We start from the raw sequence: 57671 nt of genomic DNA, 5'->3' as shown, positions 1-57671 counted from the left end.
GGTCGCGATCGGGGAGAACCCGGCGGCGTGCCCGCCCAGCCACGTGAGCGACGCCGAGAGCTGCCCCTGCCAGAGCGTGACGATGTGGCCGCCGTGCACGGTGCGGCGCACCGTGAGCGAGGTCGGGTCGGACACCGCCCTCTCCATCTGTCCGAGCGACGGCTGGGACAGCGGATCCTCCCCGCCCGAGACGAAGTACATGGCCACGGCCGGCTTCTCGCGGCCCACGATGGCCGGGAGGTCGTAGGCAGGGTCGTCCGGGCGGGTCCACTCCTGGCCCTTGTCGTAGTCGACCACGAAGTAGCCGCCGAGCGAGATCGACGCCCGGGCGACATCGGGGTGGCGCACCGAGATCATCGAGGCGCACCAGCCCCCGGCGCTGTAGCCCGCGGTCGCCCAGGCGAAAGGGTCCTCGATCGGCCGGAGATGGTCGCGGACCCACGCGGTGATGTCCTGGGTGATCCAGGTCTCGTAGCGATCGTGCCCGGAGGAGGGGTCGACGCATTCGGTGTCGTGGGCGCCGGGGAACACCGAGGGCATCACGACGATCGTCGGCTCGATCTGGCCGCGCGCGGCGAGCTGATCCAGACGGGTCCCGAGGGCGAACGCGTTGTTCCAGACCGCCGGGGAGCCGGGGATCCCGTGGAAGGCGAGCAGCACGGGATAACGCCGATCGGGATGGTCGAGATAGCCCGCGGGCAGGTGCACCAGCGCCGTGGAGCTGACGTCCGAGGCGCGACCGGGGATCCGGACCTGGATGTACTGCCCCTGGGAGGTCTTCGTCAGGCCCGGCAGGGCCGGGTCCTGCAGGGGTGCGCGCTGGACGGGGCCGACGGGTGCGCGCAGTGCCGCCTCGAACGCGGCGATCTCCTCCGGCGAGCGCGGAGCGGCGGTGCCCGGAGGGTTGTCCTTCTCGTGGATCGCGCCGCCCACGGTGCCCTGGTCGGACCCGCTGCCGTACAGGGAGGTGGTGACGTGCTGGCCCCCCATGTCCATCAGGTCCGCCCAGGAGCCGTAGAACACGAACGAGCGGTTCAGCCAGATCCCGGTCGACACCATGGCCAGGACCGTGCACAGCACGAGGGTGAGCCCCTGGACCAGCCGGGCCCTGAGGACGGACAGGTGATGGTCGTGGATCCACCGGGGCACCAGCCAGATGCCGATCGCGAAGAGCACGAGCGTCAGGACGATCGACGCCCATCCGACCACGGACCCCGTGAGCGCGAACACGCTCGTGCCTCCGGTCGTGCTGCCCTCGGCCAGCACGGGGACCAGCCCGTGGCGCGCACCGCTCATCGCCGTCTCCTCCCCCGGGACCCCACGGGCCCGGAACGATCCCGGGACGTCGCGTCTCGACGTTCCCGATACCGCCCACGGCGGTTCGCATCACTACGATCGTGGAGCATCCCGCGTCGCGACGTCGCGTTCGCGGGCAGGGATCCGGGGAAGTACCGGGCAGACGATCAGACCGTGGGGTGGCACATGATGACCAGGCAGACGGACGCGGCCGAGAGCCGCCGGCACCGCTGGGCGCTGTGGATCATCTGGGGCTACGCGATCGCCGCGGTCAGCGCCGTGCTCCTGGTGCTGTTCCGACGGGTGGGCCGCAGCACCGGCTTCACCATCCCGGAGTTCCTGTTCTCGGTGCTCAACGTGCCGCTGTCGACCTCCCTGGTGTCGCTCGCGCTGCTGATCGTGATCACCGGCGCCCTGCTGCGGCGCAAGCGCGTCGCCCTCGTGATCGTCGCGATCTTCCAGGTGGTCGGGGCTCTCCTCTCGATCCTCATCGTCTGGGCGATCCTCCTCAAGCCCTCCATCGCGAGCACCGGGGCACCCGTCTGGCGCGAGGACCTCGCCGTCGCCGCGAACATCCTGTCGCCCGTCGTCGCCGTCGTCGCCCTCGTGATCATCGTCAAGGTGCGCGGTCGCTTCCCGGGGCACCTGGCGCGCGGCGCCCTGCTGACGGCGCTCGCCGTGCTGGTCTCGGGGGCCGTCGTCTCCCTGGCGCTGACGCACCTGCTGCTGGTGCTGGTGATCGGCCACGGCCTGGGGGATTTCTCGATCCTCGGCTACTCGGTGGCTCGGGCCCTGGGACTCGTGGCCGACCACCGCTTCACGGGCGTCCCGCCCTGGATCCCCTGGATCACGGCGCTCCTCATGGGCATCACGATCCTGCTCGCCGCCTTCGTGCTGCTGCGCTCCGAGCGCGGTCGCCGCACCTGGACCGGCGTCCACGAGGTGCAGCTGCGCTCGCTCCTGGCCGACTACGGCTCCCAGGACTCCCTGGGGTACTTCGCGACCCGTCGCGACAAGGACATCCTGTTCACCGAGGACGGCACCGCGGCGATCTCCTACGGCCTGCGCGGCTCCGTGTGCCTGGCCTCGGGCGACCCCATCGGCCCGCGCTCGGCCTGGCCCGCCGCGATCGACGCCTTCCAGGCGATGTGCCGCGATCAGGGCTGGGTCCCGGCCGTCCTGTCCTCCGGAGAACGGGCCGCCCGCGCCTGGACCGACGCGGGCATGCTCGCGGTGACCATGGGCGACGAGGCTGTGCTGGACGCCGATCACTTCGACCTGGCGAGCACCTCCATGACCGCGGTGCGCCGGGCCGTCAACCACGCCCGCTCCGCGGGCCTGACCGCGAGCGTCCGCCGCCACGCGAGCCTGACCGACGCCGAGCGTGAGAAGGTCGCGCGCCTGGCCGACGAGTGGCGCCTGGGCGGGCCCGAGCGCGGCTTCTCCATGGCGCTGTCCCGCCTCGCGGACCCGGCCGACGGCACCTGCGTGCTCGTCGTGGCCGAGGACGCCGCGGGGGAGTGGAAGGGCCTGCTGAGCTTCGTGCCGTGGGGCCGTCACGGGGCGTCCCTGGACGTCATGCGCCGTGCCCCCGATGCCCCCGGCGGGGTCACCGAGCTCATGGTCGCCACGCTGCTGCAGGAGGGCGGCGAGGTGGGGGTCCGCGAGGTCAGCCTCAACTTCGCCATGTTCCGCCGCGTGTTCGTGGACGCCGAGCAGGTGGGCGCGGGCCCTCTGACCCGCGTCACCGGCAGCGTGCTGTCGCGCTTCGACAAGCACCTGCAGCTCGAGCGGCTGTACCGCTCCAACGACAAGTACCGCCCCGAGTGGGTCCCGCGCTACATGCTCGTGGACTCGGCCCTGAGCCTGCCCCGGGCCGCACTCGCCGCGGGGATCCTCGAGGGCTTCGTGCCGGTGCTGCGGCCCCATGCCGTCGCCGACGGTCACCTGAGCCCCGAGGAGCTCACCCAGGTCGCCGCGATCGACGCCCGCCGTGTCGACGCGACCGAGCTGGCCCCGACCCGCTCGGACCAGTCCCGCCAGCGGGTGCGGCACATGGAGATGCTGCGCGCCGCCGGGATGGAGCCCTATCCCATCGGCCTGCAGGCCCCCCAGCCCTTCGCCGATGTCCTGGCCGCCGTGCGCGCCGCCGCCCAGGCACCCGAGGACCCGAGCGATGCCGCCAAGCCCACCCAGATGCTGCGGGTCGCCGGGCGCGTCCGGCGCCTGCGGGACTTCGGCGGCGTGTGCTTCGCGGACATCGTCGACGGGGCCGAGGGGTTCCAGGCGGTCCTCAGCCGCTCGGCGATGCGCCGGGAGGCCGTGAACCTCTGGCGCGCGGCCGTCGACACCGGGGACCTGGTCGAGCTCGAGGGCCGTGCGGGCCAGTCCCGCAACGGCACGCCCTCGCTGATCGTCACCGCGTGGACCATGGCCTCCAAGGCCCTGCAGCCCATCCCCTTCGACGGCTTCGAGGACCCGGAGTCGCGCCTGCGCCGCCGTTCCACCGACCTCATCGTCCACCCGCGCGCCGCGGGCCTGCTCAAGGCCCGCTCCGTCGTGATCCGCGCCGTGCGCGACCACTTCCAGGGGGCCGGGTTCACCGAGGTCGAGACCCCGATCCTCGCCACGGTCCACGGCGGGGCCAACGCCCGGCCGTTCCGCACCCACATCAACGCCTACTCGATGGACCTCTACCTGCGCATCGCCCCCGAGCTCGCGCTCAAGCGCCTGCTGGTGGGCGGGATGGGCCCGATCTTCGAGATCGGCAAGAACTTCCGCAACGAGGGGGCCGATGCGACGCACAACCCGGAGTTCACGGTGATCGAGGCGTACGAGCCGTTCTCGGACTACCACGGGATGCGGCGGCTCACCGAGGGCATGATCAAGGCGGCCGCGCGGGCGCTGTACGGCTCCGAGGTGCTGCCCCTGCACAACCTGCACACCGGTGTGGACCTCGCGGGGCGTCCCGCCTCCCAGCAGCCCCAGGACCCGGCCGCGCGCCTGCAGGCGCTGCTGACCGACGTCTCGGGGCCCTGGGCGGCGGTGCCCGTGTGCGAGGCGCTCTCGGCGACGGTGGGTCGGGACATCTCCCTGGACACCGACATCGAGGTGCTGCTCGCGCTCGCCGCGCAGCACGAGGTGCATCTGCGGGACGACATGGGCCCGGGCGCGATCATCGAGGAGCTGTACGGCGAGCTCGTCGAGGCCACCACCATCCTCCCCACCTTCTACACCGACTTCCCGGCGGAGACCTCGCCGCTGACCGGGCCGCACCGCTCCAAGCCCGGCCTGGTCGAGCGCTGGGACCTCGTGATCTGCGGGATGGAGGTGGGCACCGCCTACTCCGAGCTCGCCGATCCGATCGAGCAGCGCCGCCGTTTCACCGAGCAGTCGCTCAAGGCCGTCGCGGGGGATCCCGAGGCGATGGAGGTGGACGAGGACTTCCTGTCCGCCCTCGAGAACGCGATGCCGCCCGCGGGCGGCCTCGGGATCGGCCTGGACCGCCTGGTGATGCTGCTGACGGACACCACGATCCGGGAGATCCTCGCCTTCCCGTTCGTGCGTCCGGGCCGGCGGCACTGAGGCGCAGGCCACCACCTCCCGGGACCGGACTGTTCCTTGACCCACGCTTGCGCTGCTCCCGGGCCTTCCGTGACGTGGGGTCGCTTAGACTCCGGGGGACGACACGCGTGCCGATCAGGGGCGACCTGAACCCGGACCGCCCCGAGCCGCCCGTCTGGAGGCAGAGATGGCACTGTCCCCGGAGGCCATGGAGGCGCTCGACCCCGCCACCGATCCGCAGCGGCTCCGCGACATCGCCCGGGAGCATCCGGCCCTGCAGCCGCTCGTCGTCACCAATCCCTCGTGCCCCACAGGGATCCGCGACCACATCCTGCGCACCAACGCCGCGGCCGCCCAGGTGTACGGCGCCGCCTACACGCCGCCCGCCCCGGGCGTCTCGTCGCGTCCTGCCGATGCCGCCGAACAGGTGGAGCACGCCCCGTCGCGTCCCGCCGATGCCTCCACACAGGCGGCGGGCACCCCGTCGCGTCCCCGCGATGCCTCCGAGGAGGCCGCGGATCCCTCGGAGCAGCAGGCCTCCGCGCCCCGGTCCGGTGCCGCGGGTGAGGGCCCCACGACACCGGAGGTCGACCCCGACCAGGGCTTCGACGTGGGCGTCACCCGGCTCATCTCCGTGCGCGACCGGCCCCGTGCCGACGCCCCCGCGATCACGGCCGACGACGCCTGGACCGCCCTGCCGGGCGACACCCCGATCACCGCCGCGCCCTACGAGGCGACAGCCGCAGGGAGTGCGAACGGGGCCGACGGCAACAGGACGGGGTCCGACAGCAGCAGGACCGGGTCCGACTTCAGCAGGGCTGGGTCCGACAGCAGCACGGCCGACGCCGCAGGCAGCACGACCGACGCCGACGCGCCCGACGAGACGCCGGTCGACGGGCCTTCGCACCGGGCGGGCACAACCTCCGAGCCCACGCGTCGCGCGGACCACGCCTCCGAGGAGGTCCCCGGCACGGAGCATGACCGGTCCGTCGCGCAGGCGCGCACGCCGGGGGAGCGGTCTCCGCTGAGCCCCGCGACGCCCGCCCCGTCCGAGGACGATCTCGCGGCGACGCGCGCCCTGCTCCCCGTCTTCCCGGAGGAGGACGAGGAGCCGATCGTCCGCACCGCTCCCGTCCCCCCGGCGATCGAGCACGACTCCCCGCCGCCCACCCGGCTGCCCCGGGTCACGGGGTATCTCGCCTCGCTGCCCGATGCGCCCGCCGACGCCTGGACCGAGGTGCTCCCGGCGTCGGGCGCAGGTTCTGCGTATCCCGGACAGGGCGCGAGGTCCGGGCAGCCGTACCCCGCGCAGGGTCCTGCCACGCAGGCCCAGCCCCAGGGCACCCAGGCGCCGGGATGGGCCCCGGCCGCCGCCCAGGGTGCGTCGTCGTACGGATCCCCAGCCGGATACGCCTCTCCCGGGTACCCGTCGCCGTCTCACGCCTCCCCGTCGTACGGCTCCCCGTCCTACGCCGCCGCAGGCCCCGGCGGCCCGTCGGGCCCGAGCCCTCGGCGCAAGTACGCTCTGATCGGCGGGCTCGCGTGCCTGGGACTCGCCGTGCTGCTCGTGATCGCCGTCGTGGCGGGCGTGGCCCTGAGCAATCGGGGCGGCGGCGACGCGGCGCCGAGCACCTCGGCCCCGGCATCCGAGAGCGCGCCCGCGTCCTCCGAGGCGCCCACCCAGAGCTCGGCGGCGCCCACGGACGCCCCCACCAGCGACGCCCCGGCGGTGGCCCTCGCCTCCCCGGCACCGGAGGGATCGCTGGACCTGACGCAGGTGCGCTCGCCCACCGGGAACATCACCTGCGACCTCGCCGACGTCAGCGTGGGGTGCTCGGTCGTGCAGCGCTCCTACGGCGCTCAGGACTGCCCCGACCCCGCGGCGCCGTTCTCGGTCACCGTCGGTGACGTCGACGGCCCGACCCTCGCCTGCGGCCAGGCCTTCGGTGCCCCGGGCACCGAGACCGCGACCGCCCTGGACTACGGCGCCGTCGCGGCGCACGGCGAGGTCGCGTGCCGCTCGGAGTCCGCCGGGATGACCTGCTGGAACCAGCGCACCGGACACGGATTCACCCTGTCCCGCTCCTCGTACGCCCCGTTCTGAGCCGTGACCGCCGACGCCCCGCGCCGTGTGACGCCGCCGCTGCCCGAGGCCGGATCGTCGGCCGTCGCGCTCCCGCGCGCGCCCGAGCACGGGCCCGGGAACGGTCCGACGGCGCCGGGGCTCGCGCAGCTGGACCGCGAGGTCGGCGGCCGCGGGGTGCGCCCCCTGGACCGCCCGGCGCCCACCTCGCCGCCGGAGTACGACCATCCGGACCATCCGCACCACGGCGGTCGCCGCATCCATCTCTACCCGCTGCTCGACGCGCTGTTCGTCATCGTCGGCACCGGGCTGTCGCTGTGGCTGGGCGCGCTGTACCTGCGTGAGGGCTTCTCGCTGTCGCCCACCAAGATGCTGTACCTGCTGGCGTTCTGGCTGCTGTTCACCTACGTCGCCCTCCCGCGGCTGCATCAGCTGCTCACCGTGCTCTACCTGCCGGACTACTTCATCGGCCGCACCCGCACCTCCGAGGGCGTGCTCTCGGACCCCCTGAACCTCGCCCTGGACGGCGACGAGACGGACCTGCACACGGCCATGCGTCGCGCCGGGTGGGCGCTCGCGGAGGAGCGCACCGTCGAATCGGCGTGGCGGATGGTCGTGGCCACGGTGCTGCGCCGTTCGTACGCGCAGGCGCCGATGTCGGACCTGTACCTGATGGGCCGTCGCCACGACTTCGCCTACCAGCAGGAGGTGGGCGGGACCACCGCCAAACGCCACCACGTGCGGTTCTGGCGGCTCCCGGAGGACTTCGTGCTGCCCGGCGGCTACCGCGCGCAGTGGCTCGCGGCCGGCACCTACGACCGCGCCGTCGGCTTCTCGATGTTCACCCTGCAGATCACGCACAAGATCGACGAGGACATCGACGTCGAGCGCGACTACATCATCGACACCCTGCGCTACGCCGATCCCGAGATCCCCGTGGTCGTCATCGAGGAGTTCTCCACCGCGTACCACCACCGCAACGGCCAGGGCGACCGCGTGCGCACCGACGGCGACCTCCCCGTCGTGGACCTCACGGGCGCCCGCGAGCGCTCCGACGGCGCGACGGCGATCATGCTGCCGCGCCACCGGCCCACCGGCATCTCGGTGATGCGGTCCCGCGCCGAGGGGCACCGGGGAGCCGTGCGCCAGCTGCGCAGCGTCGCCCGCCCGTCCTCCCGCGGCTCGGGTGCCCACCGCGCGGAGCTGGCCGATCAGTTCCAGCACGTCGTGGGCGACATCCAGGACGCCTTCGACAATGCCTCCGAGCACCACCTGCCGCCGCCGACCATCGTCTTCACCGGGGTGCTGGTGGTGCTGCAGGCCGTGCTCGTGGCGGTCCAGTGGATCGACCGGGGGTTGGGCCGCAACCCCGGCACGGTGGTCGCCGACGCGATCGTCATCGTCCCCGCCGAGACCGAGCTGTGGCGGCCGACGGCGGTCGCGGCGATCGGCCTGGTGCTCATGGTGCTCGTGCTGCGCCGCATGCGGTGGGCGCGCCTGGTGCTGATGGGGCTGCTCACGGCCGATGCGGTCGTCCGGCTCGTGGGGGCGACCGCCCTGCTCCACGGCTCGGGGGAGCATGCGGCGCTGACGCTGGCGGGTGCCTCGATGCTCGGTCTCATGGCGATCACGTCGGACGCCGCGCGCATGTGGGTGCTCACACCCCGGGAGCCGAGCGAGCGGCACGGCGTCGCCGAGCCCGCGGACCTCGCGACGGGCGCGACCGCCTGACCGCGGCGTCGACGAGCCCTCGGGCCCTGCGACGGTCTCGACCCCCTGGCCGCGGCGTCCCGGTCGTACGATCTCGGCATGACGGACACCCCCGCGCAGGACCAGCCGGTCGAGCGCCATCCGAGCGCCGACCGCATCATCGCCTTCACGGACGCCGCCGTGGCCATCGCGCTGACCCTGCTGGTGCTGCCGCTGATGGAGTCGGTCTCCTCGATCGCCGAGGTGCACGAGAGCCCGCGGTTCGCGGACTGGTTCGCCGAGAACTCCGGGGCGGTGTGGGCGTTCGCGCTGTCGTTCCTGCTGGTGGCGGTCTACTGGGTGCGCCACCATGCGGCCATGCTCACCGTGCGCCGGTTCGCCGGGCGGATGCTCACCGCGAACTTCGTGTGGATCCTGGCGATCGTGCTGCTGCCCGTGACGAGCGCCGTGACCATGTCGTTCGAGCGCGACGTGTGGTCGGTGGGGGTCTACCTCGGCGATCTCGCGGCGATCGGCCTGAGCCTCGCGTGGATCGAGGTCGAGGCGATGCGCAACCCCGAGGCCGAGGCGCCGTCGGATGCGCAGTGGTCGCGGCTGGGAGCCTCGATCGCCTCCGTGCTGGCGCTGGTGGTGTGCTTCGTCCTGGTGACCTGGACCCCGGTGGGATGGCTGGGGATGTTCGCGATGGCCCTGTCGGGGGTGCTGCCCGCCCCGGTCACCGCGGTGCTGCGGCGCGTCGCGCGCCGAGGGACCGCGGTGGGATGACCCCCTGCGGCGTGTCGCACGCCGGGGGGTTGCGGCAGTATGAGCTCCCTGCGGGCAGCGCGCGGGCAAGCGCTCACCCACCCGCACTCCCACCCTCTTGTGTGCGCGCTCACAGGTTGCGGTCAGGTCACGGGGTCGGCGAACCGCCCGTGAGCCAGGACACACCCTGATAGGGTCCCCTCACCTGTGGCGTCACGTGTCGGCGCATTCCCGCACGTGAGCGCACCAAGCTTCCCGCCCCCCATCCCCAGGAGTCCTCATGTCAGACCCCTCCGGCAACCACGGCGCATCGACGGACGGTGTGCCGGACGGCGCACTGCACACGGACGGGCCGATCGGCTCCGACGGCAAGCCCACGAGCGAGACCGAGCTCAAGAAGGCCATCACACCCAAGCTGCTGCTGCTGTTCATCGTCGGGGACATCCTCGGCACCGGCGTGTACGCGCTGACCGGCACCGTCGCGGGGGAGGTGGGCGGCGCCGGCTGGCTGCCGATCATCCTGGCGTTCGCGGTCGCCATGGTCACGGCGCTGTCCTACGTCGAGATGGTCACCAAGTACCCGCAGGCCGCCGGTGCGGCGCTGTACGTCCACAAGGCCTTCGGCATCCACTTCCTGACCTTCATGGTGACCTTCGCGGTGCTCTCCTCGGGCATCACCTCGGCCGCCAACAGCGCGATCTTCCTCGCCAAGAACGTCCTGGTCGGCTTCAAGCTCGACGAGGCCTTCGACGCGGGGTCGCTGAACACCGTCGCGACGGTGATCGCGATCATCTTCATCGCCCTCGTCGCCTGCATCAACATGTACGGCGTCAGCGAGTCCGTGAAGCTCAACGTGGGCCTGACCTTCATCGAGCTCAGCGGCCTCGCCCTCGTGATCCTCGTGGGCTTCTTCGCGATCGCCAAGGGCGACGCCGACTTCTCCCGCGTGATCCTGTTCGAGACGCCGGGTGACAAGAGCCTGTTCATGGCCGTCATCGGCGCCACGGCGCTGGCGTTCTTCTCGATGGTCGGCTTCGAGGACTCGGTCAACATGGCCGAGGAGACCGTCGACCCGGTCAAGAACTTCCCCAAGATGCTGCTGGGCGGCCTGTCGATCACCGGTGTGGTCTACGTGCTGGTCTCCATCACAGCCGTCGCCGTCGTGCCCATCGGCGAGCTCACCGAGGCCGACACCCCTCTCCTGAGCGTCGTCCAGCACGGCGCCCCCGACATCCCCATCGACGTGATCTTCCCGTTCATCTCGATCTTCGCGGTCGCCAACACGGTGCTCATCAACATGATGATGGCCTCGCGCCTGCTCTACGGCATGGCCAAGCAGGGCGTGCTGCCCGGCTTCCTGGGCGGGGTCCTCAAGGGACGTCGCACCCCGATCGGCGGCATCCTGTTCTCCACGGCCCTGGCCTTCGTGCTGGTCATCGTGCTGAACTACGCGCTGCCCGAGACCATCGTCAAGAGCCTCGGCGGCACCACCGCGCTGCTGCTGCTGTCGGTGTTCTGCCTCGTGAACATCTCGGTGCTGGTGCTGCGCAAGGACCCCGGTGCGGGAAAGCACTTCAAGACGCCCACGGTGCTGCCGGTGATCGGTGCGATCACGGCCTTCGCGCTCGTGACGCCGCTCGCGCAGCCGGCCGTGAACTACGCGATCGCCGGCGGCCTGCTCGCCGTCGGCCTCGTGCTGTACGTGATCACGTTCGTCTACAACTCCTTCGGACGCGCCCGTCGCACCCGCTTCCACAACCCGGACGACATCGGCCGCGAGTGACCGCCGCTTCGACCCCCTCCGTCCCGCCAGAACCCAGGGAGTTCCCCATGAAGATCCTTCTCGCCTACGTCCCGAGCGCCACGAGCGAGGCCGCCCTCGCATACACCCTGCAGGAGGCCAAGGACCGCGACGCGAGCGTGCTCGTCCTCGCCTCGCAGCGCGGCGCCCCCGCCAAGGCCGCCGGCGTCACCGATCAGCGGCCCCTCTCCGAGCGTCTCGAGGAGTCCGGCGTCGACCACGAGCTGCGGCTCGTCCCCAAGCGCGACGACCCGGCCGACGACATCCTGCGCGCGATCGAGCGCGAGGACGTCGACCTCGTGGTCCTGGGGATCCGCAAGCGCACGCCGATCGGCAAGATCATCCTCGGCTCGACCTCGCTGCGCGTGATCATGGAGTCCCCGGTGCCCGTCGTCTGCGTCAAGCCCGCGGACTTCGTCCCGCCCGCGCTCTGAGCGCCCTGCCGTGCGCGGTGCCCCCGGGGCGGTCGCGCACGGAGAGCGGAAGCGTCGCGCCGCCCGTCCCGTCGAGGGGCGGGCGGTGCGGTGCGTCCGGGGGTCCGGGATCCCGCGGCTCAGACCGAGACGGCCCGCAGGAGCGCGCGGAAGAAGTCCTCGCAGGCGTCGATCTGCGCGAGGTCGATGAACTCGTCGGGCCCGTGGGCCTGGGCGATGTCCCCGGGGCCCACCACCACGGCGGGGATCCCCGCGTGCTCGTAGATGCCGGCCTCGGTGCCGTAGGTGACCTTGTCCTCGGTGCGCTCGGCGCCGAGGGCCACCGCGGCGCGCGCGGCCGGGCCGTCGGGGGAGCCGTCCAGGCCGTACAGCAGGTTCAGCGGCACCAGGGTGGCGCCCGCCTCGCGGGCGGCCACCGGATCCGCGGGATCGGCGGGGATCGCGGCCTTGATCTCGGCGTCGATCTCGTCGACCTTGGCCTGGATGCGGGCCACGACATCGGCCGGGTCGATCTCCGGCAGCGCGCGGAACTCCAGGAACACCTCCGCGAGGGCGGGCACGGTGTTGACGGCGTTGCCGCCGCGGGTGAGGTTCACGCCGCCCGTGGACCAGGCCACGGGGTACGCCTCGTCGCGGGGCCCGTTCTCCCGGAAGTCGTCGATGATCTCGCGGTGGAAGAAGTCCACGAACTCCGCGGAGTAGCGGATCGCGTTGAGTCCGCGCGGCAGCAGGCTCGAGTGCGCCGCGATGCCCTTGAACTCGACGCGCAGGGAGTTCATCGACTTGTGGGCCGGGACGGCGCGCATCGACGTCGGCTCCCCGACGAAGGCGACCGCCGGGCGGATGTCGAGGGACTCCAGCTGCTCGACGAGGCGTCGGGCGCCGTTGCACGTCGTCTCCTCCTCCCACGTCACGCCCAGATGCACCGGGACGGCACGCTGGGCCTGCTGGAACTCCGGGGCCAGGGCCGCGGCGATCGCGAGGTAGGACTTCATGTCGGCGGTGCCGCGCCCGTAGAGGCGTCCGTCGCGCTCGGTGGGGGCGAAGGGGTCCGTGGTCCACGTCTGGCCGTCCACGGGCACGCAGTCGATGTGCCCGGCGACCAGCACCCCGCGGCGCGTCGGGTCCTCGGGGTCCACGAACAGCGGGGCATGCTCGCCCACCTCGGTCCCGGCCTCGACGGTCGCCGGGAAGCTCGCCACCAGGTTCGCGTTCAGGCCGTCGGGCTCGTCGAAGCGGTGGGTCGTCACGCCGGCGGCGCCGAGGACCGCCTCGAGCAGGTCGATCGCGGCCAGGTTGCCGATCGCCGAGGTCGTGTCGATCGCGATGAGCGCCTCGATGAGGGCGCGCGGGGTGGTGGGCAGGTCCGCGGCGTCGACGGCGGTGGGGGCAGGGGCGGTGTCGCACATGGTTCCAGGGTAGGCGGGTGCCGCGGAGCGGGGCGGGCGATGTGACGACGCATGGCGCGTCCCGGAGGCGGCCTGGCCGCTGTGATGCGGTCCCGGAGCCGGGGGCACGAGGGTGGCCCTCTGCTACTGTGCACCCAGCAAAGGGAGTACTTCACCTCGGCGATCCCGTCAGTACGGCTGCGATGACGCAGACCCGGGACGTCGGCCCCACGTGGGGCGAAGGAGACTTTGACGTCCATCATCGTCCCTGCCCTCGGAGGCCCCATGGATATCCCGCTCTACGTCTGGGGAATCACCCTCGTCGTCACCATCGCGTTCTTCGTGTACGAGTTCTTCGCGCACGTCCGCACCCCCCATGAGCCCACGATCGGCGAGGCCGCGCGCTGGTCGGTCTTCTACATCAGCCTCGCGCTGCTGTTCGGCGTCGGCCTCGGGTTCGTCTCCGGCTGGAAGTTCGGCGGGGAGTACTTCGCCGGCTACCTCACGGAGAAGGCGCTGTCGATCGACAACCTCTTCGTGTTCCTGATCCTCATGACCGGCTTCGCGGTGCCCCGCATCTACCAGCAGAAGGTGCTGATGATCGGCATCGTCATCGCGCTGGTCATGCGCGGTGCGTTCATCGCCGTGGGCGCGACGCTCATCGAGAACTTCTCCTGGATCTTCTACATCTTCGGCGCGCTGCTGCTGTTCCTGGCCTACAAGCAGGCCTTCGGCGACAGCGACGAGGATCCCACCGACGGCCGCTTCATGCGCCTCGTGCGCCGCATCATCCCCGTCACCGAGGAGTACCACGAGGACCGCCTGACCGTCGCCAAGGCCGGCAAGCGCTACGCGACCCCGATGCTCCTGGCGATCGTCGCGATCGGCTTCATCGACCTCGTCTTCGCGGTCGACTCGATCCCCGCGATCTACGGCCTGACGCAGGAGGCGTACATCGTCTTCACCGCCAACGCCTTCGCCCTGATGGGTCTGCGCCAGCTGTACTTCCTCATCGGCGGGCTGCTGCAGCGCCTGGTGTACCTGGCCCAGGGTCTCGCGGTCATCCTCGCGTTCATCGGCGTCAAGCTCGTCTTCCACGCCCTGCACGTCAACGAGCTGCCCTTCGTCAACGGCGGCGAGCCGCTGCTGTGGGTCCCCGAGATCCCGATCTGGTTCTCGCTGCTGTTCATCGGCCTCACCATCGCGGTGGCCACCGTCCTCAGCCTCCGCAAGACCCGCAACGACTCCGGCGACGGCTCCGGCTCCGCCTCGACCGGGACTGCCGCCGAGACGACCCACTGATCCCCGGATGCCCCGGGGCGGCACGCCCCGCGCGTCCACCTCGCGCCCGTCGGACCCGGTCCGGCGGGCGCGAGCCCGTCGTGCCCGGCCGGGCACCGATCGATCGGAGACCACCATGACCTCTGCCCCTCGCTCCCGCTCCTTCGCCCAGGTCGACGTGTTCTCCGCGACGCCCCTGCGCGGCAACCCGCTGGCCGTCGTCGCCGACGCGGACGGGCTCGACGCGGCGACCATGCAGGCCGTCGCGGCCTGGACCGGTCTGTCCGAGACGACGTTCCTGCTGCCGCCGACGGTCGACGGCGCCGACTACCGCGTCCGGATCTTCACGCCGACCCGGGAGCTGCCCTTCGCGGGGCACCCCACCCTCGGCACCGCGAGCGTGTGGCTCGCCGCGGGCGGGACGCCGCGCGGGCAGCTGATCGTCCAGGAGTGCGCCGCCGGTCTCGTGGAGGTGCGGCGCGACGGTGATGCCCTGGCGTTCGCGGCCCCGCCGCTGACGCGGGAGGGCCCGGTCTCGGCCGAGGAGCTGGCGGCGCTGGCAGGCGCCCTGCGGATCGACGTGGCCGATGTCCTCAGCGCCGTGTGGGCCGACAACGGCCCCGGCTGGTGCGTGGTGGAGCTGGGCTCGGCGGCAGAGGTGCTCGCGGTCGAGCCCGACTTCGCGGCCTTCCCCCGCCGGGTGATCGGCCTGGTGGGCCGCCACCCGGCGGGGCACGATGCGCTGCTCGAGGTGCGCGGCCTGGTAGGTGAGGGCTACGAGGATCCCGTGACCGGGAGCCTCAACGCCGGGATCGCCCGCTGGCTGCTGGGCCGCGGGGACGTCCAGGCGCCGTACATCGCGACCCAGGGTGCGCGGCGCGGTCGCGACGGCCGCGTGCACGTGGACGTGGACGATGCCGGGACGATCTGGGTGGGCGGTCACGTCAGCCCCGTGATCTCGGGCACCGTCGCGCTCTGACGGGCGGTCGCGAGAGGGTGCGCGGGAGGGTCGAGAGGCACGTCGCAGGGGTGCGCTGAGGGTAGGCGAACCTGCATCGTCGCAGGTCAGGTTATGCTTTCCTGTCTGGCGGGATCGCGCGAACGGGTGTTGTCTTTCCCCATGGCACGCCTCGTCCCCTCCGCGTCCACCGCCCCGACCTCGCGTCCGGAGGCACCGGCGCGCGATGCCGAGCTCTCCGCGAAGCTCAACCGGCTGCGCGCCGGCGTCCTGGGCGCCAACGACGGCATCGTCTCGGTCGCCGCCGTGGTCGTCGGCGTCGCCGGGGCCAGCAGCGCGAGCGCCCCCGTGCTCACCGCGGGGGCAGCCGCCCTCATCGGCGGGGCCGTGTCGATGGCGCTCGGCGAGTACGTGTCGGTCGGCAGCCAGAAGGACGCGCTGCTGGCCCGGCGCGCCGCCGGCGGTCACGTCGAGGACGACGAGATCGTCAGCCCCTGGGCCGCCGCCGCGGCCTCGTTCGTCTCGTTCTTCCTCGGCGCCGTGCTGCCGATGCTCGCGATCATGCTGCCGCCCGCGGACGTGCGGATCCCGGTGACCGTCGTCGCCACCCTCGTCGCGCTCGCGCTGACCGGCGCGATCGGCGCGGGGCTCGGCGGCAGCTCACGGCGTCGCGCGGCCGTCCGCGTGGTGATCGGCGGGGCCGTGGCCCTGGCGGTGACGTACGGGGTGGGGTCGTTGCTGGGGGCCGGGATCGCCTGATCGCCGGGGAGGGCCGCGGTGCTGGTGCGCAGCCGCGAGGTCGGGGGGCTGCTGCAGACCTCCTGTCGGGGAGTGTCCGTGCCCGCACGCCGTCCGCCTGTTCCAGGTCCCGACTACCCTGGCCGCATGGTGAGCACCCTCGCGTACGGTTCCTGGCCCTCCCCGATCAGCGCCGCGTCGATCGCCCACGGCGGCACCCGCCTCGGCGGTCCGCAATTCGTCGGCGACCAGCTGTGGTGGACCGAGGGCATCGCCGCCGAGGGCGGCCGCCAGGCCGTCGTCCGCACGCCGGGTCCGGCTGAGGACGGGGGTGCCCCTGTCACGGTGCTGCCCTCACCGTGGAACGCGCGCTCCCGGGTGCACGAGTACGGCGGCGGCTCCTGGGCCGCGCTCGAGGGGGACGGCTGGGCGGTCGGCGGGCCGACGCGGAGCCGCGATGCCGCGGACGACGAGGACGCGGGCGCCCGCCCCGGACCTGCAGCCGATGCAGGAGCAGCGGACGGAGCCCTCCCCGACATCGTCTTCGTCCATTTCGACGACCAGCGCGCCTACCTCCTGGTCTCGGGTCAGGAGCCCCGCCCCCTGACCCCAGCGGGCCTTGAGATCGACTCCGCGCACGGCCCCTCCCTGCGCTGGGCCTGCCCCACGCCCGTGACCCTTGCCGACGGCACCCGCGAGGTCTGGTGGATCTGCGAGGACCACACCCGCCCCGGCACCCCCGAGGAGACCGCCCCGCACATCGAGCGCTACATCGCCGCCGTCCCGCTGGACGGCTCCGCCGCGGACGACGTCGCGGCGATCCGCCAGGTCACCCCCAGCAGCCGCTTCGTCGCCCACCCCCGGATCAGCCCCGACGGCACCCGCCTCGCGTGGATCAGCTGGGAGCACCCGCAGATGCCCTGGGACGGCACGGTGCTGCACCTCGCGCCCCTCGTCGACGGGGTCGCGGGCGCCTCCGAGCAGGTCGCCGGCGGCACCGACGTGTCCGTCGTCCAGCCCGCCTGGCTCGACGCCGAGCGCCTCGTCTTCCTCTCCGACGAGGACGGCTGGTGGACGCCCCGCGTCCGGGAGGGCGACGGGACGGTGCGGACGGTCCTGCCCGAGGATGCTGCGGCCTCCCACGAGGAATGGGCGTCGCCGATGTGGCTGCTCGGCGGCACCAGCACCGCTGTTCTCGACCCGGACCACCTGCTGGGCGTGCACGGCACGGCGTCCGAGACCCTCGGGGTCCTCGACCTCACGACGGGGGCGCTCGCAGACCTCGACCTGGGGCTCACCGCGATCAGCGCGTTCGACGTCCGCGCCGACGGGCAGATCGCCGTCGCCGGTGCCTCGCCCACGGCGTTCCCGGGGATCCTCACCGGGCGCCTCGCCCCCGGGCTGGGTGGGATCGATGACCCGTCGGGTCGCGCCGATGCTGTGTCCGCCCCGGTGCCCGGTCGGACTGCGAAGAGGGCTTCGGCACGGCCGATCGGGGCCGAAGAGGGATCCTCGGCACGGCTCGCCGTCGGGGCCGAGGAGGGGGCACCGACCCGGCCCGACGGCTGGCATCTCGTCCGGTCCTCACGGTCGGACGCCCCGGACCCCTCGGTCCTGCCACGCCCGGAGCCGATCACCGTGCCCCTACCGGACGGCGGCGTGGTCCACGCGATCTGGTTCGCGCCCCGGCACGAGGGCATCGAGGGGCTGCCGGGGGAGAAGCCGCCGGTCATCGCCCGCGTCCACGGCGGCCCCACCTCCCAGGTGCCGCCGGTGCTGACCCTGCCGGTCGCGTACTACACCTCGCGCGGCCTGGGCGTGGTGGAGGTCAACTACGGGGGCTCCTCCGGGTTCGGCCGCACCTACCGCGATCGCCTCCAGGGCCAGTGGGGCGTGGTGGACGTCGAGGACACCGTCGCCGTCATGGAGCACCTCGTCGCGCAGGGTCTCGCCGATCCGCGGCGCCTCGCGATCGAGGGCGGCAGCGCGGGCGGTTGGACCACCCTGGCATGCCTGACCCGCACCGACACCTTCGGTGCCGGCGTCTCCTCGTACGGCGTCGCCGAGCTCGAGGCCTTCATCGCCGACACCCACGACTTCGAGTCCCGCTACATCGACGGGCTGGTGGGGCCCTACCCCGCGCGCCGTGACCTGTACGTCGAGCGGGCGCCGCTGTCCCACGTCGACGAGCTCTCCTGCCCCGTCCTGCTGCTGCAGGGCGACGAGGACCGCATCGTCCCGCCGAGCCAGTCCGAGATGTTCCGCGACGCCCTCGCAGCGCAGGGCATCCCGCACGCGTACCTCCTGTTCGCGGGGGAGCAGCATGGCTTCCGCAAGGCGTCCTCGATCATCGAGGCCACCGAGGCCGCCCTGTCGTACTACGGCCAGGTCTTCGGCTTCGAGCCGGGAGGCGTGCCGGTGCTGGAGCTGCAGCGGGGCTGAGCCCGGAGGTGTGGGCGCGGGGGCGCCGGCCGTCGGGCCGTGGTACCGCGCCCGCCACTGCTGGTGGCCGGTGCCGAGGTCGCCGCTTCCGGTCACCGGCACCGAGCCCGTTCCTACCGGTCAACGACGCCGCGCGCCGCGTCCGCCCCTGCCGGTGGATCCGGTCGCCTGCCCTCGGGCCCGCGCCGCCGTGCGGGGACGCGGAGGCACCGCCATCATCCGGCGATCCAGCCGCAGGAGCACCACATCGGCCGCGGCCGGATCGATCCCCGGCTCCCGCCGCGCCGCCAGAACCTCGGCGCGCGCCGCATCCAGGGCCACCGTCTGCGCGGTGAGCATCATGTCGCGGGCGGCGCGCATCTTCTCGCGGCGCAGGCGCGCGGCCTCGGGGTCGTCGTCCACCGAGTCCGGCACGACTCCGGGGACCGGTTTGCCATCCGCATCGACTGCGGTGAACTGACCCGTCGCGAAGGGCGAGGGCGCGAGATCGGCCCGCAGGCGCTTCATCCGCTGGATCAGCACCGTCTTCTGGTCCTCGGGCATGTGGAGCTCGGGCAGGCGATCGCGCAAGGCGCTGAGCGCCGCGACCTGGGCCCGCTCGCCCAGCTCGCGCATCGCCTCGTGGTTGGCCGTGCCATCGTCCTGCAGGCACAGCACCCGCAGCAGCGAGGGCAGCAGCACCCCGGTGGGCACCAGCGTCACCACCAGCGCGGTGCAGGCGATGACGATCAGCAGGTTGCGGTCCGTGATGGGATTCCCGGCGGCGTCCTGGGCCGGGATCGCGAGTGCCAGCGCCAGGGTCGCCAGCCCCCGCATCCCGCACCAGGTGAGCACGAGCCCCTCGCGCCAGGTGCGGGGCAGGGCGTTGCCGTCGCGGCGGCTCACGACGTGCAGCACGAGCATCGCGAGCATCCGGATCACGATGACGAGCACTGCGACGAGGATCGCGATGAGGGCGTAGCTGAGCAGGTGGTCGCGCTCCTCGGCCAGGACGTCCCGCAGCTCCACGCCGATCAGGCCGAAGGCCAGTCCCGTGACCAGGAGGTTGGCGACGTTCCAGAACGAGGTTCGCATCATCCGGGCCTCGCCGTCCTCGGGGCGGGCGTTGCGGCGCGTCTCGAGGGCGGCGACCACCACGGCGATGACGCCGGAGGCATGGACCTCCTCGGCGAGCATGTAGGCGGCGAACGGGGTGACCACGCCGATCGCGGTGCGGGCCGCGACCGAGTGCACGGCGCGATCCACCACCCGGTACAGGAACCCCACCACGAAGCCGACCACCACCGCGAGGATCCCGCCGACCAGGAACTCGACCGCGATGAACGGGCTCAGGTCCTCCCCGGCGGTGACCGCGACGAGCGCCGCCTGGAACAGCACGATCGCGACCGCGTCGTTGAACAGCCCCTCGGTCTGCAGCACCGTCAGCAGGCGCCGCGGCATCTTCGCGGGCTCGGACACCGCCTCGACCGCCACCGGGTCCGGGGGCGCGACCATCGCACCCAGCATGAGGGCCAGCGGGAAGGCGATCCCGGGGATCAGCAGCCAGCTCAGGCCGGCGACGGCGAAGGCGGTGACGGCCGTCAGGCCCAGCGCCAGGATCAGCAGCGAGCGCCACCGGGTGCGGAACACGCCCCAGCTGGTGTGCTGCGCGGTTGCGAACAGCAGCGGCGGCAGGAACAGCGGCAGGATCACCTCGGGATCGACCGTGAGGTGGGGCAAGCCCGGGACGAAGGCCACCAGACCCGAGAACACCAGCATCAACACGGGATAGGGCAGTCTGAGCCGCTCACCCAGGGCCACGCACGCCACGGTCCCGGCCAGCATCGCGACGACGAGGGCGATGGTGATCATGGGTGCGGTTCTCCTGCGGGGGTGGGATGTCGGTGCCCATTCTCCCACTGAGGTGCCGGAGGGGAAGGTGCGGATCCGGTGGAGGCCGGATCGTGATGGGGCAGGTGCCGAGCTGCGGCCCGGCCCGGATTCGGCGACCAGCCGCCGGACGGCCCGCCACGTGCTCGGGGGAGTCGGCCCGGCGCGGGCGGGCCCCGATCCGGTTGCTCTGCGAAGAGGGCAACTGTCCCGTCGGTGCGCGGGCATGGTGTCCGGCTCGGTTGCGGGCGCCGTGTACACAACACGGCGTCAGGTGCCCAGACCCCTGCACCCGTGCAGAGGTGTCTGCACAGGGCGCCGGTCCGTGCACGGCTCGACGGGCAAGCGGCGGCGACACGGGGTGTGGCCCGGCGCTGGGGGTGCGGAGAGCGGCGTGATGAGCCGATCGATGACGCGGACGGTCAGGGGGCCGGGGGGATCCCCGGGCACGGACCTGCCGGGTGCCGGGGGGCCGCCTGGCACCGATCGTGCACCGGGCCGACCGCCGGGCACGGACCGCCATGGTGCTGTTCTGACCGCCGGGCCCGGACCGCCAGCCCCCCTCACCTCACAGCGAGTCCTGCCACGCCTGGTACAGCGCGGCGAACCTCCCGCCGGCGGAGACGAGCTCGGCGGGGGAGCCGTCCTCGACGACCTCGCCGCCGTGGACCACCAGCACGCGGTCGGCGATCATCACGGTCGAGAGGCGGTGGGCGATGATCACGGCGGTGCGGGTGCCCAGCAGGCGGGTCAGACCCTCCTGGACCTGCCGCTCGGAGGGGATGTCCAGGGAACTGGTGGCCTCGTCGAGGATCAGCACCGCCGGGTCCGCCAGGAAGGCTCGTGCGAATGAGATCAGCTGGCGCTGACCTGCGCTGACGCGGCCGCCGCGCTTGTTGACGTCGGTGTCGAAGCCCTCGGGGAGCTCGCGGATGAACTCCCCGGCCCCGATCGCGTCGGCGGCGGCCTCGATGTCGGCGCGGGGTGCACCGGGGCGGCCCAGCTCGATGTTGTCGGCGACGGTGCCGGAGAACAGGTACGCCTCCTGGGTCACCATCACCACATTGCGGGTGAGGTCCGCGCTGGTGAGGTCGCGCAGGTCCACGCCGTCCAGCTGCACCGCCCCGCCGGTGGGGTCGTAGAACCGGGCGATGAGCTTGGCGATCGTGGACTTGCCGGCGCCCGTCTGCCCCACCAGCGCCACGGTCTGCCCGGCAGGCAGCTCGAGGTCCAGAGGTTTGAGGACCAGCGGCCCCTCGGCGGTGTACCGGAAGGAGGCGTCGACGAAGTCGACCTGGCCGCGCGCGCGGGTGAGCTCGGTGGGCTTGGCGGGGTCGCGGATCGCCGGGACCTCCTCGAGCAGCGAGGCGATCTTCTCCAGCGCCGCGACGGCGCTCTGGAAGGCGTTGTAGAAGTTGGCGATCTCGTCGATCGGCTGGAAGAACCGCCGCGAGTACAGCACGAGGGCCACGAGCACGCCCACCTGCAGATCGCCCTCGAGCACCCGGAAACCGCCGACGACCAGCACGACCGCGATGGTGGTGTTGGCCAGCACCCGCAGGGCCGGCTGGTAGATGCCGAAGATCATGATCGACCGCAGCGAGGCGTCGCGATAGTCCTGGGCGAGCGTGTCGTACTCGGCCTGGTTGCGGCCCTGCTTGCGGAACGCCTGCACCGCGCGGATTCCGCTCATCGCCTCGACGAAGTGCACGATCAGCCGCGCCGAGTGGGTGCGGATCCCGCGGTACGCCTCGCGGGACCGTCGCTGGAACCACACCGTGAGCAGCAGGCCCGGGACGAGCATGAGCAGCATGACCAGGCCGGTCACCCAATCCATCGACACGATGAGGACGATGGTGAAGACCATCGAGAGCGTGGAGCCGGCGATCACGTTGACGCCGCCCTCGAGCAGCTCCCGCAGGGCCTCCATGTCCGAGGTCTGGCGCGAGACGATCCGCCCGGAGGTGTAGCGCTCGTGGAACTCGAGGTCCAGGCGCTGGGTCTCGCGGAACACGCGACGGCGCAGCCCCAGCAGCATTCGCTGGCCCAGCACGGTGGCCTGGCGGACGTACCCGAAGGTCAGCACACCGCCGACGATCGCGCAGGTCACGTGCAGGGCGGTGGCCAGCAGCGCGGGGGTGCCGTTGCCGGCCAGCAGGGCGGGCAGGGCGTGGTCGATGCCCCAGGCGATGATCGCGGGGCCCGCGACGACGGCCAGCTGGGCCACGACCACCATGATCGCCATGAGCACGAACTGGCCGCGGACGGGTCGCAGCAGCTCGCCGAGCAGGCGCAGGGAGCGTTGCCGGGCGCGGCGGTTCTCCTCCGCGGACAGGGTGCGCTTCTCCTCCTGCTCCTCGGACAGGGGGGCGGCGGTCATCGCAGTGCTCCTTCGTCCCCGGCGCCCGGGGTCCCGGCGGTGCTCGCCTCGGCGACCTCACCGCGATCGTCGGCGTCCTCGGCGGCGGCCTGCACGGCCCGCAGCTCGATCTCCCCCGTGAGGGTCTCGATGTCGCGATTGCGTGCGGCCACCTGCTCCTGGTTGGCGATCACGTAGCGGTAGCGGGCGGAGTCCCGCATGAGGTCGGTGTGGGTGCCCACCGCGATGATCCGGCCGTGGTCCATGAGGGCCACGCGGTCGGCGAGGGACACGGTCGAGGTGCGGTGGGCGACGATCAGGGTGGTGGTGCCGGCGAGGGTCTGGCGCAGGCGCTCGGTGACGCGCTCCTCGGTGCGGGTGTCCAGCGCCGACAGCGGGTCGTCCAGCAGCAGCACCGGGGGGCGGGCGGCGATCGCCCGGGCCAGGGCCAGACGCTGGCGCTGGCCGCCGGACAGGCTGAGGCCCTCCTCGCCGATCCGGGTGTCGACGCCCTCGGGAAGGGCGTCCACGAATCCGGCATCGGCCGTGCTCAGAGCCGTGCGCAGCAGGAGCTCGCGTTCGTCCTCGGGCAGCTCCGGGTCCACGCCCAGCAGCACGTTGGCGCGCACCGAGTCGGAGAAGAGGGTGGCGTCCTCGAAGGCGACCGCGGTGATGGTGCGCAGGTCCGTGAGCGACATGTCGCGCACGTCGACGCCGTCGATCGTGACGGATCCGCCGGTCACGTCGTAGAGCCGAGGCACGAGCTGCAGCAGCGTGGACTTGCCGCAGCCGGTCACGCCCACCAGGGCCATCGTCTCGCCGGCGCGTACGTGCAGGTCCACGCCGTCGACCACATCGGCCAGGGCGCGTCCGTCGACGGCGAGGTCGGGGGCGTCGGAGTACCGGAAGTGCACGCCCTGCAGGCGCACGTCGCCGCGCACGGCGGCGACGTCCACGGGGGTGGGATCCGCGGGAGAGGTGATGGTGTTGACGGTGTCGAGCACCTCGTACTGCCGCTCGAGGGCGGTGGCGGTGTTGACGGCCTGGCCCAGCAGCATGCCGAGCATGCGGGTGGGGCCCGAGACGAGGGTCGCGGTCGCGAAGTACGCGGCGAGCTGGCCCACGTTCATCGAGCCGTCGGCTGTCAGGTGCAGGCCCAGGAACAGGGCGATGCCGAGGGCGAGCTCGGGCAGGGTGAACATGGCCATGTCGAAGCGGGCCATCGCGGTGGCCTTGGCGACCTCGGTGCGGCGCAGCTCGTCGGCCTGGCCGGTGAACTGGTCCAGGGCCGTGGGGCCGCGGCCGAAGGCCTTGAGCACGCGGATGCCCTGGACGGACTGCTCGATGGTGGTGGCGAGGTCGCCGTTCTGGTCCTGCGACAGCCGCGAGAGCCGGTGGTAGCGGCGGTTGAAGAAGAACGAGATGACGGCGACGGGGATCGCGGCGGCGAGGAACACGAGGGCCAGCACGGGGCTGGACCGGAACAGCAGCACGATGCCGACGACGATGGTGACGCCCGAGGTCACGACCATGATCATGCCGAAGGCGACCCAGCGCCGGATCGTGTTGATGTCCGACATGATGCGTGAGAGCAGCTGCCCGGAGCCCCACTGGTCGTGGAAGGCCACGGGCATGTTCTGCACCTTGGCGTAGAAGGCGGTGCGCATCTCCTTCTCGGCCGCCGTGGCGGGTGCGACGGCGAGGGTGCGCCGCGCCCAGATGAAGCCGGCCTCGATGAGGCCCAGGCCCAGGACGACGGCCCCGGCGGTGAGCACCACCGAGGCGGTCGCCGAGGTCGAGAGGTGGTTGACCATCGACTCGAGGACCTGCGGGATCAGCAGGGCCACGATCGACGCGGTCATTGCGGCGACCAGGCCGAGGAGGAGGCGGAGGCGGATGGGACGGATCGTCTTCAGCAGACGGGCCATGGACGAGAGCATGAGGGGCAAGGACCTCGGGGGCTGGGAGCGAGCGGGGATCTGGGAGGGCGATCCGGGGGGCGTCGTCGCACAGCCGGGCCGTCAGGACGGGGTCCTTAGCCTAGTCAACGGACTGCGGGGGTGCCACCGCTTTTCGGCCGATGGTGACCGATGTCGGGTTGGGGCAACGGCGCCGGGTCGACGGCGCGGCCGCGTGGCATCGCTACGACCCCTTGGTGGCGACCCCTCGCGGCCGACTCGGCGGACGTGGGGGCCGATGCATGGGAAGGGCGCGGGTCGTTCGCCGGCGTGCCTCAGAGCGCCTCGAGCCGGTCGAGGCGATCTGCGGGCTCGAGTACGTCGTGGTCCCACGTGATCGTGTAACCCAGAGCGCGGAGGCTGTCGGCCGCATCGCGAGGGGCGTCGCGGACCGCCGCGCGCGTCTGGATCCGACGCCACTGTGCACGCACGTCCCGAAGCTCAGCGAGGGAGCCTTCGAGCTGGTCCACCCCGAACTCATCGACGAGCATCTCCAGGACATCTTCGAGTGCGGGGCGGAATCGGTGCCCGCCGAGCGGGAAGTGCACGTCCTGGACAGCCGGTACGGAGTGCCCTTCCGCCCGGCGAGAACCTCGCCGCGTCGAGGATCCGGCGCGTGAGAGCGCGAAGGTCAGCGCATCACGATGCGCGTGGACATGGAGGTGGGCCGCGGGCACCGATGTCGCCGACCGCTCGTACTCGTACCGGAACAATGGCTGCGAGGCCGATCCGGCGAACACGGCGATCCTGGACCTCTCGACGCTCAGGAACCGAGCATGATCGTCCCAACAGCATCCGAAGTTCGCCTTGAGGGTGAGCAGGGGAACGCCGTCGACATCGAGGGAGACGCCTTCTCCGGGCTTCTGGACCACTCGCACGCGCTCGTCGAGAATCGTGGCGATGAACGGGTCGCTCCCCGGGGCGACGGCCCGAACGGTGCGGGTCAGGATCGCCGCGAACTCCTCGGCTTCTGCGTGGAGAGCCTCGACGTCACCGTCGGTCAAGGAGGAACTCGAGGTCGACGAGCTCGTCGTACACCGTGGCGTCGTGCGCATCGAGTTCGAATGCGGCCCCCCGCCTCCGGAAGGCTTCGAGATCGACGATGGCATCGCGCAGGGTCTGGTACCGATGCTCTGCCTCGTCGCGGGTCATCACGCGTACGGCCATGGTGGTCATGGTGCATCCTCCCGTGTTTCGACCGAGGGTAGATCCTCGATGCGTCGAATGCTAGGACACTGCACCGACGGACGAAGGACCGAGCGCAGCTCCATGGGAGCCTCGACGAGCCAGGTCGCCATCGGAGCCGTCGGCGCGGATCAGCCCTCGATCGCCGCGCGCTCGGGGCGATCGTCCGAGAGCAGGTGCGAGGCGACCGCCGAGGCCGCGGTGACGGTCAGCACCGCGGGCCACGACCCGATCTTCTTGGCCAGCGGGTGGGACAGCCCGAAGCCCAGCACGTAGACGGCGCCGAGGGCTGCGGCGGTCGCGGGGCCGCGGCGGGCCGCCCACGAGCGGATGGCGTAGGCGCCGGCGACCCCGAGCACCACGCCGCCCAGCGGTCGGATGCCGGTCTCGCGGGCGGTGACGTACCCGCCGAGCAGGCCGATGGCGACGACGGGGGCGGTCTTGACGGCGGCGGCGGGCTTGAGGGTCCAGGAGGTGCTCATGACCTCATAACCTACTCCGGGGCTCTGGACGATCACGGGGAGCACGAGGGGTCGAGACCGCGGCACGCTCCGCCTCAGCGCACCACCGCGGCGCCGTGGGCGGGCACCCGTCCGGGCGTCGGCGGGACGTCGTCCAGCATCGCGGCGCCGCACACCGCTTCGAGGATCTCCCCGTCGACCTCGCGGTCGTCGTCCTCGAGGTTCAGCACCAGGCGCACCGTGTCCTCGCCGGAGGCGGCGGTCAGCCGGATCTCCGCGGTGCGGTCGGTCAGGGTCTCCTGCGGCACCTCGACGTGCGCGTCGACCAGCCACGGCAGGCGTCGTCGCAGGCCCAGCAGGCGGCGGTGCACCTCGAGGACGTGTGGGGCGGCCTCCCGGCTGAGCACCGCGAGGGCGTCCGGGGCATCGGCCGGGTCGTCCGGGAAGACGGGGCGCACGGCGTCGTCGCCGCCGGCGCGGTCCTCCTTGATGCCGACGGCCCCGAACTCGTCGCCCGCGTAGACGGCGGGGATGCCGGGCAGGAGGGCCAGCAGCGCGTAGGCGACGACGAGGTCACGGCCGTCGCGCAGCTGGGAGGCGATGCGGGTGGTGTCGTGATTGCCCAGGAACGTCAGCGGCAGCAGGGCGTGGCCGTCGACGGGTGCCCGGAACTCCTCGTCACGGCCCAGCGCGTGGGCCAGCTCGAAGAGGTTGCCGTCGCGCAGGGACGACCAGACGGCCTTCCACAGCTCGTACTGCGTGATCGAGTCCGCGCCGGAGGTCGCGGCGAAGTGCGCGTAGTCGCCGTGGATCACCTCGCCCAGCAGCCAGGCCTCGGGATGGGCGGCGCGCACGCGCTCGAGGATCGGCGCCCACGCCTCGGGCCCGGCGGAGTACATCGCGTCCAGGCGCCAGCCGTCGACCCCGCGGTCCAGCCACGACGTCATGACGCGCACGACCTCGTCCTGCACGCACGGATCGGCCAGGTTCAACTCCACGAGGGCCGCGTTGCCCTCGAAGCCGTAGGGATGCTCGCCCGCCCAGCGGATCCGCGAGGCCTCGGGGCCGTCCGGCCCGTCGGCGATCGCGCGACGCACAGCGGGGTGGCGGTCCGAGACGTGGTTGAACACGCCGTCCAGCACGATCCGGACCCCGCGCTCGTGGCACGCGGCGACGAGCGCGTCGAAGTCCGCCCCATCGCCCAGGCGGGGATCGATGGTGTCGTGGTCCAGGGTGTCGTAGCCGTGGGAGACGGAGTCGAAGATCGGGTTCAGCAGCAGCACGTCGGCCCCCAGCGACACCAGGTGCGGCAGCCAGGCGGTGACGCGTCCCAGGCGGTGCACGACGTTGTCGCCGGCGGTGCCGCCGTAGACCGTGCCGCCGAGGTCCTCGCGGTCCTGCGGGGCGCCGCAGAAGCCCAGGGGGTAGACCTGCCAGAGGATCGCGTGGCGCACCCAGTCCGGAGTGCCGCCCTCGCGGGGGCTGGTCGGCGGGGTCGCGGCGGGAACGGCAACGGGCACAGGCAGGTCACTCATGCCATCATCGTCCCACGCCGTACCGGACGCGCCAGGGCCGATGCATCCGCCATCGCGGTGGATCCCGTCGCCGTCAGGGCCGTCGTGTCCGCCATCGCGGCGCACCCCGCCGCCGTCGGGTCCGAGGCGGCCGCCGTCGCACCCCGTCCCGTCGCCGTCTGGAGCCCCGATGATCCGCCTGCGCACCGACCATTTCTCCGAGTCCCTGGGCATGTCGACCTCGATGGTCGTGCTCATGCCCCAGTCCGCCCAGGGCCAGGTCGGCCTCGCGGCCGCCGACGATGGGGCGCCGTCGCCGGTGCTCTACCTGCTGCATGGGCATTCGGACGACGCGACCGCCTGGGAGCGGCGGACGTCCATCGAGCGCTACGCGTCCGAGAAGGGCATCGCGGTGGTGATGCCCGAGGTCCGTCGGTCCTTCTACACGGATGAGGCTCTGGGGGAGAAGTACTGGACGTACGTGACCGAGGAGCTCCCGGAGATCGTGCGCCGGACGTTCCGGGTCTCGACCCAGCGGGAGGACACCTTCGTGGCGGGTCTGTCGATGGGCGGCTTCGGGGCGTTCAAGCTGGCCCTGAACAGGCCCGATCGGTTCGCGGCCGCGGCGAGCCTGTCCGGGGCCCTGGTGCTCGACGGCTTCGATCTGTGGGACCGGCGGCCGACGATGCGACGGCGCATCTTCGGCGACGCCCCGATCGCCGGGAGCATCGACGACCTCCCCGGCCTCCTGGAGCGGGCCGCTCCCGGCACCCTGCCCGCGCTCTACGTGCTGTGCGGCACCGAGGACCGGCTGCTCGGCCAGACCGAGAAGGTCATCGCGATCGCGGAGGACCGGGGGCACCCGCTGACCGTGGACCTGCGCCCGGGCGACCACGAGTGGGGCCTGTGGGACGCGGGGATCCGGGACGTGCTCGACTGGCTGCCCATCCGGGGCCGATAGCGCCGGTGCGGGAGCCGAGGAAGGCCCCGCACGCCGGGCGAGCGAGGCCCCGGCGTGCGGGCCGCCGGGACTCCGCTCACCCGGCCACCAGAGCCAGCACGGCCACCGCGACGAACACTGCGCCATTGGCGATGACGCCGGCGAGGCCCGGTGCGCCGAGCTGCCGGAGCGTGCGGCGCCGGCGCTTCTCCTGGCCCCGCGTCGCCGCGGGATCGGCCGCCGGGACCGAGAGCGGCCGCGATGCCCGGACGGAGGCCACGACGATCCCGGCGAGCGTCGCCACGACGAGCACCCACCACGCGATCGCGATCACCGAGGTCAGCGGGATGAGGAGCGCCCAGATCAGCAGGTAGGCGGCATTGGTCAGGGCCAGGGACAGGATCCGCAGGGGATGCTGCCGCCGGCTCAGGAGGGACACCGCTCCGAGGGCCGTGAGGACGGCGAAGGCGAGCAGCACGGCCAGGGGCAGATAGGCCAGGATCGTGCTCATGACGCCACCTGCCCGGTGAGCACGCCGACCGCGAGCTCGTCGAGGCTGAGCGCGGTGTCGGTGAGCAGGACGACGCCGCGGCCCGTGCCGCGGTTCCAGCCGCAGAAGGAGGCGAAGCCGCCCGTCATGCCGTTGTGCCAGACGATGTCCTCGGCCACGAGGACGTGCCAGTTGACGCCCACCGCGACGTTGTCGGAGGCCTGGGCCACCGGCTCGAGGCCGCCCGCACCGGGGTTGGTGCCCTCGATCATCGAGCGGAGGTAGAGGGTGAGGTCCGCCCCGGTGGACCGGATCCCGCCGGTGGGCGCCCAGCCGTCCATCGTCCAGGGCGCCGCGCGATGTCCGGTCGCCGCGTGACCTCGGGGCGCGCCGTCGGGGAGGTCCGCGTCCGAGGCCGGGGCGCTGGTCTCCTGCATGCCGAGGGGCTCGAGGAGCCGCGACCGCAGCAGATCCACCCAGGGGGTGTCGGCCGCGTAGGCGGCGAGCTGGCCCTCGAGGGCGGCTCCCAGGTTGGAGTACTCGGCCGGGCCCGGTTCCGTGGGCGTGCTGTCGAGAGCGTCGCCGATGACGTCCTCGGCGCTGAACCCGGCGTAGGGGTTCTTGCGCAGGGCGTTCGTCCACAGGGTCCGGCTGACGACGTCGCCCGGGAGTCCGGGGATCCCGGCGGAGTGCGAGGCCAGCTGGGCGATGGTCCTGTCGGCGATCGCGGAGGAGTCGGCGCTGGATCCCAGGATCTCGGCGACCGTGCTGTCGAGCGCCAGCTCGCCGCGAGCCATGCCGTCCAGCACCAGGGCGCCCGTGAAGGTCTTGGACAGGGAACCGATCTCGAACTGGCCGTGCTCGTCGGTGCCGAAGCCCGCGTGACGGACGTCCGTGCCGTCGAGGAGCGCCGCGGCCACCCGCCGGTGCCCCTTCAGGTGCGGCGCCAGGGCCTCGGCGAGATCCGCATCCCCGGTGGCGTCCCCGAGGCCGGCGGGTCGCGGAGCGCCGAGCGCCACGGTGGCGCCGAGGGCGAGGACCGCGGGGATGCCTGCCCCGAGCACCAGGCGTCGGGAGGGCGTGGAGAGGCCGGGCTCGCCGGCGGGGGGCGGGGTATCGGGAGTCGGAGGTGCCTGGATGGTCATGGTGAGCTCTTTGACGGTCGAATCGAGGGGATCGCAGGGGCAGGTCCGTGAGCGGTCTCGACGCGGACCGCGCGCGCTCGGCGAGGTGCCTGGCGGCGCGGGCTCGGGTCGAGCTGTGGGGGTGGCGCGGGGTCAGGTCGAGCGAATGGGGGCGGCCGGGCTCAGGCCTCCTCGACCGCGAGGACGATCGCCAGCAGCGGGACGATCCGCGGGGGCGGCACCGTCCAGACGCCGCGGCGCGGCGAGGTGACCCAGCCGGCTCCCTGGAGCTGGTGGAGGTGGTGGTACGCCACGCCCGTGGAGGCCAGGTCCAGGGCGTCGACGATCTCGGAGACCGTGCGCTCGGCGTCCAGCAGCAGGCGCAGGATCGCCAGGCGCAGCGGGTGGCCGAGCGCCGCGAGGGCGTCCGCGCGCTCGGCCCAGTCGGCCTCGAGCAAGGCGTCGGCGGGGCGGCCCCACTGGTACTCGACGTGTCCGAGCCCCACGTCGACGGAGCCGACGTACGCGACGGCGCCCGGGGCAGGGGCATCGGCCTGGAGGGTGTGCAGGAGGGCGTAGGGGTCCTCGACGGTGGCGCTCGACGCGGTGTGCGCGGGGTCGGCCGAGGAGCGCCGCGGGCCTGCCGCCGCGGAGGATGTCGCCCGTGCGGGTCCGGACGCTGACGCCTCCCCGGACTCCCCGCGGCCGTCACGTCCGCCGCCGCGCGCGGTGCCCGACTCCTCGAGCAACGCGGCCACCTGGTCCTCGAGCAGCGCGAGGCGCTCCTGAACGCTCGACCCGTCCGGTGCCGTCTCCTCGGCCATGCCCGCACCTCCCAGCGATTACGAAATTCCGGAACTCCGGAATGCATGGGCGTGACGATAGCGGGGACCCGGACGGCTGTCCAGGTCCCCGCGAGGTCGATCGATGGGCGCGCCGGCCCTGTGGGGCTACCCCTGGAGCTGCAGGCGCTTGGCCTCGACGCCCACCTGGGCCTCCCGGACGACGGTCTCGGCATCGGCCCCGGTCGAGGCGGTGACGACCGCGCCGATCAGGCCCTCGACGAACGGCGCCCAGGTCAGGCGGGTGCGGGCCGCGACGTCCGGATCCAGGAACTCCAGCGCCATCTCCGAGGAGAGGATCGCCGAGCCGAGGTCCATGAGCACCACGACGCCCTGCTCGTCGTCGGCCGCGGTGATCGCCTCGGAGATCGCGGTGGCATCGGTGCCCAGCTCCCCGTCCGCCAGGCCCGCGGCGATCTCGATGCGGGGTCCGCCGCTGCGGACCATCTGGGTGGCGAGCTCGACGGCGGCGTCTGCGAGTGCGCGGGAGTGGGAGACGACGACGATGCCGGTCATGACACGGCCGTCCCGTCCGCCGCGAGGCCGAAGCCCGCGTCCTGCGAGGAGTCCGCGCCGTCGGGCGCTCGCCGGCCGAGGGTCTCGGCGGCCGCCTCCCACAGCAGCGCCGTCGAGGCGGCGCCGGGGTCGATGTGGCCGATGGCGCGCTCGCCGAGGTAGGAGGCGCGCCCCTTCATCGCCACGAGGTCCGCGGTCTGGTCCCGGCCCTGCGCGGCGGCCTTGGCGCCCGCCTGGAGCGCGAGGCCCAGGTCATCGGCGGTGCGGCCGTATGCGTCCAGGGCCGGCACCCACGCGTCGATCATCGTCTTCTGGCCGATGATCGCCTTGCCGCGCTGTCCGATCCCGTCGACGCCGGCCTGCAGGGCCGACTGCAGCGCGTACGCGTCCAGGGTCTCGGCCCCGGCCTGCGAGGTGCCCATGCGCAGGAAGAACGTCCCGTACAGCGGGCCGGAGGCACCGCCGACCGTCGAGACGAGGGTCGCCCCGACCTTCTTGAGCAGCGTGTCGACCGAGCCGCCCTCGAGGTCGCCGAGGATCCTGGCGACGGCGGTGAAGCCGCGCTTCATGTTGGTGCCGTGGTCGCCGTCGCCGATCGCGGCGTCGAGGTCGTTGAGCTCGGCGGCGTGCTCGGTCAGCAGCTCGTCGCTGCGGCGCAGCCAGGCCGCGAGGTCCGCGGCGTCCACCGTGCCGGTGGGCCGGACAGAGCCGGTGTCCGCGTCCGCGGACACGGGTGCGGTGTCGTCCTGGGTCATGGGGTCCTCACTCCTTGGTGTCGTTCTCGTCCCAGCGCAGGGCCGGGGTGTGCACGGGCGCGTCCCACAGCCGCGTCAGCTCCTCGTCCAGCCGCAGCAGGGTGAGGGAGGCGCCGGCCATGTCGAGGCTCGTGACGTAGTTGCCCACGAGGTGCCGGGAGACCTCCACGCCGTGCTCGGCGAGGATCCTCGAGGCATCGCGCGCCAGGACGTACAGCTCGAGCAGCGGGGTCGCTCCCATGCCGTTGACCAGCAGCAGCACGGGGCCCTCGCCGGGCAGCTCCTCGAGGATCGGGTCCAGGAGGGTGCGGGCCAGGTCCGATGCCGGCGCGATGGTCTCGCGCCGACGGCCGGGCTCGCCGTGGATGCCGATGCCGATCTCGACCTCGTCCTCGCCCAGCTCGAAGGAGGGCTTGCCATTGGCCGGGACGGTGACGGGCGTCAGGGCCAGGCCCATCGACCGGGTGCGGGCGTTGACGCGCTCGGCGATCTCGGTGACCTCGTCGAGGGACCTCCCCTCCTCGGCGGCGGCGCCCGCGATCTTCTCCACGAGCGCGGTGCCGGCGACGCCACGGCGACCGGCGGTGTAGGTCGAGTCCTGCACGGCCACGTCGTCGTTCGTGATGACGGTGCGCACGGCCGTCCCGGACTCGGCGTCCGCGAGCTCCGCGGCCATCTCGAAGTTCATGATGTCGCCGGTGTAGTTCTTCACGATGTAGAGCACGCCCGCGCCGCGGTCCACGGCGGCGGTCGCGGCCTGGATCTGATCGGGCACGGGGGAGGTGAACACCTCGCCGGCCGCAGCGGCATCGAGCATGCCGTGGCCCACGAAGCCGCCGTGCAGGGGCTCGTGCCCGCTGCCGCCGCCGGAGACGAGGGCGACCTTGCCCTGCTCCTTGGGCTCGGCGCGCAGGACGAGGCGGTTGTCGAGGTCGACCCGGAGCGTACGGGGGTGGGCCAGGGCCATCCTCTCGAGCGCATCCGCGACGACGGTGTCGGGGGAGTCGATGAGCTTCTTCATGTCTCCGACGCTACTCCGTGCGGTGGCCCCCGTCATGGGGTCGGAGGTCCCGGTGCGGGGGGATTCCCGGGGCGGCGGGACCGCGGACTCAGTGCGACGGATGCGGCGGGGTCTGCGGCGGCAACTGCGGCGGTCGAGCCGGCCGTCGGCCCGCGCGCCGAGCCGCCGCGCGGGCGAGGACCGTCGTCGCCCGGGTCCGCGAGACGGGCACGAGCAGCGCGAGGAGTGCCAGGGCCACCCCGAACAGGGAGCCGCCGGAGAACACCCAGATCACCAGCAGCGGCAGCCCGCCGGCCTCGACGGCCTCACCGGCGGCGGCGGTGGTGGCCGGCGGGAGCAGGCCCCGCAGCAGCAGGGCTGCGAGGACCGCCAGGTTCACGCTGCCCAGGAGCGCGGCCCTGCGGCCCGTGCCGCGGGCGACCGGGTTGCGCCGTTGCAGCAGGCCCACCGCGACGAGCCCGAGCGACATGGTGACGTAGCCCAGCGCGGGCACTCCCACGAGCACGAGCAGATCCAGAAGCCCCAGGAAGCCGAGGAACCAGGCGATGCGGCCGTCCTGGGAGGCGCGTGCGGGGAAGTCCTCCGGCCGGACCGGGGCGCGCGGTGCGCTCATCGGGCGGCCTGCTCCCGGAGCGGCACCCGGATCGCGAACGGCCCGGGACGGCCAGGGGCAGTCCTCATCGGCGTGCGAGGGCGCGCGCGGCCCGCGCGCGGGAGATGGGGGCGATCAGCGCCATCACCCCCAGGGTGATCCCCACCAGTGGCGCGAGCATGACGATGTAGACGGTTCCGGGGAAGACCAGCATCACATCGAAGGGTTCGGCCGTCTCGACGGTGGCTCCTGTGAGCGCGGTCCGTACTCCCAGGACCGCCGCGAGCAGCAGCAGGTGGGCCCCGCCGACGATCGCCGCGCGACGTCCGGTACGACGGGCCACCGGATTCGTCCGCTGCAGGAGGCCGAGGATCACCCACGCCACGGACATCGAGATGTACCCGAGGAACGGTGGACCGCCGACGAGGACGAGCACCCCGAGGACCCCCAGGAACCCCGGGAGCCACGCGATCCGCCCGTCGGTCAGCATCGAGCCCGGGAAGTCCTCGGGGGTGGTGGCGTGAGGGCCGGCCGCAGGCGTCGACGTCGTCATGGCGGGGGTCCTTCCGAGGTCAGTGTCCTGGAGGGGACGGCACAGGCGTGGTCGCGAGGATCTTCGCGGCCCTGTCCCGGGACACCGGACGCACGAGGGCGATGATGCCCATGACGACGCCCGTGATCGGCCCGCCCAGGATCATCCAGATCCCGAAGGGGATGGCGATGAGGGCAGCGATCGGCGGCTCAGGAGTGGGCTCCCGGGGGAGCCCGAAGAAGAGCAGCCCGAAGAAGATCGGGACCGACGCGAGGACCGTCGCGCCGAAGATCGCCGCATTGCGCCCGGTCCGTGCGGCCACCGGGTTCTTCTTCCGCTGCAGCAGGCCCAGCACGATCATCGTGATCGACATCGCGAGGGCGGCGATGACGGGGAATCCGAGGACCCCGAGCAGCCCGAGCGCCCAGGCGATCCGCCCGTCGTTGCCGACGGTCGTGGGGAAGTCCTCGGGAGAGGGGGCGGAGGGGAACGGAGCGGGCGCCGTCCCGGTGGGTGGTGGCGTCGGACCGGCAGGTCCGGGCGTCGACGGAGCAGGCACGGGCCCGGTGGGCAACGGGCCGGGCGTCCGGGCGCCGGGAGCGGGATGGGTCATGGCGGCAGACTACCGGTCCCCGTGTCGCCGATCACATCGGCGGCGACGACCGCGGTGCCGACATTCGCACCGACGAGGGCCCTGACGGCCACGCCACCGGGTGCACGCGGTCCTGAGCCCCGGCGCCCCGCGGTCACGGGGCCCCGGCGGTCAGGCCCCCGCGTCCGAACGCAGCGCGAACGTGCCCTGGGCCCGGCGACGCCCCTGCACGGGATGATCGGGCACCAGGTCGTCGAGGAAGCGGTACCGGTCGCGGGTGTAGGCCGCGCGGAGGTCGCCCTCGTCGGCCGTGCGGGTCATGCAGCGCCACCAGTCGGAGATGTCGCCCCAGCCGGGAGCGGCGAGCGAGCCGCCGAACTGCTGGACCGCGAGCGCCGAGCACAGCGAGGCGAACTTCAGGCGATCGTGCAGGGGCTGCTCGGCGAGCGTGCCCAGGGTGATCGCCGCGGTGAACACGTCGCCTGCGCCGGTGGTGTCGAGCGCGGTGACGGGCACCGCCGGGCAGTACGCCTCCTCGCCCGTCGTCGCGTCGATCGCGTAGCTGCCCGAGGCCCCGTCGGTCACGACCGCGAGGGGCACCCGCTCGGCGAGGGCGCGCACCGCACGGTCCGGGGTCTCGGTGCGGGTGTACCGCATGGCCTCGACGGCGTTGGGCGTGAAGGCGTGGCAGTGCGCCAGCGGCGCGAGGTCCGCGGGGTCCCAGCGCTCCGTCTCGTCGTAGCCGATGTCGGCGATGATCCGGGTGCCCTGCGCGGCCAGCTGCGCCCACCACGACGTCTCGCCCGCGAGGTCGACGATCGCGACCCGGGCCCGCGGCGCACCGCCCACGAGGTCGCTCAGCGGCTCCGGCAGCGGGTGGCCGTGGGTGACCATCGCCCGATCCCCGTCGGTCGCGATCGACACCGTGAGGGAGGAGTGGAAGCCCGCGAAGCGTCGCGAGGCGGACAGGTCGATGCCCTCGTCGTGGGACAGCGTGTCCCACATCCAGTCCGCATACGCATCGTCGCCGAAGCCCGCCACCAGCCCCGTGCGCAGCCCCAGGCGCGCCGTCGCGGTGGCGAGGTTGGCGATCCCGCCGGGGCACGAGCCCATGCCCTCGGACCACAGCTCCTCGCCGGGCCGGGGCATCCGGGCCAGTCCCGTGAACACCAGGTCGAAGAACACGGTGCCCGAGAGCAGCACGTCCAGCGGCGGATCCGCGGGGGTGCGGGTCGACGCCAGCGGGTCCCAGTCGCGCTCGGGTGCGGCGTCCGGGGTGATGCCGGCGCGCGGTGGGACAGCGGACGCAGCGCGGTCCGCAGGAATCGTGGTCTCGCCGTCGTCCATCGTCTGCGTTCCCTCCGTGCCCGGCGCGGCCGGTCGCCCGGCTCCCGCCCGGCGTCGCGTGCCGCGAAAGACCGTCGGCCCTGAGCCTTCCACATCGTCCCGCCCGCCGCACGACCGGTGCGGATCGTGTGAAGCCTTGCCGGATCCTCCGCGTCCGGCGCGGGGCCGGGCCGGTGAGTCGTAGCCTCAAGAGGTTCCACCCGCCTCAGCCCCCGCGCACTCAGGAGACCCCGCACGTGAACTGGCTCCACGCCGTCATCCTCGGCATCGTCGAGGGCATCACCGAGTTCCTGCCGGTCTCCAGCACCGGCCACCTCACCATCATCGAGAAGCTGCTGGGGCACGACATCGAGGGCCGCGGGATCACCGCGTTCACGGCCGTCATCCAGATCGGCGCGATCCTCGCCGCCGTGCTCTTCTTCCGCAAGGACATCGTGCGGATCGTCATCGCGTGGTTCCGCGGACTCGCCGGGGCCGAGGCGCGCCGGGATCCCGACTACACCCTGGGCTGGGGCATCATCCTCGGATCGATCCCCGTGGCCGTCGTGGGGCTGGCGTTCCGGGACCTCATCGAGGGTGGCCTGCGCAACCTGTGGGTCGTCGCGATCGCGCTGCTCGTGTGGTCCGCGGCGATGTGGGCCGCCGACCGCATGGCCGCTCTGCGCGCGGACCCGAAGGAGATGCAGGACATCTCGATCCGCGACGCGCTGATCATCGGCGGATTCCAGGCGCTGTCCCCGCTGTTCCCAGGCGTCTCGCGCTCCGGCGCGACCATCTCCGCGGGCCTCGCGCTCGGCTACGATCGCGTGACCTCGACCCGCCTCAGTTTCTTCATGGGCATCCCGGCGCTCGTCGCCGCGGGGGCCATGCAGGCCGTGACCTCGTTCGACGACATCTCCGAGACCGTGGGCTGGGTGCCGACGATCATCGCGACCGTGGTGTCGTTCGTCGTCGCGTACGCCGCGATCGCCTGGCTGCTGCGGTTCGTCTCGAAGAATTCGTTCACCTCGTTCATCGTCTACCGCATCATCGTCGCGCTGGTCCTCATGGGCCTGCTCGCAGGAGGAGTGATCTCAGCATGAGCCTGTTCGCCGTGACCTACACGTATGCCGACGACACCGCGCGCCTGGACGAGCACCGTCCCGAGCACCGCGCCTTCCTGCGCGGCCTGCACGAGCGCGGGGTGCTCAAGGCCTCGGGCCCCTGGGCCGACGACGGCGCGCCCGGCGCGCTGATCATCGTCCAGGGCGAGTCCGTCGAGGACGTCCTGGCGGTGTTCGACGAGGACCCGTTCCGCCGTGAGGGCCTGGTGGCCGGTCGCGTGGTGCGGCCGTGGAACCTCGTGATCGGGGCGTTCGCGCAGGAGTGAGGGGCGGGGCGCCGGGTCGGCGTTCCCGGCGGGCTCCGGACCGTCGGACCGGAGACGCGCGCGGCGTCCGGGTCAGGCCGTGGGGGAGGACGAGTCCGAGGCGTCCTGGACCGGCTCGTGGGCGCGGGCGTCGAGGTACTGGCCCACGGTGGCCCGGCGCACGATCTCGTCGCCCACGATCACCAGCGGGATCGCGCCGCGTCCCCCGCTGCAGTCGAGGAACGACGCCGCCTCCGGGTCCCGGTACACGTTGACCCAGGACACGTCGTCCCGATCGCCCCGGACGGCCGTCTGCAGGCGCGCCGACAGCGGATCCCCGGGGGCCCACAGGATGATCGCGTGGCCCGGATCGCGGCGGGCGATCGCGTCGGCGAAGGGGACGTGCTGACCGCTGCGCAGCGGCGACGTCCAGTACGCCATGAACAGCGTCAGGAGTGCGAGGACGATGGCCGCGATCGTCTGGCCCACGAGGTACAGCAGGACCGCGGCGGCGAGACCGCCGAGCAGGAACAGGACCGGCCGCAGCCAGGCGCGGGCAGGGATGCCCTCGGTCTGCGGTGCGGACCCTCGCTCGGTCATGGGACCAGCCTAGCCCGCGCCGCCTGGGACCGACGGGCCCGTGAACCCGTGTGCCGGGGCCGGATCCTCAGATCAGCGCGGCCTCGACCGCGCGCTCGGAGGTCTCGGCGACCAGGGCGTCCCGCAGCGCGGCCACGGCCGGGATCGACAGGGCGCCTCGCCGGTTGATGAGGCCGATCGTGCGCGGGACCAGCTCGGGCAGCGCGCGCACCACCACCTGGTCCGAGGGCGAGGCCTCGAGCGTGATGTCGGGCAGCAGGGCCACGCCCGCACCGTGGGTGATGAGGCGCTGGACGACGGTCGCGTCGTCGGTGGAGTGGCGGATCCTCGGCGTGAAACCGGCCTCCCGGGCACGCGCCACGAGGTTCGCGCGGCAGCGCTCACAGCCGGCGATCCAGTTCTCCTTGGCCAGGTCCGCGAGGGTCAGCTCGGGATCCTCCGCGCGCGGATGCTCCCGCGGCAGGATCGCCAGGACACGATCCTCGAGCAGAGGTGTCCACTCGAGGGTGCCCTCGGCGTCGATGTCGGTGCAGCCGTAGCGGAACACCATCGCCAGGTCGAGCTCGTTGTCCAGCAGGGCGGGGATCGCGTCCGGCGGCTCGAGCTCGGCGAAGGACACCTCCACCTTGGGGGCCACCTCCGACATGCGCGCCAGCGCCGGCGGCAGGAACACCGCGGCGGCCGACGGGAAGGTCGCGAAGCGCACCCGGCCGCGGCGCAGGGCCGTGATGTCGGCCAGTTCCTCCTCGGCGGCATGCAGCTGCGCGGCGATCGACTCCGCGTGGATGGACAGGCGGTGCCCGGCCTCGGTGGGGGTCACGCCGGAGGAGCTGCGCAGCAGCAGCTGGGTGCCGACCTCCTTCTCGAGGGCGGCGAGGTGCTGGGACACGGCGGGCTGCGTCCACCCGAGCTCCCGGGCACCCGCACCGATCGAACCGTTGCGCACCACGGTGCGGAAGATCAGCAGTCGTCGAGGATCCATCCGAGCAGTGTACGAGCAGGACCCTAGGAATGCTTATGGGGTGAGCGGGTCCACATCCTCGGAGTGGTCAGTGGCCCATCTGGGTGGGCGGGCCCGCGATGAGCAGGGCCACGAAGACGACCACCACCACGGCCAGGCCGATGAGCCCTGCCGCGACGGGGCGGCGCACGGCCGCGGCGACGACCGTCTGGAGCGGGCCGCGGGCGGGCTCGTCCCGCAGCCGCCAGCTGCGGCCCAGCAGCCCGCGACGCTCGGCCCAGCGCTCGAAGGGCCATGTCAGGAACGGGATGATCGCCGAGCCGATGCCCAGCAGGACGGTGCCCGCCTTCCACCGCTGATCGATCGCCACCAGCACCGTGACCAGCACGTACGCGAGGAACGCGAAGCCGTGGATGGGCCCGGCGACGCTGACCACGCCACCTCCGGCCTGCAGCACGTACTTCACGAACATCCCGATGAGCAGGAGCGCCCACGTGATCATCTCGGCCACGGCGAGGACGCGGAACAGTCGGGCAGGAGTGGAGAACAGGCGCATGGGTGCTTCCGGATCGGGCGGTCGGCGGGACCGGGTGGGGATCGTCCCGCGGAGGTCGCGGGCGGCGCCCGTGGACCGGGCGTGAGCGGGTAGGGGCCATCGTCGCATCGTCGGCTGATCGTGGACTGCGGGGGTGGTGGGTGGGTGCGGGTGCGGCGGGGTGAGGGTGAGGGGGGAGGACGGTGCCGTGGGTGATGGGGCGGGCCAAGCGGGGGGGGATGCGCGTCGAGTGGTGGAGCGGGCCGAGCGGGGGTGAGCACACGTCGGCGTCCAGTGCAGTCACGCCTGCACCGGTGCAGGTGTTGACTGCACTGGACGCCGGTGAGTGCACGCCGGGGTGGTCGGACGCGATGTCGGGGGAGCGCCGGGCGGGTGCGAGATCAGCTTGCTCAAGGGGTGCCTTCAACCCGGGGCGGGCCAGGGCGTGCCAGGCCAGGGCAGATCAGGCCGGGCCGGGCTGGGGCAGGGCAGGGCGGGGTCGGCCGGGGCAAGGCAGACGGGGCCAGGGCAGACCAGGCCAGAGGGGCCGGGCGGGGGCGGGCCGGGCGATCACGGACCGGGCCGGGCGGGGGCGGGCCGGGCCATCGTGGGCCAGGCCGGACCGCGGCAGGACAGGCAAGCCTGACCCGAACGGGCCGGATCGGATAGGACTGGGCGAGGCCCGGGCAGCTCGGGCCGGGCGCGTGCCGGCGCCCGTGCTTGGGTACGTGGAGCGTGGCCGGTGGGGCCGGTTGCCCGTGCTCAGGCTCGGTGGGATCGAGGCCGGATCGGTGGGTTGGGCTGTGGGCGTGCACTCACCGGCGTCCAGTGCCATCGCGTGCGCACCGGTGCAGAGGTGGTGGCACAGGACGCCGGTGAGTGCACACCGCGGTGCGGAGCGCCCGCCGCTGACCGCCCATCGGAAGGACACCCGCTCCGAAGGGCCCGCTGCTGGACTCACGTCTCGGAATGCGGGCCAGGCATGTCCGTTGCGGGAGCCGGAACGCACGGAAGGAGCCGCTGGCGCCCCGCTCTCGCCGGTCCTGGGCTCGGTCGTCCTTCGGCGCCGGTCGATCTGGCCATCTCCGTCATGTCGGCCACGTTCGTCGCTCCGACGAACCCCATCACTCCGGCAGTGCTTGGCAGTCCGGTGAATCCCGACGCCCCGGTGGTGCCGGATGTCGCCGGCCGTCGCCCACGTCGCCGTCACTCCGGGATCGGCAACCCCAGGTTCTCGCGCAACGTGTGGCCCACGTACTCGGGCGGGTAGACGCCGCGGTCCTGCAGGCGGGGCACCAGGTGGTCGACGATGTCGTCGAGGCCCGTCGGGATGAGCCACGGCGTGATGTTCAGGCCGTCGATGGCGCCCACCGCGGCGTACTGCGCGAGGCGGTCGGCCACGGTGTCGTAGCCGCCGACGAACGCGCCGCGGCGCCCGCCCTGCTTGTCGCGCACGAACTGCAGGATCGACCAGTCGTTGGCGGCGGCGATCTCGCGCCACTCCCGGGTCAGCTCCTGGGCCTTGCCGAACTGGAAGCCCGAGCCGCGCGTCACGTCGGACTCCTCGACCTCCGGCGGCACGTCGGGCAGGGGCCCGTCGGGGTCGAAGTCGGAGAGGTCGCGGCCCCAGAACTGCTCGAGATAGGCGACGGCCTGCTGCGGGCCGATCTGCTGCTCGCGCAGCCACACCAGCTTGTCCTCCGCCTCGGCATCGGTCGCGGCCAGCACGAACTCGGCACCGGGCATGATCTGGACCGCGCCCGGGTCGCGACCTGCGGCGATGCTGCGCTCGACGATGTCGCGGCGGAACTCGGTGGCACCGTCGAGGTCGCCGTACGGGGAGAAGATGACGTCGGCCGTGCGGGCGGCGAAGTCCCTGCCCGTGGGGGAGACACCGGCCTGGAACAGCACCGGCTCGCCCTGCGCCGAGCGGGGCAGGGACCCCTGGGCGCGGACGTCGTAATGCTGTCCGTGGTGGTCGATGGGCAGGCCGCGCCAGTAGCGCTGGGCGATCTCGACGAACTGCGCGGCGTGGATGTAGCGGTCCTCGTGGTCGAGGTAGCCGCCGCGGCGGAAGTTCTCACCCGTCCATGCGTTGTCCGTGGTCACGACGTTCCAAGCCGCTCGGCCACCGGACAGCAGGTCGAGGGTCTGCAGCCGACGCGCGAGATCCACCGGGTCGTTGTAGGTGGTGTTCTGGGTGGCGACGAGGCCGATGTCCTCGGTGATCGTCGCCAGCGCCGCGAGCAGGGTCTGCGCGTCCGGCCGGCCGGCGACATCGAGCTCGAGGGGGACTCCGCGGTGCTCTCGCAGCCGCAGCCCCTCGCCGAGGAAGAATGCCGCGAAGATGCCGCGCTGGGCGGTGCGGACGATGTGCGCGAAGGAGTCCCAGGCGACCTGGTCGCCGCTCTCGGGCAGGCGCCACACGGTGGAGGAGTTCACGCCCTGGAAGAAGATGCCGAGCTGCAGGGTGCCGGACGGCGTGTGCTCGGGGTGGATCGGGTGGGCGGCCGAGCCGGGTGCGGCGGCGGTGCGGTCGGGGGCGGTGGTCGAGGTCATCGGGTCTCCTCGGTGGTGGCGGTGGATGGGGCGGGGCCTGCGCGATTGGTGCTGGTGCTGGTGCGGGTCGGTTGGGTCGCGAGGATGGCGTCGGTGCGGTGCGGTGCGGTGCGGTGCGGTGCGGTGCGGTGCGGTGCGGTGCGGTGCGGTGCCGTGTCGTGCCGTGCGGAACGGAGCGGTGGCGGCCGGTCGGGATCGGGGGATGGAGGTGGACAGGTGCGGAGCTGGAGGGCCGGAGATGCCGCTGCGGACCGAATGCGGGGACGGGCGCCCCGGCGGCAGTCGTGCCCGTGGGGTCAGGCGACCTCGGCGCGGCGGGCGCGGTCCGAGCGCCGTGAGGGGTCGATGACGACGTCGGGACGGGCGAGGCCGAGCTGGTCCCGCAACGTGTCGCCCGCCGATGGGGCAGGCGCGATCAGCCCCTCCTCGCGCAGCGCGGAGGCGGCGGCGGAGACCCGGGCGGCGAGGTCGGCGGCGGGATCGAGGCCGATGAGACGGACGATCACAGGAGCAGGAGCAGGAGCAGGAGCAGGAGCAGGAGCAGGAGCAGGTGCAAGGGCCGCGGTCGGGCTCGCTGATGTCGAGGTGGTCGGCCCGCTCGTGGTCGCGTCGGGTGCACCGTGTGCGACGCCTTCCGGCGATCCGATCACCGCGCGGACTGCCGCGGCGATCTCCCCGGCCTCCGCGCCGCCGGCGACGTGCACGTCCAGGACGCGCCCATCGGCCAGGGCCGTCGCCTCGTCGCCGACGACCTCGCGGTCCTCGTCGGCCACGAGCACCGGCACGAGGCCCTGCGGGGAGCGGGGTGTGATCGAGGGGCCGCGGACGCTGAACGTCGCGCCCTCGAAGTCCGCGTACTGCAGGCGGGTCGCGTCGATGTAGACGCCGCGGGTGGTGTCGCGCACCACGGCGTCGTCGGTCCAGGAGTCCCAGACGAGGCGTTGGGCGGCGATCACGTCGGCGACCTCGCGCTGCGTGGCGTCGGCGTCCAGGAGCTCGCGGCCCACGGCGACGGCGGTCGCCTCGTCGGTGCGGGCCTCGACGAGCCAGCCTGCACGGCCCGCGCTGACGTGGTCCAGGCTCATGAGCTGGGTCGCGAGGTGGAAGGGCTCGACGTAGACGGCATCGGTGCGAGGGATCAGCGCGATCGCGCTCGTCGCGGGGGCGAGGGACGCGGCGATGTGCACGGGGTGCGGGCCTCCGTCGCTCAGGGTCAGGGCGCCGATCCCGGCGGCCTCGAGCCCGCGGGCCAGGCTCTGGACGGGCCCGAGCAGCGCGGGGGTGGTGACGAGGTCGACCGCCAGCAGCGGCGGTCCGGCGGGTGCGGGGTGGGGCGTGGTCATCGGGTGCTCCTCGGGGCGGTGCGGAACGGGGTGGTGGTGTCCATGGTCGCGGTCGTGATGGCCCGGGCGGGGGCCGCGGGCGTTGCGACAGTGGTGGTGGCGGCGGTCGCTGGGACCGTGTCCGTGGTGTCCGTGGTGTCCGTGGTGTCCGTGGTGTCCGTGGTGGCCACGAGGACGTTGGCGGGGCTGGCGGGCCCGGAGTGCCGGTGCGACGTGCCGAGGCTGGGCAGGATCGGCGCGTGCCATGGGGTGACGGGACGTCCTCGTTCACGTGTGCCGTATATGGGCCGTGCTGAGCGAAGTGGTCCCGCACGCAGCGGACTCCGGATGCCCAACGGGCCCGCGCCCCCGCCCAGAGGCAGGTTCCCGGTCGGAATCGACCCGTCGCCCGGCGGCAGACCCCCGCCCGCCAGCAAGCCCCCGCGCCCCGCCCTGCTCACGGGTTCTCCGCGGTGTGGACGGCGGACTCGGTGACGGCCTCCTCCGTCAGCCCCCAGCGCTCGAGGACCTGGCCGTAGGTGCCCTCGGCGATCAGGGCGTTGATCGCCTTGGCGTAGGGATCGGCGAGGCCGCTCCCGCGCGGGAACGTCGCGGCGACCAGGGTCTGGTGGGGCCATCCGGCGTCCACCTTGCCCTGGGTCACGAACTCCTCGCGCTTGCTGGCCGTGTAGGTCAGGCTCGCGAACGGCGCGAAGTAGGCGTCGATGCGACCGGATCCGAGGGCCAGGAGCACGTCGGCGTCCGAGGAGTAGTTCTTGAGCTCGGCGGGCTCCTTGCCCTCCGAGGTCAGCTGCTCGTTCCACGCCGTCAGGATCTTCTCCTGGTTGGTCGCGTTGCCCACCGCGATGATCCGGCCGGTGATCGACTCGGCGTCGCTCAGCTCGAAGTCCGCGTCCTTGCTGGCCAGGAAGGTCATGAAGGCCGCGCGGTACGAGGCGAAGTCGAACTTCTGCAGACGCTCCGCGTTGATGCCGACGTTGGAGTGCACCACCTCGTACTCCCGCGCCTCGAGCTTGAGCGGCCAGTTCTCCCAGCTCGTGAGCTGCACGTCCAGCTCGAGGCCCAGCTTGTCGGCGGCGAGCCGCGCGATGTCGACCTCGGAGCCGATGGTGGTCTTGTTGTCGTCGGCCAGGAAGCTCAGCGGCGGGGTGCCGCCCGCGCTCGTGGCCATCGTGAGCTTGCCGTCGGCGGCGATCTCCGGGGGCACGAGCGCGGCGATCGCCTCGTCCTTGGTCGAGCGGATGAGCTTCTGGGTGCCGCTGGTGTCGACCGTGCCGGTCGAGGCGCCGCCCCCGTCGGAGGCGCCGGTCGCCGCGCCGCCCGCAGCGCCGCTGTCCGCCACGGGATCCGCGCAGGCCGCGAGCGCGAGGCCCGGGAGCAGCAGGCCGGTGATGGTCAGGGCCCGTCGGCTCAGGTGCGCGGGCGCGCTGGCGATGGGGTCGGCGCTGTCGGGGCGCCGAGCGCGGGAACCGCGGACTGCGTCGGAAGCACGAGGCTCCCGGCCCGGGCGAGAGGCGTCGACGAAGCGGGCGAGGCGACCGACGCCGGAGGTGCGGGACGTGCGCGGGGCGCGGTCGGGACGGCGGGGAGAGGTCATGGGAAGGCTCCGATGCTGGTGGTGCGACGCCCGGCTGCGATGCGCGACGGGCGTGGTCGATGGATGGTGGCGACGGCCCCGCGTCAGTGCACGCGGGCCAGGAAGGCGCGGGTGCGTTCGTGCTGCGGGTGGTCGATGACCTCAGTGGGCGGGCCCTGCTCGACGATCACGCCGTCGTCCATGAAGACGACGGTGTCGGCGACATCGCGGGCGAAGGCGACCTCGTGGGTGACGATGACGAGCGTGGTCCCGGCCTCGGCGAGATCGCGGATCACGGTCAGCACCTCTTCGACGAGCTCGGGGTCCAGGGCGCTGGTGGGCTCGTCGAACAGCAGGACGTGGGGGTCCAGGGCCAGAGCCCGGGCGATGGCGACCCGCTGCTGCTGGCCGCCCGAGAGCCGGCGGGGGTACTCGCCGGCCTTGTCGGCCAGGCCCACGCGCTCCAGGAGCGCCCGGGCACGGGCGAGCGCCGTGGCCTTGGGCACCCCGAGGGCGCGGCGCGGCGCCTCGGCGACGTTCTGCAGCGCGGTCATGTGCCCGAACAGGTGGAAGCTCTGGAACACCATGCCGATCCGCGTGCGCTGGCGCAGCACCTCCTTCTCGGTCAGCTCGTGGAGCACGTCGCCGGAGCGGCGGTAGCCGATCAGCTCGCCGTCGATCGCGATGACGCCCGCATCGAGGGTCTCGAGGTGGTTGATGGTGCGCAGCAGCGTCGACTTGCCCGAGCCGGACGGGCCCAGGATCGCGGTGACGCCGCCGGGCTCGACGACGAGGTCGATGCCGCGCAGCACCTCGAGGTCCCCGAAGGACTTGTGGACGCCGACGACCTCGACGCGACCGCCCGTGCGCGCGGCATCGGCGGCGGAGGAGCGGTCCTGGGACGTGCTGTCGGACGGCTTGTCACCGCCCGGCGTCGTGCGGCTGGGCGTCGCACGTCCGGACGTGGTGCGGTTCGGCGTCGCGGGATCGGTGGTCCTCCGCGCGGGGGTGAGGTCGGTGGTCACAGGGAGGCCTCCGAGGAGTCGGCGGGTCGGCGGGCGGCATCGCGGCGCGCCGCGGCGTGGTGCGCGTCCCGACGGATCGCGGCGCGCAGACGCTGCAGCGGCGTGGGCGGCAGGACGCGCACCGCGCCCTTGGCGTAGTGGCGCTCGATGTAGTACTGCGCGATCGAGAGCACCGAGGTGATGACGACGTACCAGAGGGTCGCCACGAGCAGCATGGGCAGCACCTCCTGGGTGCGGCCGTAGATCAGCTGGATGGTGAAGAACAGCTCGGCGTGGGCGATCACGAACACGACCGAGGTGCCCTTGACCAGGCCGATGATCTCGTTGAACGCGCCGGGCAGGATCGCCCGCATGGCCTGCGGCAGCACGATCCGCAGCGAGCGGTCGCGCGCCGGGATGCCCAGGGCGCTGGCGGCCTCGAGCTGCCCGGCGTCGACCGAGAGGATGCCCCCGCGGATCAGCTCGGAGGCGTAGGCGGCCTGGTGCAGGCCGAGGCCCAGGATCGCGGCGAGCAACGGCGTCATGAGGTCGCTCGTGCGGGCGTCGAACAGCGTCGCGTCGGTGAACGGAATGCCGATCACGACGCGCTGGTAGAGGTAGCCGAGGTTGTACCAGAGCAGCAGCTGGACCAGCAGCGGCGTCGAGCGGAACACCCACGAGAACGTCCAGGACACGCCGCGCGCCAGCCCCGAGCCGGACAGCCGCATGAGCGCGAGCACCAGGCCCAGCCCGAAGCCGACCACCCCGGCGAGCACCGTGAGCTTGAGGGTCTCCAGGAGCCCGCGGATGATCGAGACGGCGAAGAACCATTCGCCCACCACGCCCCACTCCCAGCGGGGGTTGGTCAGAAGCGAGACGCCGATGACCGCCACGACGATTCCGGCGAGCACGGTCAGGGCGATCCGGCCCGGGTGGCGGGCCGTGACGATCCGCAGGCGGGAGGTCTCCGCGAGGGCCGGGTCGATGCGGGGTCCGGTCTCGCGACCCGATTCGGCGTGGCGACCGGACCCGGCGTCGCGACCGGACCCGGACTCGTGACTGGACCCGGCGTCGCGACCGGAATCGGGCGCGTTACCGGAGGTCGTGCCCGTCCCGGTCTCCGTGCCGTGGCCGGCGTCGGCGCTGTCGGCCGCGGTCGACCCGCCGGCGGCGGAGGCGGCCTCGTGGCCGCGCAGCGTGGGGGTGGTGGACATGGCGGGACCTTCCCGACGGTGGCGTGGGGGACGTGGCGTCGTGTGAACGTCACGTCGGCCATTTCTTGCGGTGCTGGAATCTATAAGCCACCCTAATGTGGATGCAAGGGAGGGCCGATGGCCCCTCCACATGGCGTCACACACGCACGTCGGAAAGGGAATGCACATGGTCTCGGACACCTCGGGAGGTCGCAGCGCCCCCGTGCGCCTCGTCGTCGTGGGCGGCGGACCGCGGGCCCTGGGCGTGCTCGAGCGCCTCGCCGCGAGTGCCGAGCTGCTGGAGGGCAGGGACCTGCGCATCGACCTCGTCGAACCGCACATGCCGGGCGCCGGACGCATCTGGAGCGCCGAGGAGAGCCCCCTGCTCCTCATGAACTCGCGCGCCGCCGACGTCACCATCCACACCGACGAGACCGTGACGATGGAGGGCCCTGTCGTCCCCGGCCCCACCCTCGCCGAGTGGGCCGAGGGCATCCGCTCCGGACGCATCCCCGCGCCCACTGCCGCCACGGGTCTGAAGGCCGAGATCGAGGCGCTCACCGAGGGATCGTTCGCGAGCCGTCGCCTGCAGGCGCTGTACCTCGAGAGCTACGCGGGGGAGGTGCTGGCCTCGCTCCCGGGTGAGGTGAGCGTGCACCTGCACCGGACGGTCGCCACCGGGATCGGCCCCGAGGGCCGGGCGCCGGCGGAGCCCGTGCCGGGCGATGGCGATGCCGCGATCCCGGAGAGCGGCGCGAGCACCGCGACGCCCCACCCCGCCGACGGCTGGCGCATCGACCTGGCCGACGGGCCCGCACTGCACGCCGACCTCGTCGTCCTGGCCACCGGCCACACCGACGCCCGCCTGACCCCCGCGCGCCATGAGCTGGCCGCCTTCGCGCGCCGCCACGGTGGCGCCTACGTCCCGCCCTCGCAGGCACGCGACGCGGACCTGAGCGTCATCGGCGCCGGTCAGGAGGTCATCGTCCGGGGCATGGGCCTGGGATTCGTGGACCTGCTGTCCCTGCTCACCCAGGGCCGTGGCGGGCACTTCGAGCCGTGCCCGACGCCCGCCGAGCCCGGCCGACTGCGCTACCTCCCCTCCGGCGAGGAGCCGCGCCTGTGGGTGGGCTCGCGTCGCGGCGCCCCGTACCACTCGAAGGTCACGGGCGAGGACCAGCCCGCGGGACCACGAGACCTCGCCTTCGTCACCGACGAGCGCCTGCGCGCCGCCGAGGACGCCGAGGGCACGGTGCGCTTCACCGAGGACGTCCTGCCGCTCATCGCCGCGGAGATCGCCCGGGCCGTCCCCGGGGTCCCCGGCCCCGAGGAGGATCCGCAGCTCGCGTGGCTCGACGACCCGCTGCGGTGGCTCGTCTCGGACCGCACCTTCGAGCCGCGCGGCCTCGTGCCCCCGTGCGACGTGCGCCGCCTGACCCGCGACGCCGTGGTCCGACACATCGAGAACGACCTCGCCGCCCGCACCGTCGGCGACACCCACGACGCCCGCGCCCTCTTCCAGGTGCTGCTGCGCATCACGGGCGCCCTGGTGACCCTCCTGCCGGCCTCGCGCCTGCACGCCGATTCCGCCGGGGCCTACCCGACCTGGTGGCACTCCGTGTTCAGCTTCGTGGACTCCGGTCCGCCGCCCCACCGCCTCCACCAGCTCCTGGCCCTCGAGCGGGCCGGGATCGTGCGGTTCCTCGGTCCCCGTCTGCGCGTCGAGGCCGATGAGACCAGCGGCCTGTTCGTCGCCGAGGGCGGCACCGGCGCCCGCGCCGAGGCCACCGCCCTCATCGACGCCTTCCTGCCCGAGCAGACCCTCGCCGACTCCGCCAATCCGCTGCTCCGCGACCTCGTGCGTCCGCGGGGCGTCACGGGTCGGGATGAGGTCGCCGCGGTCGTCGGCGACGTGCGCGCCGACGTGGAGAGCGCGGTCGCCGCGACCGCCGGAGCCCTCAGCGCGCTCACCGGGAGCTCCGGCGCACTCAGCACGGACGCCCTCAGCACGGGCGCCCCGACCACCGGCGCCTCCAGCATCGGCCGTGAGGCCCCCGGCACCCGGGGGCTGCTCGAGATCGACGCCGAGCAGCGGGTCGTCGGCCCCGACGGCACGCCCCGCGCGGGCCTGTGGGCCATCGGCCCGTGGACCTCCGAGCTGCCCGTCGGCGCCTTCTCGCGCCCCCGCACCAACTCTCCCGTGTTCCGGCGCAATGACGCCCTGGCCCGCCAGCTGCTACGCGCCGCCGCCGCGGGCCGCGAGCGCGCCGCTGCGGACGACGACGCCCCCGAGCACCCGGTGGCCCCCGCGTCGATCGGGATCGTGGGCCCCGGCAGGATCGGCACCGCGATCGGCCGCCTGGCCGTGCGCAGCGGGCTCGACGTGCGGATCGCCGGGCGCCTGCCGCTGGCCGAGCTGCACCGTCGCATCCCCGGGGCGCGGGCCGTTCCCCGTCCGGAGATCGGCCGCGCCGACGTGGTGGTGCTGACGGTGCCGCTGCACGTCGCGCTGCGCATCGACCCCGCGGAGCTCGCGGGCGCCGTGGTCATCGACGCGACCAATGCCTGGGGGGAGCAGGACGCCCAGGCGCTCGCCCGCCTCCACACGACGTCGACCAGCGAGGCGCTGGCCGCGCACCTCGTCGACAGCCGGGTGGTCAAGACGCTGAACCACATCGGCTACCACGACGTCGAGGAGCACATGCACCTCGCAGGCGCCGGTGCCCGGCGTGCCCTCGCGGTCGCCGGGGACGATGCCGAGGCGGTCGCCCGCGCCGCCGGAGTGCTGGACCTGCTGGGCTTCGAGCCCGTGCCGGTGGGTCCCCTCGCCGACGGAGTGCTGCTGCAGCCCGACGGCTCGCTGTTCTCGAGCTGGCGCACGCGCGACGAGCTCGAGGCCGCGCTGGACGACGCGCTGCTCACGGCGCTCGTCCACCGCGATCGGGGCGTGCGCGCGGCCTGATCCGCGAGCCGATGGACGTGCCCGCAGCGCGCCCGCCAGGGGGCGATGTCGCCGTCGTGGCAGGTCGAGGTCACCTGTCGTTCACGTCGATGTGACGCGGACGACACCCGCAGACGGAAGGGTCGGGGGTCCACGCCCCCGCCGCCCCCGGGGGTCGCATCGCGCGAAGGCCGTCCTCGGCCTCGTCGGCGTCACCTCGTCGAGGTCCCGCAGCCCGAGAGCGCGGTTCCTCGCGGGGTCGTGCCGAGCTGCGGCGTCCGGAGGGTGCCCTCCTCGAAAGGCACGTCCATGCCCCTGCGCCTGCCCCTCCTCATGAAGGACCACGTCGCCGGCAAGCGGTCGCCCGTGACCTGCGCCCTGAAGTGCGACAACCAGTGCTTCGGCCCCACCTGCAACACCTCCTCCAACGGCTACTTCCGCGACATCGCCTCCGCGGCCCTGTCCCGCCGCGCCCTGCTGGGCGGCGGCGCCGCCGGGGCCGTCGTGATCGGCGTCGCGGGCACCACCGGCCTCTCGCCCGCCGTCGCCGCGGGCCCCGGGATCGCCCCCGCCGGCCCCAACGCCCCCGCCGGCAGCCCGCTCGCGTTCACGGCGATCGAGCCCGTCAAGGCCAAGACCGACGAGTTCACCGTGCCCGAGGGCTTCGCATGGCACCCGATCATCCGCTGGGGCGACAAGCTCTGGTCCGACGCCCCCGACTTCGACTGGGACCACCAGACCGGGGAATCCCAGAAGGTGCAGTTCGGCTACAACAACGACTACACGGAGATCCAGGCGGATCCCGACTCCGACGGCACGCGGGCCGTGATGTTCGTGAACCACGAGTACACGAACGAGAACATCATGCTGCCCGAGGGCACCGACCCCTCGGTCGTCACCGAGGTGGGCCTCGCGGCCCACGGCCTGACGGTCGTGGACCTCGAGCGCGAGGACGCCACGAAGCCCTACGCCTACGTCGTCGACGGTGAGCACAACCGCCGCTTCCTCATCGACACCCCGTACACGGTGACCGGCGCCGCCGCCGGGTCCCCGCTGCTGCGCACCAAGGACGACGCCGAGGGCCGCACGGTCCTGGGCACCCTGGGCAACTGCTCCGGCGGGCTCACCCCGTGGGGAACGCTCCTGTCCGGCGAGGAGAACTTCCACGGCTACTTCCGCTCCGCCGGGACCTCTGCCGCCGACAAGCGCTACGGCCTCACCGACAAGGCCACCGCGCGCGGCTGGGAGAACGAGCACCCCCGCTTCGACACCCGCACCGAGGGCTACGAGAACGAGTCCAACCGCTTCGGCTGGATCGTCGAGGTCGATCCCTGGGACCCGACGTCCACCCCCCGCAAGCACACCTCGCTGGGCCGCTTCAAGCACGAGGGCGCCAACGTCATCATCTCCGACAGCGGCCACGCCGTCGCGTACTCCGGGGACGACGAGAAGTTCGACTACCTCTACAAGTTCGTGTCCCGCGAGAAGTACATCGAGGGCGACCGCGCCCACAACATGCGCCTGCTCGAGGACGGCGACCTCTACGTCGCCCGCTTCACCGGCAACTCGCCCAAGGCCGAGATCGACGGCAAGGGCACCGTCCCAGCCGACGGCGCCTTCGACGGCACCGGCGAGTGGATCCCGCTGTGCCTGAGCGGCCGCTCGGCCGTCGCCGGGTTCTCCGCCGAGGAGGTCCTGATCCACACCCGCCTGGCCGCCGATACCGTCCAGCCCACCAAGATGGACCGCTGCGAGGACGTCCAGCCCTCGCTGCTGACCGGCAAGGTGTACGTGGCCTGCACGAACAACTCCGACCGCGGCACGTCCGGCAAGGCCGGCGCCGATGAGGCCAACCCCCGCACCGAGAACCGCGACGGGCACATCGTCGAGATCACCGAGCAGGGCGACCAGGCCTCGACCACGTTCGACTGGAACCTGCTGCTGGTGTGCGGCGACCCCGCCCAGGGCGACGTCACCTACTTCAGCGGCTTCCCCGTCGACAAGGTCTCGCCGATCTCCTGCCCCGACAACGTCGCCTTCGACTCCGTGGGCAACCTGTGGATCTCCACCGACGGCGCCCCCGACGGGATCGGCTACAACGACGGCCTGTTCCGCGTCACCCTTGAGGGCGACGAGCGCGGACGGGTCGAGCAGTTCCTGTCCGTCCCGGCCGATGCCGAGACCTGCGGGCCGATCGTCCACGACACCGAGAAGTCGGCCTTCGTGTCCGTCCAGCACCCGGGGGAGGAGGGCTCCTACGCCGAGCCCACCTCGATGTTCCCCGAGTTCGACACGGGGCGGGGGCCGCGCCCGACCGTCGTCCAGGTGCTCCCGGTGATCGAGAAGAAGGGCTATTCCGACGTCCCCGCAGGCTCGACCTTCGCCGCCGACATCCAGTGGCTGACCGACAAGGGCATCACCGCGGGCTACCCCGACGGCACCTTCCGCCCGGGCAATCCGGTGGACCGCGGCGTGCTGGCCACGTTCCTGCACCGCCTCGCGGGCTCGCCCGCCGTGACGGCCCCGCGCACGCAGCCGTTCACGGACGTCAAGCCCGGGTCGGAGGGATACGACGCGATCATCTGGGTGCACCAGCAGGGCATCGCCCGCGGCTACGGCGACGGGACCTACCGACCCGGGAAGTCGGTGACCCGCCGGGAGTCGGCGGCGTTCCTGCACCGCTACGCCGGCAGCCCGGCCATCGCGAAGCTCACGAAGAACCCCTTCACCGACGTCCCGAAGGGGTCGTCGCTGGCCCCGGAGATCTCCTGGCTCAAGGAGACGGGCATCGCGGCGGGCCGGCCCGACGGTTCCTTCCACCCGGACGAGGCGCTGCGCCGCGACGAGGCGGCGGCGTTCCTGCACCGCGCCACCGAGGGTGCGAAGGTGACGTTCCGGCCCTCGGCCTGAGGTCGGTTCCCCGAGCACGGGTCCTGGGGCCCGGGTCGCGTCCGGGGTTCGGCCCACCGGTGGCGGAGACGTCCCGGAGCTGAGCACTGTTGCGCGCAGACACGATCGCGGGGCGCGGGTGGCACTCCCACCCGCGTCCCTCGTGCGTGTCGTCGGTCAGGAGTCGGTGCCTGCGGCCGTGTCGCTGTCCTGGCCGGGGCGCCCGCCGCCCTGGCCACCGGGGCCTCCGCCCTGGCCGCCCTGGCCCCCGCCCATCGACGTGCCGAGCTGGTCGGCCGAGGTGATCTCCGTGCCGTTGGTGGTCAGCGTCGCGCCGTCGAAGGTGATGTCGCCGTTGGCGTCGACCGGGCCGTCTCCGCCGTTGGCGGCGCTCGTGATGGTGGTGGTGCCGCCTGTCAGGGACACCGAGCCGTTGGAGTCCAGGCCGTCGGAGCCGGCGTCGATCGTCAGCGTGCCGCCGGTGATCGACAGGAGCGAGCCGTCATCGGACTCCGTGCCGCCCCCGGGGCCCCGCTGCTGGGCGGTGCCGTCGGTGGTGCCGCTGTCGGCGGATCCACCGGCGGTCCCGTCGTCGGTGGTCCCGGTCGTCCCGCTGTCCGTGGATCCGTCGGTCGAGCCGGTCGTGCCGCTGCCGGTCGACCCGTCGGTCGACCCGGTCGTGCCACTGTCCGTCGTCGTGCCGGAGCTCCCGGACTCGGCGGCGGCCTCCTCCGCGGTGGTCGCCGCGGTCGCGTTGATGCCGTCGTCCGAGGCCGTGATGCTGGTGGTCCCGCCCGCGATCATGACGTTCTGCGCCTCGAGTCCCTCGACCGAGGTGGCGACCGTGACCGTGCCGCCGCTGATCTGGAGTGCCTGCTCGGCGTCGATCCCGTCGTCCCCGGAATCCAGGGTGACGGTGCCGTTCGTGACCAGCACCCAGCCGCGGTCGGCGTCCTCGTAGTTGTCGGACTTCAGGGCGTCGCCGCCCGAGGTCACGCTGATCGAGCCGTCGAGCACGGACACGTAGTCCTTGCCGCGGATCCCGTCGTCGGCGGCGGTCACCGTCACCGTGCCCGACGCGACGACCAGGCCGTCCTTGGTGGAGATGCCGTCGTTGGTGTTCCCGGTGACCTCGAGGCTGCCGGTCCCGGCGATGGTGAGGTCCGAGGCCGACGCGATCGCGGCCACCGGGGTGGAATCGTCGGCGACCTCGTAGCCGCTGCCGTCGGCGACGGCGTTGGTGGTGCCGTCGGCGAGGTCGATCGTCACCTCGTCGGCGCTGGTCACGGCGATGGCTGTCCCGGAGGAGTTCGTGATCGACGCGCCGTCGAGGATCAGGGTCACGGTCGCATCGTCCGGGGCGGCGACGACCAGCTGGCCGTCGCCGAGCGTGCCGCTGATGCGGTACACGCCGCCGGCGGTGATGGTCACGGTCGATCCGTCGACGGTCACGTCCGAGGAGCTCGAGGTCGAGCCCGAGTCCGCGAGGGAGATCGTCTGCTCGTCGGCGGCATCCCACGTGAGGTCGTCCGCGTCGTAGTGGGTGTCGATCGCGGCGAGGTCCCCCGAGGTCACGGAGGCCACGGCGCTCGTGCCGGTGGAGCTCGACCCGGAGGTCCCCGAGCTCCCGGTGAGCGCACCGAGACTGCCGCAGGCCGCGAGGGCCAGGGTCGCGGCACCGACGCTGAGGCCCACGACGCTGCGGCGCAGAAGGCTCCGGCGCAGGGGACGGGTCGAGGGATCGGGTGAGAGGTGGGGCGTCTCCGCGGACGACGGTCGGGCCGCCGGGATTCGTGGGGCGTTGCGCGAGGCGGTTGCGCGGGGGGTGGTCGGCTCGGTGGGGGCCATGGTGGTGGGTCCTTCCGGAGTGGTGGTCTCGGTGGTGTCCGGGTCGAGGTGGTCAGCTGTTGATCGGGGTGCTGGGCTCGGTGGCCGGGTCGGCTCGGTGGATCGGGGTCGGAGCCCCCGGTGCCGGTCGGTCGGTCCGGGGACCGACGTCGGGGAGGTTGCTCTCCCTGCTGGATGGAACCAGCGTCGGATTCGCGGCTGTGCAGGGCCTATGCCTGGACGGGCGGGGATGCTGTGGGGCTGGGCGGTACGGGAGGGAGGGGTCTTCCCGAGAGGTGTGCACTCACCGGCGTCAGGTGCACAGACCCCTGCACCGGTGCGGAGGTATTGGCACTGGACGCCGACGTGTGTACAGCCGCTCGGGCAACCGGCCCGATCGAGCCGCGGAGGTCGGCGTGCGGGCCGAGGCGGCGTATCGGATGAGCGTCGAGATGGCCACCCGAGACCGCTGCCGCCGGGGTCCGCCGTTTCCCGATCGGTGTGCACTCACACCGTGCAGGGAGATGCCGTTCCTCGGTCGGTGTGCACTCACACCGCGCCGGGAGCCACGCCTCCTCGGTCCGCGTGCACGTGCTGCGGCCCGAAGGCGCGGCTCCGCGGTCCGCGTGCACTCACCGGCGCCGGGTGCAGCCACCCCTGCACCGGTGCAGGGGTGGCTGCACAGGACGCCGAACTGTGCACACCCCGTTCGGGGCTCACCCGGAAACGGTCAGGCCGCAGCGTCGACACGTCCCAGGGTCCGGTGCCACCGGTTCCCCGGCAGCTCGGGCCGCAGCAGCCCCATCCCCGTCCCGTACTTCGAGAGCCGGACAGGTCGATGCCCCAGGGACCAGAGCAGGCGGTCCGCCGCGCCGGGCCGAGTGCCGCCTTTCGTCTCGATGACCAGCAGGTCCTCGAGGCCACGGCGAAGATCCGCATCGCGGGGGTCCCACCAGGTGAGCTCGGCATCGACGGTCAGACGCGATCCCTCGTCCTCGACGAGGAGGGTCGTGCGGTCGTACGTCGTGTGGAGGACGGGCAACAGCGGACCGCTCGGCGCCGTGCAGTCCGCGGCGCTCAAGGCAGATTCTACGAAGGCACGGGCCTGAGCGCTGATCGAGGCGGGTTCCGCGTCGCGGTGGCCCGGGATCCGGACAGGGTCGGGCTCGCCCGATGCGAGGTCCGACTCCGAGCCGGTCAGCTCGATCCGCTGCTTGCTGGAGTCGCCGCGGCCGGTGCGGGTCTTGACCTCGAGGAAGGAGGTGCCGGTGTCCAGGTAGTCGCGGCGGCGCACCTTGTAGCGGCGTCGCCGGCCCGTGGCCGCGCCGTGGAACGCCTCGAGCGCCTCGGTGTCGTAGTAGGTGGAGCGGTAGCGGAAGGCCCGGCGGCCGTCGATGTCGAGCACGCGGAGACGAGGTCCGAGAGCCGCGACCAGCCGGCGCGCGGTGTCCGTGGGGACGAGGTACTTGCGGTCGGTCCGGGTCAGGAGGGCGGCGCGCGCGGTGAGCTCGTCCAGGCCGATGGGCCGCAGGTCGAGGACGGAGCGGGGGGCGCGTTCGGCGGGCGCCGTGTCGGTGCGGGTGCTCATCGGACGGCCTCGGGCGCGGGGGTGCGGTGAGCGGTGGTCCCTGGTGCGGTGGCCTGGTGAGCGGTGGTCTCGGGGGCGGTGGCTCGGGATGCCTCGGCCCGTACCCGTCCGGACTCGAAGGCCTCGGTCGCGGTGCGTGATCGGTCGGTCTGACCGACGGGGATCCGTTCGCGGTCGGGGGCGTCGAGGGGCCGCGGGCCGCTCGCGGGCCCTGGGACGTCGACGGGGACGACCCGCCCGGCGTTCGGCGAGGCACGGTGGGTCCCACCGGTCCCACCGGTCCCACTGGTCCCGCTCGTCCCACTGGTCCCGGCACCGGCACCGGCACCGACCGACTCGCGCGGGACGCGGAACCGGACGTCGACGGTGGTGGTGTCGGTCACGAGGTCGGTGCGCAGCACGGTGAAGGCGGTGACATCGGCCCCGAGGAGGTCTTCGAGGTGGTTGCGCAGCGTGCGCTCGTCGCGGATCGCGCGGTCGACGACGATGACCTGGCGGCGATGCCCGGCGAACAGCGACGGATGGTCGACCACGGCCATCGTCACGACGATCAGGGCCATGAACGCCGCCGACAGCCAGAGCGGGGAGACCCCGAGACCGCCGATCAGTCCGAGTGCCAGCACCGCGAAGTAGTAGGCGATCTCGTGCTGGGCCAGCTCGTCGGACCGCAGGCGGATGATCGACAGCACCCCGAACAGTCCGAGCCCGAGGCCCGCGGTCACCGCCGAGTTCGACAGCAGCGCCGAGACCGCGAGGACCCCCACGTTGATC

Annotated in this window: 45 protein-coding genes and 1 pseudogene (1 of these 46 running past the window's edge); 16 read left to right on the top strand and 30 right to left on the bottom strand. The window is 72.9% G+C overall.

All coding sequences use genetic code 11. From position 1 onward, the window contains the following. Positions 1–1296 carry the 5' portion of an alpha/beta hydrolase gene (locus ACT3TZ_RS12580; protein ID WP_444583770.1) on the bottom strand. It extends 15 nt beyond the left edge of the window, so 1296 of the gene's 1311 nt are visible here — the first part of the coding sequence; the start codon lies at positions 1294–1296; its stop codon lies beyond the left edge, outside the window. 186 nt (positions 1297–1482) lie between these two features. Here ACT3TZ_RS12580 and lysX point away from each other — a divergent pair, with 186 nt between their 5' ends. The 6 genes from lysX to ACT3TZ_RS12550 all read left to right on the top strand — a co-directional run bounded on the left by lysX (position 1483) and on the right by ACT3TZ_RS12550 (position 11632). Next, the gene (lysX, locus tag ACT3TZ_RS12575; RefSeq protein WP_444583769.1) at positions 1483–4881 is read left to right on the top strand and encodes a bifunctional lysylphosphatidylglycerol synthetase/lysine--tRNA ligase LysX; all 3399 of its coding nucleotides are present in this window, start codon (positions 1483–1485) and stop codon (positions 4879–4881) included. Between the two features lie 166 nt (positions 4882–5047). Next, entirely contained in the window at positions 5048–6964 is a 1917-nt protein-coding gene (locus tag ACT3TZ_RS12570; protein WP_444583768.1) for a variant leucine-rich repeat-containing protein, read from the top strand. A 3-nt stretch (positions 6965–6967) separates the two neighbouring features. Further along, complete coding sequence (locus ACT3TZ_RS12565) at positions 6968–8674, top strand: LssY C-terminal domain-containing protein (RefSeq protein ID WP_444583767.1); 1707 nt, start codon at positions 6968–6970, stop codon at positions 8672–8674. A 78-nt stretch (positions 8675–8752) separates the two neighbouring features. Then, positions 8753–9418: a TMEM175 family protein gene (locus tag ACT3TZ_RS12560; RefSeq protein ID WP_444583766.1), complete on the top strand. Its 666-nt coding sequence runs from the start codon at positions 8753–8755 to the stop codon at positions 9416–9418. A 259-nt stretch (positions 9419–9677) separates the two neighbouring features. Beyond that, positions 9678–11180 carry an APC family permease gene (locus ACT3TZ_RS12555; RefSeq protein WP_444583765.1) on the top strand — a complete coding sequence of 501 codons (1503 nt, stop codon included), beginning with the start codon at positions 9678–9680 and terminating at the stop codon, positions 11178–11180. A gap of 47 nt (positions 11181–11227) precedes the next feature. Beyond that, positions 11228–11632, top strand: coding sequence for a universal stress protein (locus ACT3TZ_RS12550; protein ID WP_444583764.1), 405 nt, complete (start codon positions 11228–11230; stop codon positions 11630–11632). A 119-nt stretch (positions 11633–11751) separates the two neighbouring features. Here ACT3TZ_RS12550 and ACT3TZ_RS12545 read toward each other — a convergent pair whose 3' ends face one another. After that, on the bottom strand, positions 11752–13041 hold the full coding sequence (locus ACT3TZ_RS12545; RefSeq protein ID WP_444583763.1) for a M20/M25/M40 family metallo-hydrolase: 1290 nt from the start codon (positions 13039–13041) through the stop codon (positions 11752–11754). A gap of 264 nt (positions 13042–13305) precedes the next feature. Between ACT3TZ_RS12545 and ACT3TZ_RS12540 the strand changes: the two genes are divergently transcribed. The 4 genes from ACT3TZ_RS12540 to ACT3TZ_RS12525 all read left to right on the top strand — a co-directional run bounded on the left by ACT3TZ_RS12540 (position 13306) and on the right by ACT3TZ_RS12525 (position 18439). Beyond that, positions 13306–14322, top strand: a complete 1017-nt coding sequence (locus ACT3TZ_RS12540) for a TerC family protein (RefSeq protein ID WP_444583762.1) — start codon at positions 13306–13308, stop codon at positions 14320–14322. Positions 14323–14437: 115 nt separating this feature from the next. Then, on the top strand, positions 14438–15280 hold the full coding sequence (locus tag ACT3TZ_RS12535) for a PhzF family phenazine biosynthesis protein (protein ID WP_444583761.1): 843 nt from the start codon (positions 14438–14440) through the stop codon (positions 15278–15280). 141 nt (positions 15281–15421) lie between these two features. Beyond that, positions 15422–16018, top strand: coding sequence for a VIT1/CCC1 transporter family protein (locus tag ACT3TZ_RS12530; RefSeq protein WP_444583760.1), 597 nt, complete (start codon positions 15422–15424; stop codon positions 16016–16018). A 126-nt stretch (positions 16019–16144) separates the two neighbouring features. Continuing rightward, positions 16145–18439, top strand: coding sequence for a dipeptidyl-peptidase 5 (locus ACT3TZ_RS12525; protein WP_444583759.1), 2295 nt, complete (start codon positions 16145–16147; stop codon positions 18437–18439). A gap of 120 nt (positions 18440–18559) precedes the next feature. Here the strand turns inward: ACT3TZ_RS12525 and ACT3TZ_RS12520 are convergent, their stop codons facing one another. The 7 genes from ACT3TZ_RS12520 to ACT3TZ_RS12490 form a co-directional block, all read right to left on the bottom strand. Then, the gene (locus ACT3TZ_RS12520) at positions 18560–20290 is read right to left on the bottom strand and encodes a cation:proton antiporter (protein WP_444583758.1); all 1731 of its coding nucleotides are present in this window, start codon (positions 20288–20290) and stop codon (positions 18560–18562) included. Between the two features lie 586 nt (positions 20291–20876). Continuing rightward, a complete protein-coding gene (locus ACT3TZ_RS12515) occupies positions 20877–22688 on the bottom strand; it encodes an ABC transporter ATP-binding protein (protein ID WP_444583757.1) in 1812 nt (603 codons plus the stop codon). Beyond that, the gene (locus ACT3TZ_RS12510) at positions 22685–24607 is read right to left on the bottom strand and encodes an ABC transporter ATP-binding protein (RefSeq protein ID WP_444583756.1); all 1923 of its coding nucleotides are present in this window, start codon (positions 24605–24607) and stop codon (positions 22685–22687) included. The genes ACT3TZ_RS12515 and ACT3TZ_RS12510 overlap by 4 nt, the downstream gene beginning before the upstream one ends. Before the next feature lie 293 nt (positions 24608–24900). Beyond that, positions 24901–25629, bottom strand: coding sequence for a hypothetical protein (locus ACT3TZ_RS12505; RefSeq protein ID WP_444583755.1), 729 nt, complete (start codon positions 25627–25629; stop codon positions 24901–24903). Continuing rightward, entirely contained in the window at positions 25616–25801 is a 186-nt protein-coding gene (locus ACT3TZ_RS12500) for a hypothetical protein (RefSeq protein WP_444583754.1), read from the bottom strand. The genes ACT3TZ_RS12505 and ACT3TZ_RS12500 overlap by 14 nt, the downstream gene beginning before the upstream one ends. A 140-nt stretch (positions 25802–25941) precedes the next feature. Next, complete coding sequence (locus tag ACT3TZ_RS12495; RefSeq protein WP_444583753.1) at positions 25942–26292, bottom strand: hypothetical protein; 351 nt, start codon at positions 26290–26292, stop codon at positions 25942–25944. 74 nt (positions 26293–26366) lie between these two features. Then, positions 26367–27806, bottom strand: coding sequence for an alpha-amylase family glycosyl hydrolase (locus ACT3TZ_RS12490; protein ID WP_444583752.1), 1440 nt, complete (start codon positions 27804–27806; stop codon positions 26367–26369). A gap of 169 nt (positions 27807–27975) precedes the next feature. Between ACT3TZ_RS12490 and ACT3TZ_RS12485 the strand changes: the two genes are divergently transcribed. Beyond that, the gene (locus tag ACT3TZ_RS12485) at positions 27976–28746 is read left to right on the top strand and encodes an alpha/beta hydrolase (protein WP_444583751.1); all 771 of its coding nucleotides are present in this window, start codon (positions 27976–27978) and stop codon (positions 28744–28746) included. 76 nt (positions 28747–28822) lie between these two features. On the opposite strand, the gene ACT3TZ_RS12480 is transcribed toward ACT3TZ_RS12485, so the two are convergent. The 10 genes from ACT3TZ_RS12480 to ACT3TZ_RS12435 all read right to left on the bottom strand — a co-directional run bounded on the left by ACT3TZ_RS12480 (position 28823) and on the right by ACT3TZ_RS12435 (position 36536). Continuing rightward, positions 28823–29236 carry a hypothetical protein gene (locus tag ACT3TZ_RS12480; protein WP_444583750.1) on the bottom strand — a complete coding sequence of 138 codons (414 nt, stop codon included), beginning with the start codon at positions 29234–29236 and terminating at the stop codon, positions 28823–28825. Further along, positions 29233–30360, bottom strand: a complete 1128-nt coding sequence (locus tag ACT3TZ_RS12475; protein WP_444583749.1) for a serine hydrolase domain-containing protein — start codon at positions 30358–30360, stop codon at positions 29233–29235. Before ACT3TZ_RS12475 ends, ACT3TZ_RS12480 begins: the two co-directional genes overlap by 4 nt. Positions 30361–30521: 161 nt before the next feature. Beyond that, positions 30522–31163: an ArsR/SmtB family transcription factor gene (locus tag ACT3TZ_RS12470; protein WP_444583748.1), complete on the bottom strand. Its 642-nt coding sequence runs from the start codon at positions 31161–31163 to the stop codon at positions 30522–30524. 126 nt (positions 31164–31289) lie between these two features. Further along, positions 31290–31697: a dihydroxyacetone kinase phosphoryl donor subunit DhaM gene (gene dhaM / locus ACT3TZ_RS12465; protein WP_444583747.1), complete on the bottom strand. Its 408-nt coding sequence runs from the start codon at positions 31695–31697 to the stop codon at positions 31290–31292. Beyond that, on the bottom strand, positions 31694–32452 hold the full coding sequence (gene dhaL / locus ACT3TZ_RS12460) for a dihydroxyacetone kinase subunit DhaL (RefSeq protein ID WP_444583746.1): 759 nt from the start codon (positions 32450–32452) through the stop codon (positions 31694–31696). Before dhaL ends, dhaM begins: the two co-directional genes overlap by 4 nt. Positions 32453–32459: 7 nt before the next feature. Continuing rightward, positions 32460–33473: a dihydroxyacetone kinase subunit DhaK gene (dhaK, locus tag ACT3TZ_RS12455; protein WP_444583745.1), complete on the bottom strand. Its 1014-nt coding sequence runs from the start codon at positions 33471–33473 to the stop codon at positions 32460–32462. An 88-nt stretch (positions 33474–33561) separates the two neighbouring features. Further along, complete coding sequence (locus ACT3TZ_RS12450; protein ID WP_444583744.1) at positions 33562–34086, bottom strand: hypothetical protein; 525 nt, start codon at positions 34084–34086, stop codon at positions 33562–33564. 64 nt (positions 34087–34150) lie between these two features. Then, positions 34151–34618: a hypothetical protein gene (locus tag ACT3TZ_RS12445; protein WP_444583743.1), complete on the bottom strand. Its 468-nt coding sequence runs from the start codon at positions 34616–34618 to the stop codon at positions 34151–34153. Between the two features lie 19 nt (positions 34619–34637). Next, positions 34638–35210 (bottom strand): hypothetical protein, encoded by a 573-nt coding sequence (locus ACT3TZ_RS12440; protein WP_444583742.1) that lies wholly within the window; start codon positions 35208–35210, stop codon positions 34638–34640. A gap of 150 nt (positions 35211–35360) precedes the next feature. Beyond that, the gene (locus ACT3TZ_RS12435; RefSeq protein WP_444583741.1) at positions 35361–36536 is read right to left on the bottom strand and encodes a carbohydrate kinase family protein; all 1176 of its coding nucleotides are present in this window, start codon (positions 36534–36536) and stop codon (positions 35361–35363) included. Between the two features lie 236 nt (positions 36537–36772). Here ACT3TZ_RS12435 and ACT3TZ_RS12430 point away from each other — a divergent pair, with 236 nt between their 5' ends. Together ACT3TZ_RS12430 and ACT3TZ_RS12425 are read left to right on the top strand one after the other, a co-directional pair. Continuing rightward, positions 36773–37618, top strand: a complete 846-nt coding sequence (locus tag ACT3TZ_RS12430; protein WP_444583740.1) for an undecaprenyl-diphosphate phosphatase — start codon at positions 36773–36775, stop codon at positions 37616–37618. Further along, positions 37615–37905 (top strand): YciI family protein, encoded by a 291-nt coding sequence (locus tag ACT3TZ_RS12425; protein WP_444583739.1) that lies wholly within the window; start codon positions 37615–37617, stop codon positions 37903–37905. Before ACT3TZ_RS12430 ends, ACT3TZ_RS12425 begins: the two co-directional genes overlap by 4 nt. Before the next feature lie 72 nt (positions 37906–37977). Here ACT3TZ_RS12425 and ACT3TZ_RS12420 read toward each other — a convergent pair whose 3' ends face one another. The 8 genes from ACT3TZ_RS12420 to ACT3TZ_RS12385 form a co-directional block, all read right to left on the bottom strand. Then, positions 37978–38484 (bottom strand): hypothetical protein, encoded by a 507-nt coding sequence (locus ACT3TZ_RS12420; protein ID WP_444583738.1) that lies wholly within the window; start codon positions 38482–38484, stop codon positions 37978–37980. Positions 38485–38551: 67 nt separating this feature from the next. Continuing rightward, positions 38552–39466 carry a LysR family transcriptional regulator gene (locus ACT3TZ_RS12415; RefSeq protein WP_444583737.1) on the bottom strand — a complete coding sequence of 305 codons (915 nt, stop codon included), beginning with the start codon at positions 39464–39466 and terminating at the stop codon, positions 38552–38554. 67 nt (positions 39467–39533) lie between these two features. After that, on the bottom strand, positions 39534–40001 hold the full coding sequence (locus ACT3TZ_RS12410) for a DUF3817 domain-containing protein (protein WP_444583736.1): 468 nt from the start codon (positions 39999–40001) through the stop codon (positions 39534–39536). Positions 40002–41186: 1185 nt separating this feature from the next. Beyond that, the gene (locus tag ACT3TZ_RS12405; protein ID WP_444583735.1) at positions 41187–42539 is read right to left on the bottom strand and encodes an LLM class flavin-dependent oxidoreductase; all 1353 of its coding nucleotides are present in this window, start codon (positions 42537–42539) and stop codon (positions 41187–41189) included. Positions 42540–42835: 296 nt separating this feature from the next. Then, positions 42836–43882, bottom strand: a complete 1047-nt coding sequence (locus ACT3TZ_RS12400) for an LLM class flavin-dependent oxidoreductase (protein ID WP_444583734.1) — start codon at positions 43880–43882, stop codon at positions 42836–42838. Positions 43883–44318: 436 nt separating this feature from the next. Continuing rightward, positions 44319–45479 carry a transporter substrate-binding domain-containing protein gene (locus tag ACT3TZ_RS12395; RefSeq protein ID WP_444583733.1) on the bottom strand — a complete coding sequence of 387 codons (1161 nt, stop codon included), beginning with the start codon at positions 45477–45479 and terminating at the stop codon, positions 44319–44321. A gap of 83 nt (positions 45480–45562) precedes the next feature. Continuing rightward, positions 45563–46483, bottom strand: a complete 921-nt coding sequence (locus tag ACT3TZ_RS12390; RefSeq protein ID WP_444583732.1) for an amino acid ABC transporter ATP-binding protein — start codon at positions 46481–46483, stop codon at positions 45563–45565. Next, complete coding sequence (locus ACT3TZ_RS12385; protein ID WP_444583731.1) at positions 46480–47676, bottom strand: amino acid ABC transporter permease; 1197 nt, start codon at positions 47674–47676, stop codon at positions 46480–46482. The genes ACT3TZ_RS12390 and ACT3TZ_RS12385 overlap by 4 nt, the downstream gene beginning before the upstream one ends. 166 nt (positions 47677–47842) lie before the next feature. Here ACT3TZ_RS12385 and ACT3TZ_RS12380 point away from each other — a divergent pair, with 166 nt between their 5' ends. The 3 genes and pseudogenes from ACT3TZ_RS12380 (at position 47843) to ACT3TZ_RS12370 (ending at position 53506) form a co-directional block, all read left to right on the top strand. Continuing rightward, complete coding sequence (locus ACT3TZ_RS12380; protein ID WP_444583730.1) at positions 47843–50617, top strand: FAD/NAD(P)-binding protein; 2775 nt, start codon at positions 47843–47845, stop codon at positions 50615–50617. Between the two features lie 288 nt (positions 50618–50905). Continuing rightward, positions 50906–52924 (top strand): annotated as a pseudogene (locus tag ACT3TZ_RS12375) (PhoX family protein); the annotation flags it as partial. Next, a complete protein-coding gene (locus tag ACT3TZ_RS12370) occupies positions 52922–53506 on the top strand; it encodes an S-layer homology domain-containing protein (RefSeq protein WP_444583780.1) in 585 nt (194 codons plus the stop codon). The pseudogene ACT3TZ_RS12375 and the gene ACT3TZ_RS12370, both read left to right, overlap by 3 nt. 156 nt (positions 53507–53662) lie before the next feature. Here the strand turns inward: ACT3TZ_RS12370 and ACT3TZ_RS12365 are convergent, their stop codons facing one another. The 3 genes from ACT3TZ_RS12365 to ACT3TZ_RS12355 all read right to left on the bottom strand — a co-directional run. Further along, positions 53663–55333 carry a carbohydrate-binding domain-containing protein gene (locus ACT3TZ_RS12365; RefSeq protein ID WP_444583729.1) on the bottom strand — a complete coding sequence of 557 codons (1671 nt, stop codon included), beginning with the start codon at positions 55331–55333 and terminating at the stop codon, positions 53663–53665. A gap of 709 nt (positions 55334–56042) precedes the next feature. After that, positions 56043–56900, bottom strand: a complete 858-nt coding sequence (locus ACT3TZ_RS12360) for a polyphosphate polymerase domain-containing protein (protein ID WP_444583728.1) — start codon at positions 56898–56900, stop codon at positions 56043–56045. Further along, a partial coding sequence (locus tag ACT3TZ_RS12355) for a DUF4956 domain-containing protein (RefSeq protein WP_444583727.1) occupies positions 56897–57671 on the bottom strand: 775 nt, incomplete at its 5' end. The genes ACT3TZ_RS12355 and ACT3TZ_RS12360, both read right to left, overlap by 4 nt.

Source organism: Brachybacterium sp. AOP25-B2-12, assembly GCF_052378625.1.
Classification (GTDB): Bacteria; Actinomycetota; Actinomycetes; order Actinomycetales; family Dermabacteraceae; genus Brachybacterium.
This window is presented reverse-complemented; position numbering and strand designations above follow the sequence as displayed.

Excerpts from the sequence above, each read along its gene's own strand:
- lysX (WP_444583769.1), top strand. The coding sequence starts at position 1,483 with ATGATGACCAGGCAGACGGACGCGGCCGAGAGCCGCCGGCACCGCTGG.
- ACT3TZ_RS12570 (WP_444583768.1), top strand. The coding sequence starts at position 5,048 with ATGGCACTGTCCCCGGAGGCCATGGAGGCGCTCGACCCCGCCACCGAT.
- ACT3TZ_RS12560 (WP_444583766.1), top strand. The coding sequence starts at position 8,753 with ATGACGGACACCCCCGCGCAGGACCAGCCGGTCGAGCGCCATCCGAGC.
- ACT3TZ_RS12555 (WP_444583765.1), top strand. The coding sequence starts at position 9,678 with ATGTCAGACCCCTCCGGCAACCACGGCGCATCGACGGACGGTGTGCCG.
- ACT3TZ_RS12550 (WP_444583764.1), top strand. The coding sequence starts at position 11,228 with ATGAAGATCCTTCTCGCCTACGTCCCGAGCGCCACGAGCGAGGCCGCC.
- ACT3TZ_RS12545 (WP_444583763.1), bottom strand. The coding sequence starts at position 13,041 with ATGTGCGACACCGCCCCTGCCCCCACCGCCGTCGACGCCGCGGACCTG.
- ACT3TZ_RS12540 (WP_444583762.1), top strand. The coding sequence starts at position 13,306 with ATGGATATCCCGCTCTACGTCTGGGGAATCACCCTCGTCGTCACCATC.
- ACT3TZ_RS12535 (WP_444583761.1), top strand. The coding sequence starts at position 14,438 with ATGACCTCTGCCCCTCGCTCCCGCTCCTTCGCCCAGGTCGACGTGTTC.
- ACT3TZ_RS12530 (WP_444583760.1), top strand. The coding sequence starts at position 15,422 with ATGGCACGCCTCGTCCCCTCCGCGTCCACCGCCCCGACCTCGCGTCCG.
- ACT3TZ_RS12525 (WP_444583759.1), top strand. The coding sequence starts at position 16,145 with ATGGTGAGCACCCTCGCGTACGGTTCCTGGCCCTCCCCGATCAGCGCC.
- ACT3TZ_RS12520 (WP_444583758.1), bottom strand. The coding sequence starts at position 20,290 with ATGATCACCATCGCCCTCGTCGTCGCGATGCTGGCCGGGACCGTGGCG.
- ACT3TZ_RS12515 (WP_444583757.1), bottom strand. The coding sequence starts at position 22,688 with ATGACCGCCGCCCCCCTGTCCGAGGAGCAGGAGGAGAAGCGCACCCTG.
- ACT3TZ_RS12510 (WP_444583756.1), bottom strand. The coding sequence starts at position 24,607 with ATGCTCTCGTCCATGGCCCGTCTGCTGAAGACGATCCGTCCCATCCGC.
- ACT3TZ_RS12500 (WP_444583754.1), bottom strand. The coding sequence starts at position 25,801 with ATGACCACCATGGCCGTACGCGTGATGACCCGCGACGAGGCAGAGCAT.
- ACT3TZ_RS12495 (WP_444583753.1), bottom strand. The coding sequence starts at position 26,292 with ATGAGCACCTCCTGGACCCTCAAGCCCGCCGCCGCCGTCAAGACCGCC.
- ACT3TZ_RS12490 (WP_444583752.1), bottom strand. The coding sequence starts at position 27,806 with ATGAGTGACCTGCCTGTGCCCGTTGCCGTTCCCGCCGCGACCCCGCCG.
- ACT3TZ_RS12485 (WP_444583751.1), top strand. The coding sequence starts at position 27,976 with ATGATCCGCCTGCGCACCGACCATTTCTCCGAGTCCCTGGGCATGTCG.
- ACT3TZ_RS12480 (WP_444583750.1), bottom strand. The coding sequence starts at position 29,236 with ATGAGCACGATCCTGGCCTATCTGCCCCTGGCCGTGCTGCTCGCCTTC.
- ACT3TZ_RS12475 (WP_444583749.1), bottom strand. The coding sequence starts at position 30,360 with ATGACCATCCAGGCACCTCCGACTCCCGATACCCCGCCCCCCGCCGGC.
- ACT3TZ_RS12470 (WP_444583748.1), bottom strand. The coding sequence starts at position 31,163 with ATGGCCGAGGAGACGGCACCGGACGGGTCGAGCGTTCAGGAGCGCCTC.
- dhaM (WP_444583747.1), bottom strand. The coding sequence starts at position 31,697 with ATGACCGGCATCGTCGTCGTCTCCCACTCCCGCGCACTCGCAGACGCC.
- dhaL (WP_444583746.1), bottom strand. The coding sequence starts at position 32,452 with ATGACCCAGGACGACACCGCACCCGTGTCCGCGGACGCGGACACCGGC.
- dhaK (WP_444583745.1), bottom strand. The coding sequence starts at position 33,473 with ATGAAGAAGCTCATCGACTCCCCCGACACCGTCGTCGCGGATGCGCTC.
- ACT3TZ_RS12450 (WP_444583744.1), bottom strand. The coding sequence starts at position 34,086 with ATGAGCGCACCGCGCGCCCCGGTCCGGCCGGAGGACTTCCCCGCACGC.
- ACT3TZ_RS12445 (WP_444583743.1), bottom strand. The coding sequence starts at position 34,618 with ATGACGACGTCGACGCCTGCGGCCGGCCCTCACGCCACCACCCCCGAG.
- ACT3TZ_RS12440 (WP_444583742.1), bottom strand. The coding sequence starts at position 35,210 with ATGACCCATCCCGCTCCCGGCGCCCGGACGCCCGGCCCGTTGCCCACC.
- ACT3TZ_RS12435 (WP_444583741.1), bottom strand. The coding sequence starts at position 36,536 with ATGGACGACGGCGAGACCACGATTCCTGCGGACCGCGCTGCGTCCGCT.
- ACT3TZ_RS12425 (WP_444583739.1), top strand. The coding sequence starts at position 37,615 with ATGAGCCTGTTCGCCGTGACCTACACGTATGCCGACGACACCGCGCGC.
- ACT3TZ_RS12420 (WP_444583738.1), bottom strand. The coding sequence starts at position 38,484 with ATGACCGAGCGAGGGTCCGCACCGCAGACCGAGGGCATCCCTGCCCGC.
- ACT3TZ_RS12415 (WP_444583737.1), bottom strand. The coding sequence starts at position 39,466 with ATGGATCCTCGACGACTGCTGATCTTCCGCACCGTGGTGCGCAACGGT.
- ACT3TZ_RS12410 (WP_444583736.1), bottom strand. The coding sequence starts at position 40,001 with ATGCGCCTGTTCTCCACTCCTGCCCGACTGTTCCGCGTCCTCGCCGTG.
- ACT3TZ_RS12405 (WP_444583735.1), bottom strand. The coding sequence starts at position 42,539 with ATGACCTCGACCACCGCCCCCGACCGCACCGCCGCCGCACCCGGCTCG.
- ACT3TZ_RS12400 (WP_444583734.1), bottom strand. The coding sequence starts at position 43,882 with ATGACCACGCCCCACCCCGCACCCGCCGGACCGCCGCTGCTGGCGGTC.
- ACT3TZ_RS12395 (WP_444583733.1), bottom strand. The coding sequence starts at position 45,479 with ATGACCTCTCCCCGCCGTCCCGACCGCGCCCCGCGCACGTCCCGCACC.
- ACT3TZ_RS12385 (WP_444583731.1), bottom strand. The coding sequence starts at position 47,676 with ATGTCCACCACCCCCACGCTGCGCGGCCACGAGGCCGCCTCCGCCGCC.
- ACT3TZ_RS12380 (WP_444583730.1), top strand. The coding sequence starts at position 47,843 with ATGGTCTCGGACACCTCGGGAGGTCGCAGCGCCCCCGTGCGCCTCGTC.
- ACT3TZ_RS12365 (WP_444583729.1), bottom strand. The coding sequence starts at position 55,333 with ATGGCCCCCACCGAGCCGACCACCCCCCGCGCAACCGCCTCGCGCAAC.
- ACT3TZ_RS12360 (WP_444583728.1), bottom strand. The coding sequence starts at position 56,900 with ATGAGCACCCGCACCGACACGGCGCCCGCCGAACGCGCCCCCCGCTCC.